The organism is Patescibacteria group bacterium (assembly GCA_018830295.1).
Lineage (GTDB): Bacteria > Patescibacteriota > Minisyncoccia > Portnoybacterales > UBA2143 > JAHJSM01.
This window is the reverse complement of sequence record JAHJSM010000001.1, coordinates 343706-397756: the sequence shown is the minus strand read 5'-3', so window position 1 is coordinate 397756 and position 54051 is coordinate 343706. Positions and strand designations below refer to the sequence as shown.

Sequence of the window (54051 nt, the reverse complement as noted above, 5' to 3'; positions counted from 1 at the left end):
AAGGACAGCCAAAGGAACCGTGAGCATTCTGCCGTACTGATTAAACTTCTGCCTGCCCGCTTCCCCTTCTTCTTTGTAAATCGCTTCCAACGAGGGGAAAATCATCGTTAATAATTGCATAATAATCGTCGCCGTGATGTACGGACCAAGCCCAAGCATGCTAATTGACAAATTACTCATCGCTCCGCCCGTGAAAATATTCAAAAGACCAAACAACTGATTATTTGAAAAAAACTGACTTAGTCGTTCTATGTCAATGCCTGGCACGGGAATGTTGGCAACGATGCGAAAAACAACCAAAATAAACAAGACGAACAAAATCTTTTGGCGCAAGTCCTTAATCTTGAAAATTTGGGTAATTTTATTTAGCCACTTCATCTGCTTCTTTAATTCCTAATTTCTCGCGCGCGCTTTTTGAAAAAACAACGCCGCTGAAAACAAGTTTTTTTCTTAATTTGCCAACACCTAAAATTTTAATCTTGGGAATTCTCCCTTGTATTCTGCGAATCAATCCTTTCTCAAGCAAGCTCTTTGGGGAAATAACTTCCTTTTCTTCCCAATGAAAAGAAGAGCCGTCTTTAGCGAAAAATTTCTTGTCAAAATCGCCCAAATTGAAAACGACCGGTTTAATCATTAATTTTAACCGCGACAGTTTAGATCCTTTTTTAAGCTCTGTTTTCCCAATTTGCCCTCTCTTTTTCGGCAATCTTTTCACTAGCGTCGTATCGCCCCCAGCAAAACCTGGACGCGGCTTCCCACCGGCTCTTGATTTTTGCCCTTTCATCCCGCGGCCTGAATAAGTTCCTTTTTTGCCTCCCCGACCAACTCGTTTGCGGGACTTTTTCCAAGAAGTAGATTTTAATTGATGTAGTCTCATATTTATTTCGCGCTAATTGCTCTCGCGCTCGCTTTCTTTGACCTTAATAAACTCAGTGCCTTAATAGTCGCTCTAGCGTTATTAAGTTTGTTTTTTGTTTTGCCTAAAATCTTCCCTGAAACATTCTCGATGCCGGCCAGTTCGCAAACCGCTCGCACCGCGCCGCCCGCGACAATTCCTTTTCCTTTTATGCCTGGCTTTAGCAAAACCTTAGCGCTGCAAAACTTCGCTTCTGTTTTATGAGGAATCGTTCCATCAACTAAAGGGATATTAATTAAACACTTTTCCGCTCCAGCCACCGCTTTCTCAACCGCGACCGCGACATCTTGCCCCTTGCTCACCCCAACGCCAACATTGCCCTTTCTGTCTCCAATCGCTACTACAGCACGAAACCTAAATCGCCGTCCGCCAGCAACTACTCTTACTACTCGCGCGACATCAAGCAATTTTTGTTCGTATTTAGATTGTTCTTTATTTTGATTGAACATAATTTATAATCTAAAATTTAGAATTTCAGTCCTCCTTCTCTTGCTCCTTCAGCCGCCGCCTTAACGCGACCATGATATTTATATCCGCCTCTGTCAAAAACAACTTTTTCAATTTTCTGTTCGTTCGCCTTTTTCGCAAGCGCGATTCCAGCTTCCTTAGCTGCCTCTATTTTCGTTTTCCCTTTTTTATTAATTTTTAAATCATTAAAACTCGCCATCGTTTTTCCCGTTTCGTCATTAATTAATTGAAGATTAATATATTTATTACTGCGAAAAACCGAAAGACGCGGACATTTTTCAATCCCGATCACCTTCCCTCTAACGCGCTTATGGCGCTTATTCCTTTGATCTTGTTTTGTCATAATATTTATTCTGAACCAGCCGCTTTTTTGCCTGACTTCCTTCTAATAACTTCATCTATATATCTAATCCCTTTACCTTTATATGGCTCTGGCTTTTTCTGATCTCTGATTTTAGCCGCTATTTGACCAACCGCTTGTTTGTCTATACCCGAAACAGTAATAATATTTTTTTCCACCTTAAATTCAATCTTTTCAGGCGCCTCTATTTTGACTGAATGAGACAAGCCCAAACTTAAAACAAGCGTCTTGCCTTCAAGAACAACCCGATAACCAACGCCGTTAATTTCCAATTGCTTTTCAAACCCTTCGCTTACGCCTTGAATCATGTTGGCGATCAAGCTTCTAATGAGACCCCACAAAGCGGACGCGTCCTTCCCTTTCCTTTTCGGCGTCACCAAAAGTTCCTTATCTTTAATAGATATCTCTAACTCAAGAGGAATCAATTGAGATAACTCTCCTTTACTCCCTTTAACGACAACTTCTCCTTTGTCAAATTTAACTTCTACATTTTCAGGGATAATAATTATTTTTTTTCCTATACGCGACATAATAATATAAAATTACTTCTATCCTTTACCAAATTTCGCAAATAACTTCTCCTCCAAACCCTTTCTTTCTCGCCTCCGCGCTAGTCATTAACCCTTTAGATGTGGATATGACAGCGAGTCCATAGCCATGTCTTACTGGCTTAATATCGCCTTTCTTGATATAAATCCTTTGCCCTTGCTTGCTGATTCTTTTTAATTCTCTAATAACTGATTGATTTTCTTCATACTTCAATACGATTTTAATTGTTTTATTTATTTTTTTACCTTGCGAAGACACCGCGCCGACAAACCCGGACTTTTCGAAAACTTGAGCAAGACTAAATTTAAGTTTTGAAAACGGGATAGAGACCGTCTTGTGAGAGACGGCTTGCGCGTTCCTTATTCTTGTTAACATATCTGAAATTGGATCTGTCATAATTTATAATTTCTAATTTCGATACTACCAACTACTCTTCTTAACTCCGGGAAGTTCTCCTTTACTGGCTAATTCCTTAAAACAAATACGGCAAATCCCGAATTTTCTGAAAAACGCTCTTTTCCTCCCGCAACGAAAACAGCGCCGAACTAAACGGGATGAAAATTTCAATTTTTTATTTGCTCTAGCAATAACTGATTTTTTAGCCATAGTATAGTTCTTATTCTTGCCTTATCAATCCTATAATAGGAAAGTCCAATAATTTAAATAATTCAATTCCTTCCTCTCGGTTTTTAGACGAAGTTACCACGGCAATCTCTAGCCCAAAAATGCTTTTCGCGCTTTCAGCCGAAATTTCTGGAAAAATGATTTGCTCTTTAATGCCAATATTTAAATTTCCTCCTTGGTCAATATTTTTTAGAAGCAGGCCCCGGAAATCTCTGCTTCGCGGCAAAACAATATCAACCAAACGATCTAAAAAGTCATACATTCGTCTGCCCCTTAAAGTTACGGCTATACCAACAATCATTCCTTTCCTCGTTTTAAATGTTGCTACCGCTTTTTTCGCTTGGCGAAAAGAAGGTTTTTGCCCAACAATTGACGCCAAATTATTGACAATTTCTTCTTGCGCCTTATCGTCTTTTTTGTCGGGGTTAAATCCTGTGTTAATAACCACCTTCTTGATTCTTGGCGCCGCCAAATCATTTTTATACCCAAATTTCTCTTTCAACGCGGGTAATGCCTTTTTTTGATATTTTTCTTTTAGTCCTGACATATTAGTAGTTAGTTTATACCTCTTGCCCGCATTTTTTGCAAGTTCTATTCTTTTCTTGCCCTGTAATTTTATATCCAATTCTCGTTGCTTGGTTGCATTTAGGACAAACAAACTTAAGATTTGAGCTATCAAGCGGTCTTGGAATTTCAACAATTTGCCCTTTCTCCCCTTGCTTTTGCGCGCGCCGATGCTTTTTGACTATATTAACCCCCTCTACCATCGCCTTATTTTGACGCGGAAAAGCCTCAAGAACTTTGCTTTTCTTGCCCTTGTCTTTCCCTGTAATAACTAAGACCGTATCGCCTTTTTTAATCTTCATAATACTTCTGGAGCTAATGAAACAATTTTGTCAAAGCCCCTCTCTTTTAATTCACGCGTAACTGGTCCAAAAATACGACCTCCTTTTGGATTTTTCCCGTCAACAATAACCGCCGCGTTTTCGTCAAAGCGAATATATGAACCATCCGCGCGGCGAAATTCCTTTTTTTGTCGGACAAGAACGGCTCTAACAACATCTTTCTTTTTGACCACCTTCCTAGGATCAGCCGTCTTAACGGCCGCGACAAAAACATCGCCAATTTGAGCGTATCGTCTGTGGCTTCCGCCTAATATCTTAAAACACTCTATTGTTTTAGCTCCAGAGTTATCCGCTACTTTTAATTTTGTGCCTGGCTGTATCATAAATAAAAATTTTCAATTTCTAATTTTCAATTTTCAAACAATTTCTTAATTTCTTAATTTTCAAAAATCTCAAATTTCTTTTCTTCTATTCTTTTTTTGTTTTTCTTATTTGAAAATTTAATCATTGAGAATTGTTTGGAAATTGAGAATTGAAAATTGGAAATTACTCTTTACTCTTTACTGTCCACTTTTTGTTTTTGCTAATCGGACGCGTTTCTTGGATAATGACCTTGTCTCCTTTTTTGTATTCATTTTTTTCGTCGTGCGCTTTGTACTTTTTGCTAACTTTATATCTTTTCTTGTATTTCGGATGCTCTTTATATCTGGTCACCAAAACCGTGATGGTTTTATCCATTTTATCACTTGCCACTATTCCCTTAAGAAAACGGCCCTTTTTTTCTTTTTCTTTAATCATTTTTTTTTGCTTGTAAAATAGTTAAAATTTTAGCAATATCTCTGCGCAATTCTCCAATCTGTCCGGCGTTTTTAATCTTTTTTGACGCCAAATCAAACTTAAACTGACCAAGTTTGCGACGGTCTTCGCTTAATAAATCTTTCAATTCTTTTTCTGTTTTTTGGCGCAACTCTTTAATTTTCATGTTAATCAATTAATTTCGTGATAAATTTCGTTTTCATTGGAAGCTTATGGCTGGCGCGACGCATCGCTTCTTTCGCCAAATCCTCCGGAACTCCATCCATTTCAAAAATAATTCTTCCCGGTTTAATCGGCATAACATAATGGTCAACGCTTCCTTTGCCGCCGCCCATAGGAACTTCTATCCCTTTTTGAGTTACCGGCTTATCGGGAAAAACTCTAATCCAAATCTTGCCACCCCTTTGAACATATCGTGTCATCGCTCTTCTTGCCGATTCAATTTGGCGGGCGCTCAACCAACATTCAGCCATTGCTTTAAGCCCATAAGAACCGAAAGACAACTTCGCTCCGCGAGTTTCTTTCCCTTTATTCCTTCTGCGGCCCTTTTGCCATTTCCTATGTTTTACTTTCTTTGGGGATAACATAAATCAATTAATATCTACAACTTTATCAAAAATCTCTCCCTTATAAATCCACACTTTTATTCCAATCGTTCCGTAGGTAGTGTAGGCGGTCGCTTCAGCATAGTCAATATTAGCGCGTAATGTTTGAAGAGGCATTCTTCCTTCTTTAATACATTCTTTCCTCGCGATTTCCGCTCCGTTAAGCCGCCCTTTCACTATAATTTTAGCTCCCAGCGCTTCCTTATTCGCCATAATCTTGCTCAAGGTCTGTTTCATCGTTCGGCGGAAAGGCATTCTTCTCTCTATTTGACCGGCTATTTCTTGAGCGACGATTCTCGCGCGGCTTGTTGGTTGTTTAACTTCCTCTATTTCTAAACGAATTTCTGTTTTAGATAATTCTGGTGTTTTTTTCTGAAGAAGTTTTCTAATTTCAAGTTTTAAATCCTCAACGCCGCTTCCGCCGCGTCCAATAACCAAGCCGGGACGAGCCGTTTTAACAATAATATTAATAAAATTAGCCGACCGTTCTATTTCGATAGAATCAACTCCGGCTTTTTCTAATTTTTTCGCGACAAAACCGCGCAGTTTAATATCCTGCTCTAATAACGCCCTATAATTCTTTTGATCAAACCAACGCGACCTCCAATCAGTGACCACGCCGATTCTAAATGAAAATGGATGAACTTTTCTTCCCATAGTGATTAATTTATATCTTCTTCCTTCTAAACATCTTTTTGCCCGCCCCCTCCGCTTGTTGACCAAAAATTCTTTTCTTTGAGCCTAAAGTTGTTGCATAAGGTTTTTCTGATTTGACTGATTTTGTTTTAAGAGATGGTTCTTTTTTTACTTTCGTTTCTTCTTGCGGTAAAATTTCAAATTTCTTTTCCGTTTTTTCTGGCTCGGCTTTCAAGATTCCCTTTTGTTCCAAAGACAAAATAATATGGCTGGTTCTTTTCATGATCCGTCCCGCCCTGCCCATCGCGCGCGGTCGCCATCGTTTCAGAGTTCGCCCCGCCTCAACAACGATACTCGCGATGTAAAGATTTTCTTTCGCTAAACCAGCGTTCTGCTTAGCGTTAGCAATCGCTGAATTTAAAAGTTTTAAAATTGGAACAGACGCTTTTTTGGTTGAAAATCTCAACTGCTTTTCTGCTTCCATAACCATCATTCCTCTAATCAAATCAGCGACCAACCTAACTTTTCTGGGAGATGTTCTTAAATTGTTTAATTTGGCGGTAATCATAATTATTATTTACGCGCGGCCGTTTCTTGTTCTTTTTGCATTTTGCCGCCATGTTTAACAAATTTCCTTGTCAAAGAAAATTCTCCTAATTTATGCCCAACCATATCTTCGGTAATGAAAACAGGAATGTGATCTTTGCCATTATGAACTCCAAAAGTAAAACCTACCATTTCGGGAGCAATAACACAAGCGCGAGACCATGTTTTAATAATGGTCTTATCGCCCAGCTTTAACTTTGATATTTTTTTCAATAGTTTTGGGTCAATGAATGGACCTTTTTTAAGTGATCTGCTCATAGTTATTTCCTTTTCTTTTTAACTCTTTTCTTGATAATTAATTTATCGCTGTGTTTCTTTTTTCTCGTCTTGACTCCATAAGCCAACTTACCCCAAGGCGTTTTCGGACCTCTTCTTAATCCAATTGACTGTCTGTTTTCTCCACCGCCATGAGGATGATCGCAGGGATTCATCGCTGAACCGCGCACCGTGGGTCGTTTACCCATCCAGCGGCTTCTTCCTGCTTTGCCGATCACAACCATATTATGCTCGAAATTGCTCAACTGCCCCAAACTCGCCATGCAGTTTTCCCTGATCATTCTCACTTCCCCTGAAGGAAGTTTAAGATGGATAAAACCGCCGTCGCGCGACATAACTTGAGCCGACGAGCCAGCCGAACGAACTATCTGTCCACCTTTTTTCGGTGTCAATTCAACATTATACACTTGGCTTCCCGGGATAATATTCTTTAATTCCATTCTATTGCCAATAGCAACAAGAGCCTTTTCCTGACAGATAATCTCATCGCCAACCTTGAGTCCTTCTGGAGACAAGACATATCTTTTCTCGCCATCTTTGTAATACAAAAGAGCGATAAAACAACTTCTATTGGGATCATATTCAATCGCCGCCACCTTTGCTGGAATATCTATCTTATCAGAGCGATTAAAATCAATCAAGCGATATTTTTTCTTATGACCGCCGCCCTGGTGCCGAACCGTAATACGACCGAGATTACCTCGACCTGCTTTTTGAACCAACTTTTTAGTTAGTTTTTTTTCCGGTTTTGCTTTAGTCAGAACGGAATAATCCACCACGGTCATTCCTCTCCTGCCCGGCGATGTTGGTTTATACTTTTTCATATATACAAATTAATTATCCTACAATTTCTATCTTTTCTCCTTTTTTGAGAGTTACAATCGCTTTTTTAAACCCCTTTTTAAGTCCACCCCGCCATCCCTCGCTTCTACCAACGCGTCTCTTTTTTGGCGCGGAATGAATAATATTAACCTTTTCCACCTTCGTTCCATAAAGGGCTTCAACCGCTTTCTTAACTTCGCTTTTATTCGCTTTTGGATAAATTTTAAAAGCATACTTGTTTTGCTCGCCCAAATAACTTGCTTTTTCGGTAATGTGCGGTTCTTTGATAACTCTATAGGCGGAGACGACTTTTTTAATTTTATTTAATGATGACATGAATTTTTATTGCTTGATATAAAATTTCTGGATTACTTTGATTGATTCCTTAGGCATAAGCAAATAATGATAATTTAAAATATCGTAAATATTTAAACTATCCGCTTGAATTGTTTTGATTTTTGGAAGATTGCGAGACGCCGTGATGATTTTTTGATCAACCGCCGGCAAAACAATCAAAACCCCCTTGTCTATATCTTTTTTAGCCCCATTTTTTAATTTATTTAAAATTTCTGCCATTTTTTTCGTCTTGGCTTCGGTTAAATCCAATTTATCCAATAAAATTATCTCCTCATCTTTTACTTTAGAGGATAAAGCCATTAATAATGACTTTTGCTTCATTTTTTTATTAATTTTTTGGGTAAAGACCCTTTCATTTGTCGGTCCAAAAGTCACACCTCCGCCTTTCCAAATCGGCGAACGGTTTGAACCATGCCTGGCTCGGCCAGTTCCTTTTTGCCGCCACGGCTTCTTTCCTCCTCCGCTCACTTCGCTTCTGTCTTTCGTGTGCGCTATTGACTCTCTGGCGTTCGCTCTTTGCGCGTTAACCGCTTGGCAAATCAAATCTTGATTAATTTCCAAACCAAAAACATCGGCCGGCAAATTAACCTTCCCAACTTCCTCGCCTTCTTGATTGTAGACTATTTCTTTTAGCATTTTAAGAAATTATTATCTCCCCCGGACCGACTATTTCCAAAATTGTTCCTTTTTTGCCTGGGACCGCTCCTTTAATAGCGATGATTCCATTCTCCGTATCTATTTTGGCTATTTCCAAGCCTCTAACAGAGACCCTTTCGTCTCCCATTTTTCCAGCCATCCTCATACCCTTAAAAACTCTTTGCGGCCAACCAGAACCTATTGAACCCGGCGCTCTTAAGCAGTGCTTCGTTCCGTGAGAAGCGGGCATTCCCGCGAATCCATGCCTTTTAACCACACCCTGAAATCCTTTTCCCTTTGAAATACCAGAGACCTTAACTTTATCGCCTTCATTAAAAACAGAAATATTGATTTCGTCTCCGACTTTCAGGTCAATCTCTTTAAACTCCTTAAAGCCGCTAAAATTATTTTCCAAGTTCGCTTTTTTAATGTGCCCCTTTTGCGGTTTTTTAACCTTTCTTTCTTTAATTTCTCCGAACCCAACTTGAACGGACTGATAACCGTCTTTTTCTTTTGTTTTCGCCTGGACGACATAACAAGAAAGCGCCTCAACTAATGTGACAGGTATAACCTTTCCATCCTCGCCAAAGAATTGGCTCATTCCTAATTTTTTTCCTAAAATAAATTTCATATTGGCAAACAAAAACCGGGAATAGTCCCGGTTTGAGATGACTAAATTCGTTGAGATAAGATAATTTTAATAAATAAAAAGAAAAATACGCGTCATAAATTAGTTTTCGCTTACAACTAAAAAACTAAATCATTTTTATTTCAATATCAACGCCAGCAGGTAAACTTAATTCCATTAGCGCGTCAATCACTTTGTGCTCCGGATTAACAATATCAATCAGCCGCTTATGAATTCTCATTTCATATTGTTCCCGCGCGTCTTTGTTGACAAAAGGCGAGCGATTAACCGTATATTTATGAAATTCGGTCGGCAAAGGAACTGGTCCGCATATTTCAGCATCGTATCGTTGGACAACTTCAAGAATCTGCTTGACTGATTGGTCAATAAGCTTGTGGTCATACGCTTGAATTCTAATGCGAATTTTTTGTTTTGCTTCCGTTTCTTTTTTTTGCGCCATTGCTATTTGATAATTTTCGTCACTACGCCCGCTCCAACTGTTCGTCCTCCTTCTCTAATGGCAAACCTTTGCTTCTCCGCTAATGCGACCGGGGAGACCAATTTAACATTCAAATTCGCTGTATCTCCCGGCATAATCATTTCTGTCCCTTTTGGTAGAGTAACATCGCCCGTCACATCGGTTGTTCTAATATAGAACTGTGGCTTATATCCATTAAAGAAAGGTGTGTGTCTTCCGCCTTCCTCTTTGCTTAAAACATAAATTTCCCCTTCAAATTCCTGATGAGGAGTGATTGATCCGGGCTTGGCTAAGACCTGACCTCGGGTGATTTCTTCTCTTTTTGTGCCTCTTAATAAAACACCCATATTATCACCCGCTCTACCCTCGTCAAGTGATTTGTTAAACATTTCAATACCTGTAACAGTTGTTTTCTTTGTGTCTGTTAAACCAATTATTTCAACTTCATCGCCTACTTTAACAATACCTCTTTCGGCTCTTCCTGTCGCCACCGTTCCGCGACCTTCAATTGAGAAAACATCCTCAACGGGCAACAAAAACGGCTCCTCTGTCGCGCGAACTGGCTCGGGAATATCGGAGTCAACTTTGCTCATTAATTCCAAAATCGGACCACATTTATCACAATCTGTCTTGCCGCATCCGCATTCCAACGCTTGTAAGGCCGAACCGCGAACAATAGAGATTTTGTCTCCGTCATACTCATATTTACTCAAAAGCTCTCTAATCTCCTGCTCAACTAAATCAACTAATTCTGGATCATCGGCTTGGTCAATTTTATTTAAAAAGACAACTAAGGCGGGTAAACCAACTTGGCGAGCCAAAAGAATATGCTCGCGCGTTTGAGGCATCGCGCCATCAGGAGCCGAAACGACTAAAATACCGCCGTCCATTTGCGCGGCGCCGGTAATCATATTTTTAATGTAGTCAGCGTGTCCCGGACAATCAATATGAGCGTAATGCCTATTCGCCGTCTCATACTCAACATGTGTCACAGAAATAGTCAGACCGCGCTCTCTTTCTTCGGGAGCGTTGTCAATGTCTGAAACATCTCTGTCTTGCGCGACAAAACCGGCCCCTTTGAGGCATTTTAAAATAGCCGCCGTCAAAGTGGTTTTGCCATGGTCAACATGACCAATCGTACCGACATTAAGATGAGGCTTAGTCCTCTCAAATTTTTCTGCCATAATAATTGCGGTGAACAACGAACAAAGAACAGCGAGCAATAACGCGCTATTCAAAATTCTCTATCCACTTATATTAAATTTATTTTAATTCTACTTATAAAAATAATCTTACACAAAAAACAAACAATAGTCAATAGTTAGAACGGCAAATCCTCTATTTTGACTTCCTGATTGACTGGATTGCTGTTTTCCTCAACGACATTATTTGCCAAAACATCTTCTTCCTGAAAGACCTCTTTTTCATTTTCCCATTCAGTAAGTGTTTGGTTCGCCTCTTCCACCCCATTATCAAGTATTGTCACAAGATAAGTCGGCTCCCCTTCTTTCATAATAATACACTTTCCTCCTTCTTGTTGTAATATTTTCTTAATTTTTTCCCACATAGTTTTTTTATTTATTATCTCCAACGATCGCTTCAACGACGCTTTTAGGCGCTTCCATGTAATTCTCAAACTCCATATTAAAGGTAGCGCGTCCTTGTGTCAACGACCTAACTTGCGTCGCATAGCCAAACATATTTGCCAAAGGAATTTTAGCGCTAATCACCTTAACTTTGCTCGCGCCTTCGCCTCGATCTTCCATTGTTTCAATCTTGCCTCGCTTGGAACTTAAGTCACCAATAACATCGCCCATAAATTGTTCTGGCGTGACCACTTCTAATTTCATAATCGGTTCCAATAAAATCAAATTGGCTTCTTTCGCCGCCGCCTGCAAAGCGATTGAGCCGGCGATTTTAAAGGCCATTTCCGAGGAGTCAACATCGTGGTAAGAGCCATCATAAAGAGTGACTTTAACATCGACTAAAGGATAGCCCGCCAAAACACCCTTATCCATCGCTTCTTTAATTCCTTTTTCAGTCGCGGGAATATATTCTTGCGGGATAACTCCTCCTTTAATTTCATCAACAAATTCGAAACCCTTGCCTTGTTCTTGCGGTTCAATTCTAATTAAAACATGTCCGTACTGGCCGCGTCCGCCCGTTTGGCGAACATATTTCCCTTCCGCTTTGGCAGGTTTTTTGACTGTTTCTTTGTACGCAACCTGCGGTTGCCCGACATTCGCGTCAACGCCAAATTCTCGCATCATTCTATCAACAAGAACTTCTAAATGTAATTCACCCATTCCTGAAATAATTGTCTGTCCTGTCTCAATATCGCCCTTAATTCTGAAAGTCGGATCTTCATCGGCTAATTTCTTCAATGCAAAGCCCATCTTTTCTTGGTCTGCTTTAGTCTTTGGTTCAATCGCGATAGAAATAACTGGTTCAGGGAAAGTAATTTTCTCCAAAACAATTGGGTGGTCGGGATCAGTCAAAGTATCGCCCGTGGTCGTGCTTTTCAACCCAACAACAGCAGCAATGCCACCAGCGTAAACTTCTTTAACCTCTTCTCTTTTATTGGAATGCATCATTAAAATCCGCCCAATTCTTTCTTTTTTGTCTGTAATTGAATTAAGAACATACGAACCGCTCGTTAAAATACCCGAATAGACGCGGACATAAGCCAACTGTCCAACAAACGGATCAGTCGCCATCTTAAAAGCCAAAGCGGCAAATGGCTCCTCGTCTTTGTTCTCTCGGGTCATCATTTTTTCTTCGTCCCTCATATCAAACCCTTCAACCGGCGGCAAATCAGCCGGAGACGGCAAGTAATCAACAACCGCGTCAAGTAAAAGTTGAACCCCCTTATTCTTCAAAGCCGAACCGCAAAAAACAGGAACTAATTTATATCCAATAACCGCCTTCCGTAAAACGCGTCTTAAATCATCTTCTCCAATTTCTTCTCCGCCTAAATACTTTTCCATTAAAGCGTCTTCTTGCTCAACAATTTTTTCAACCATTTTGTTTCTGTATTCCGCGCTTTTCTCTTTCAAGTCCTCTGGAATTTCTTCTTCAGTCACTTCCTCTCCGCTCTTGCCGACGAACTTAAACGCCTTCATTTTAATTAAATCAATCACGCCCTCAAGATTTTCCTCGGAACCAATAGGAAGTTGCATCGCAATCGCGTGAGGCGTAAGCCGCTCCCAAATCGAGCGCAAACTCGTTTCAAAATTCCCTCCCATTCTATCAAGTTTATTAACAAAACAAATTCGCGGCACATTAAATTTGTCCGCTTGCCGCCAAACGGTTTCTGACTGCGGCTCAACTCCAGCTACTCCATCAAAAACAACCACCGCCCCGTCAAGAACTCTTAAAGAACGCTGGACTTCAACGGTAAAATCAATGTGTCCGGGAGTATCAATGATATTAATTTGATATTTATTTTTCTTTTCTCCGCCAGCAAAATATTCTCTCGGATTCCAAAAACAAGTCGTTGCCGCCGAAGTAATCGTAATTCCTCTTTCTCTTTCTTGCTCCATCCAGTCCATAATCGCTTCGCCTTCGTGAACCTCTCCAATTTTATGAGAAATTCCAGTATAAAAAAGAATCCGTTCGGATACGGTCGTTTTCCCGGCGTCGATATGGGCAATAATGCCAATATCTCTAACTTTTTCAATTGGATACTCTCGCATAAAAATAAATCAAAAAACTACCATCTAAAATGAGCGAAGGCCTTATTGGCGTCGGCTATTTTGTGCGTTTCTTGCTTCTTGCCTACAGCAACGCCTTCATTCCTCGCCGCTTCCATTAATTCTTCAGCAAGTTTTTCCGCCATTGGTTTGCCTTTTTTCTTTTTAGCCGAACCAATAAGCCATCTTGAGGCCAAAGCGATTTTCCTCTCCCCTCGCACTTCGCGCGGCACTTGATAGCGCGCGCCTCCAACCCGTTTCGTTCTCACTTCAACTTCGGGAGAAGCGTTTTTAATCGCTTGGTCAAAAACATCCAAAGGGTCTTTGTCTTTTACTTTTTCTTTAATAATATCAAACGCGCCGTAAAAAATACTCTGCGCGATAGATTTTTTTCCATCTTTCATTAGATAAGAAATAAACTTAGCAACCAAAGCATTCCCATATTTAGGGTCAGGATTAATTTCTCTTTTTATGTTTCTTTTTCTACGCATATATTTTATTCCTCCGCTGGCGCGGCCGCCGCTTCTCCTCCCTTTGCGGGAGCTCCGGCCTTTGGTCTCTTCGCTCCGTAACGGCTTCTCTTTTGCCTTCGCCCTTCCACGCCTCCAGTATCTAAAACACCTCTCACGACACGATAACGAACTCCGGGCAAATCCTTCGCCCGTCCGCCTCTGATTAAAACAACCGAGTGTTCTTGTAACTTGTGTCCCTCGCCAGGAATATACGCAGTCACTTCCATTCCATTAGTCAGACGAACTCTCGCCACTTTTCGCATAGCCGAGTTCGGCTTCTTCGGCGTCATCGTTTTAACTTGAACACAAACACCCCGTTTAAACGGAGACGAAATAGTGCTCGGCTTATTCTTAAGCGAATTAAAACTTTTCCAAAGAGCCGGGGCTTTTGGTTTCCTCTTCGCCGTCTTCCTCGGCCTCTTAATTAATTGATGAATCGTAGGCATTACTTAAACAAGTTATCAAATTATATCAACAATGTCAAATCTTCAATTAACTTTTCCTCTTCGCTCTTGTTCTTTCAATTCCTGTGAGGAATTTTTTTCGAAGGCGGATGCTTTTGGGCGTTATTTCCAAATACTCGTCTTCCGACATAATTTCCATTCCTCTTTCTAAAGTCAATTTCAAAGGAGGGACAAGTTTTAAGGCGTCGTCCGAACCGGAAGCGCGCACATTTGTTAAATTTTTTCCCTTAGTCGGATTAACAGATAAAGATTCTCCTTTGGAAGTGTTTCCGATGACCATTCCTTCATAAACCTCAATATTGGGGTCAATATAAATAGCGCCTCGACTTTGCAGGTTAAAAAGAGAAAAGCCAAGCGCCTTTCCTGTCGCCATAGAAACCATTGAACCAACGCTTCTTTTTTCAATCTCCCCCGCGTATGGCCTGAATTCAAGCGCGCGCGAGCATAAAATTCCCTCTCCTTTCGTGATAATAACAAACTCGTTTCTGTAGCCAAGAATTCCGCGAGTCGGAGCTTCAAAAATCAGCCGCGTATTTCCGTTTTCTGATTTCATCTCCCGCATCATACCTTTCCGCTTTGACATATTCTCAATGATTGTCCCCAAAAACTCATCTGGAACATCAATAATAACTTCTTCAAATGGCTCTTTTTTAACTCTGTCTTCTACTTTAATAATAACTTGCGGTTGAGAAATCTGAAGTTCGTATCCTTCGCGACGCATATTTTCAAGAAGAATCGCCAAATGCATTTCTCCTCTTCCAAAGACCCGAAAAATATCATTCGCGGAAAAATCAACTCTTAAGCCGACATTAACTTCCAATTCTTTTTCCAACCGTTCTTTAATATGACGCGTTGTTACGAATTTTCCTTCTCGGCCCGCGAAAGGAGAATTGTTAACTAAAAAATTCGCGGAGATAGTCGGCTCGTCCACAACAATCGCTGGAAGCGGCTCTTGGTCAACATTGGCGCAAATCGTTTCTCCAATATAGATGTCGGGGATGCCCGCGATCATAACAATATCCCCCGCGACGGCCTCCTCGGTTTCTTTTCTTTCTATCCCTTGAAATGTGTTAATTCTCGTAATTGACGCGTGTCGCGTTTCGCCGTTCGGTTTTTTAACAATCACTTTCGAGCCCGGCTTAATCACTCCCTCGTAAATTCTCCCGATCGCAAGCCGCCCCAAAAAATCGTCATAAGCCAAGTTAAACGGCTGCATTCTAAAAGGAAGCGATGTATCAGACAGCGCCGCCGGAACCTCCTCTAAAATCATATCTAAAAGAGGAGTTAAATCCTTTGATTCGTCCTCTAAATTTCTCTTGGCAATTCCATCCCGACCAATGGCGTAAATAACCTTAAAGTTTAGTTGCTCTTCATTCGCGCCAAGATCCATAAAAAGTTCCAAGACCTGCTCGTGCGCAAGGGCGGGGTTTGCGGCGGGTTTGTCAATTTTATTCAAAATGACAATCGGTTTCAGCCCAAGTTCCAATGACTTTTTCAAAACAAACTTGGTTTGAGGCATCGGACCTTCCTGCGCGTCTACAACTAAAAGAACTGAGTCAATGGACCGAAGCACGCGTTCAACCTCCGACCCAAAATCGGCGTGTCCTGGCGTGTCAACGATATTGATTTTCGTGTCTTTGTAGAAAAGCGACGCGTTTTTGGAATAAATCGTAATTCCCCTTTCCTGTTCAAGGGTGTCGCTATCCATTCCAACCGATTCGTCGCCAACCATCCCCGTCTGCCGCATCAAAGCGTCGGTAATAGCCGTCTTCCCATGGTCAACATGGGCGATAATAGCAATGTTTCTAATTTCCATATATAAAACCTCCGCAAGGAGGCCCTTAAGATAAAACCTAAAATAAAGATAAACTACTTTTTATCTTCTGTCAATCTAATACTGGGCGGCTAGAGAGAATCGAACTCTCGATACCTCTTCCACAAAGAGGAGTTTTACCACTAAACTATAGCCGCCATAAAAAAACATTTGGAAGCCCCGACATCCGTCGGGGCGCTGTTTTTTGTTGCCAAAATAAATTTTGGACAAAAAACGCGTGCCCCCGGCAGGAATCGAACCTGCAACCTGCGGTTTAGAAAACCGTCGCTCTGTCCGTTGAGCTACGGGGACATTTAGCTGTGGTATTATAACGAAAAACACAGAAAAGTAAAGAAATTAGGGGGCAGCCCCCCCGCATTTTAATTAAACGGGTCGGCGTATTTACTTGTTTGGACTCGGATAAGGGTCTCTTCCCTATTTTCTATTTCCCTCAAAACCTCATTCAACATTTCTTCGTTAACGACCGTTTTCTCAATCGTTAAAGTAATTTCGGCCGTGGTCGCCAAATAGATATATTTATAATAAATAAAGGCGTTACAAAAAAGAAGTGAAATTAAAATCGCTCCCAAAATCCAGCAGCAATATTTCTCCAAAAAAATATGCGTTTTTTCAATTGAAATTTTCGTCATTTCGTATAAATTTTAATTTCTAAATTGGTCTCTATATCCCCCTCTAATAATCTTTTAATATTTATCCCTTCAATTTCCATTAAACGATAAGGCGGATAAGGACTATCTTCTATGTTAGCGATAAAATTCAACAGTTCCGAAAAATCGCCCCAAAGAACAACGCTCAAAAAAAGAAACGGCTCTCCTTCGGAAGTCAGGAGCGACGGACTGGCTGTTTTTATTTCAAAGAGGTTGCCTGTTTCTTGCGCGATGCTTTCAATCGTGGATATAAAACCAACTGTTTCTTCCGCTCCAAGAAGCGCGCCTTCAATTCTTGATAAAGCATCCTGCTTTTCTTGAAAATCATTCCGCAATTCCTTAGCGAGGGATTCTCTTTTGCTCAGACCAGATAGAATCTCTTTGTTTGATAAATACCGATAAGAATAATCCGCGATTTTATTGACCAAAGGATAAATTACCGAAACAAAAACAAGCGCGAGAATAATGATCCCCAAAGCAATCATAAATATAATTTTTTTTTGGAAAAAGGTTATCATTGAATCGGCTTAAATGTAAAACTAAAATCTACATTCTCCTGTTTAATCAAATTAGATAAAGGAGAATTGACTTGGTCAAAAAGAGAACTTTCTTTCAAGGACTCCTCTAGCGATAAAATGTCTTTTCGTTCCGCCGCCCAGCCAATTAAATTAAGCGTATTGTCGCTTTTCCGATAAGAGAAATTATTAAGGCGCGCCGCGTCTGGCATAATTTCCGATATTTCTATTAGCGCGAGCGTCCAAGAAACCATTTTGTTTTGTTTAAGATAAATTTGGTCAAGAATTTTGTTTGTTTTTTGAATTCTTTCCTCAATCTTAAGCAATTCCTGCGTCCTCGAATCGCTCCTTTGAAGTACTATCGCCTCATCTTGCGCTTTGAGCATTATGGAAAGCGAGAAAAAAGAACCAAGTAAAAATAGAATAAAAACTATTAAAAAGGCGGAAATCGGAACGACTAAAAACGCTAACCAATGAATAAAATTAGTTAATTGAGCTTCTTTTTTTTCTTCGGGTGATAAAAGATTAAGTTTAATCATTTATTTAATAATTTCCTAAAGCCAATCCTATAGCCGTATTATAGGCAAGAATTTCCTTTTTAGGCAAAACAATTTTTTCCAAAATCCCTTCCAACGGATTGCCTAATTTAACTGGAATCTTAAGCGCGCTCTCAAGTTCAAAGGGAAGATTGATTAAAAGTGAATCGCCTCCGCAAAGTATAATCTGCGCGACCTTATTTTCTTCATAGAAATCAATATATTCGCTAATTTGCTTAGCAAGATCGTTAACAATTGGTTTTAAGGCGCGATAAACTTTGCCTTGCTTCTTTGTTTTGTCTAACCCAATTTTAATCTTTAATTGATTAGCTTCTTTCTCGCTAACCTTTAAGTCCTTCTCTATCGCTTCGGTAAAAAGCCGTCCTGAAGCGCGGATATGAGAAGTAAAACGAATCGCTTCAGCCGCGAAAACCACGCAGTTGGTTCCCGTCGCCCCCAAGTCAATAATAACGGACGGCTTGTGATCTTTTGATTTAATTAAACTTCTGACAACGGCGACTGATTCCGGCTCCAAAGCAATTGGATGAAGCCCGCCTCTTTTTAGAAAACTTGAATAACTATCAACTAAATCGCGCGGAGCGGCGGCGATCAGAACATCAATATGTTTAGAAGACACAACTATCGGCTCTATTACTTGCCAATCCATATAGACCTCGTTAATACTCATGGGGATATGCGCTTCCACTTCCCATCGGATCGCCTGCGCTATTTCTTCCTCTTTCATTCGAGGCAATTGAATAACGCGAATAAAAACTTTTTCTTCCGGCAAATTACAAACAACCCGATTGCCAGTCACTCCTCTCTTTTTCGCTTCCGCTAGCGCGCTTTTTAAAACACTGGCTAATTCTTTTTCTTTTTTGATTTCTCCGTTCTGGATAAGGCCACTCGGAATATCTTGCGTAGCAAAGCCAGACAAAGAAAACTCGCCTTTTTGTTTTTTAAATTGAATAATCTTAAGAGACCGATCGCTCAAGTCTAATCCAAAAGCCATTTTTTTCGAAAAATCAAACATAATGCTATTCTACCATTTTTTTCTTTTTCCGTCCAAAAAATATGAAGCAAGCAATATCCCACCGCTGTCTATTAAAACATCGCGTGCCGCTCCTTCGCGGGCGTTAATAAATGTTTGATGATATTCATCAGAACAGGCATAAGCGAAAGCAAGCAAAACGGCAAAAACAATAATTTTCTTTTTGCTCAAACAATGCTCTTTCAAAGCGTTAATTAAAAGAAGCGTCAAAACAAAATACTCCGAAATATGAGCCAACTTGCGCAAAACAAAATCCCACTCATTAGGCAGACCCGACTTCAACCCCGGCTGATGCGACAAAAAGAAAATCAAACCAGCCCACAAAAAAACCAACCCCCATTTCTTAATCTTTTTATTCATTTATTTATTAAAATATTCTAAAAGTTTATCTGCCGAGCGGGTGTTGAGGATGTCTTTTTTTTCAGCCCAACCGCGACGAGCGGTCGCAACGCCGAATTCCATCATTGAAAATTCCACGGAATTGTGCGCGTCTGTATTGATGACCAATTTAACTCCCGCGTCGGTCGCCTTTCTAATATAGATATCCCTTAAGTCCAATCGCTTGAAATGAGCGTTGACTTCTAAGGCAGTTTTGTTTTCACGCGCCGTTTTGAAGACCGCGTCAAAATCAAAACTGTATTCCTCTCTTTTGCGGATAACTCTGCCTGTTGGATGGGTAATAATATTGACAAACGGATTTTTAATCGCGTTAACCAGCCGTTTTGTCATATCCCTTTTCGTCATTTTGAAATTTGAATGAACGGCCGCCAAGACCAAGTCGGCCTTCGCCAAGACCTCATCTTTAATCGCCAATTCGCCGTCTTTTTTAATATCAACCTCGCATCCTTTCAAAATTTTAATCCCTGAAAGCCGTTTGTTGATTTTATCTATTACCGCCATTTGTTTGAGAAGTTTTTTCTCATCCAACGCGCCAGCTATTTTCAAAAAACCGGCGTGGTCAGTAATCGCTAGATATTGATAACCCATTTTTTGAGCGATTTTTGCCGCTTCTTCAATTGTCTGCGAGCCGTCGCTCCAATTGGTGTGACAATGGCAATCTCCTCTGATGTCACCGAGATTAACCAACTTCGGCAATTTACCTGATAAAGCCGCTTCAATTTCGCCCGTGTTTGTCCTTAATTCCGGCGCGATATATGGAAAGCCAATTGCTTCGTAAACCCCTTCCTCTGTCTCGCCCGCTATTTTTCTCTCTCCCTTGTAAACTCCGTATTCGTTTAATTTCAGCCCTTTTTTTCTAGCAATTCGTCTAGTTAAAATATTATGCTCTTTGCTTCCCGTGAAATACTGCAAAGCCGCGCCAAAACTTTCTTTTCCCACAATTCGCAAATCACAATCCAACCCGTCTCTAAAACGAATTGACGATTTTGTCGGGCCTTTCGCCCAAACCTTGGTTATCCCCGGCATTCCTATGAAAAAATCCATAACTTCCTTTGGTTTTGATGAAGTCGCGAGAATATCAACATCACCCACCGTTTCTTTCATCCGCCTAATTGAACCAGCCATGCTAACTCTGCTAATTTGAGGAAGTTTTCCAAGTTCGCCAATAATTCGCCTAACCCTCGGCAAAACCAAACCAAGCAAAAATCTCCCTTTGCCCTCCGCCGCGAAATCAATCGCCTGCAAGATATTTTTTTCGCTTTTGGCGCCAAAGCCCTCCAATTTTCCTATCTTCCCCGCTTGGGCCGCCTTTTTTAAATCCTTTAAATTTTTAACTTTTAATTTTTCGTAAAGAATTTTTATTCTTTTAGAGCCGAGCCCTTCAACGGCTCTTAATCCTTCCAAATCAACCGGACATTTCCTCTTAAGTTTTTGATAATCCTTAACCTCGCCTGTTTTAACAAACTCCTCCATTCGTCGGGCGATCCCCTCGCCAACGCCGGGAATATCCATTAACGCTTTTATCCCGCCCTCGCGATAAATTTCCTCTATGTCTTTTTCCAAAAATTCCAAAACGCGAGCGACGCGGGCAAAAGCAATCGCGCGAAAAGGCAACCCCTGCATTTCAAGCAAGTCGGAGATGCTATAAAAAATTTGAGACAATTCCAAATTCTTCATTTTTCTAACGCGCTACTTTGGATAAATTTTGCCTGCTGGCGTTCTAATTATTTTTTTATCTTTTGAAGATAATTCTTTTCTGATTAAAAGAGGCAAAAAAGCGCTGATTAAAAGGAAAACTATGACTCCGATAAAGAGAATATAAAAACCAAAACGATTAGCGACCACTCCACCTAAGGCGCCAGCGATTCCGCTTCCAAAACCGATTAAAGCGGCGCGAACGCTCCAGTCAAACGCTTCTTTGCCTCTATCAATATGGCGAGTGAAAATAGCTGTATAGCCGGGAATATTCATCCCCATACCAATAGCGTAAATCACTTGACAGAGGTAAATGTGCCAAGGAAGAAAAGAAAGAAGATACCCGCAAACAGCTAAGGCGGCTAAAAAATTACCGAGAATAATAAACCAAATATCATCTTTCTCGCCATGGTTTTTATCTAAATATCGCCCAAAAGGAATCACAACCAATGACAAAATAATCCAATAGATAGCGGCCGCGTATCCAACAACCGCGATATTGCCTCCCTGAATTTTTTCGGTCAAAAAAATCGCGAAAATAGGCGCCATAAAACCCAACCCCGCCCGCCAAAGCGACATCCGATAAAATTAAAACCTTTATAACTTTATTGATTTGTTTCATAATTCTTTCCCCCAAGGATGACAATTAGAAATTCTTTTTATTCCCAACCATACCCCCTTTAATGCCCCTTTTTCTTTGACCGCTTCATGAGTGTATTGCGAGCAAGTTGGGTTGTGGCGGCATCCGCCCAAAAACTTCAAAACAGGAAAAAAACCATGGTCGGGAGAAATGGTTTTCTGGTAAATTTTGATTAAAATTAAAACAATATTTTTCATGTGTTATAAATTAAAGGTCAGACCTTTCAAAAGTGACAAACTGATGGAAAGGTCTGACTTTTAATTTATTGCATATCTTATTTCATTATATCATATCCATATAATATAAAAAGCCGCCGCGTTTTTTCGCAGTGGCTTTTTGTTGAAATGAATTATGGATACAGCATTGTCAAAATTTGTCCCTTACTTTTTAAATATCCTCCCTTGCATTCTACCGAGAAATTTCTTTTACATTCATTACAAAAGAAATCAACATTCTCGTTATGTTCTCCGGAGAGCCCAAGAAATTTTAAGTCTCCGCTACCACAAGAGTGGACATAAGCATACACCCCCATATTGGCATAGTAATTATAAGCATTATCCATATTAATATTTTCCATTTCACCACCCCTTTTTTTATGAAAAAGTTAATGAACTAATTCAAAGGACTTTAACATTTTTATAGAATAAAGTCAAATTTTTAAAAACGGGTGTCCCCACGGGGAATCGAACCTCGATTTCGGCCTCCGGAGGGCCGCGCTTTATCCGTTAAGCTATGGGGACGGAAATAGATTGACTTTTGTTTCTTTTTTGGTAATCTATAAATAGTTCTTTTAAAGGAGGTGAGAGTATGGACAAGGGTTTGAGGTATGCGCGCTTAGTTCGTTTTATTATTCGTCGCGTCGCAAATTGCGGCTGCCGATGTGATTGCGGATGCGGGCACTGACCGACTTCAACCAAACCCCGACAAAACCGTCGGGGTTTAATCTTGTTCGGCTATCGGATAGCCGAATTGCTTGCGATAACGCCCAAGACCAACCAAAACATTAACTGCCCTTGCTGAATTGTCCAGAAGTAGTGGTCAAATAGAGCCATAAATAGAAATCCGAAGAAAACAATGACAAGCCCTATTATTTGGGGACTGTCCCCGCAACGGGGACAGTCCCCAAATATCTCAGACAAAATCAAAAAAAGAAACATAAGAAAAGCGATCAACCCGAACAACCCTGTTTCGCTGGCGATAAGCAAATAGATATTATGGACCGGCTGATAGAGCCAGGCAGACATTAAATCAAGCGCTTTGCTGATTTCCCAAACAAAATTTCCCTGACCTACTCCGAATAGAGGATATTGATTGATAATAGAAAGAGCCGTTTCATTATAAAAAGCGCGCAATCCAACCGCTTGCTCTGATGTTGAAATCGCGAACCGAGACGAAACTTCCGCCCCGGCCAAAAAAACAAAAAGAACGCTGCAGAAAACAATAAAGAGAAAGATAAGGATATTTCTTTTTTGTTTTAATAGAAGGATAAAATAAAGAGGGATTGTGATTAAAAAAACTAAAAGGGCGGTTCGCGAAAAAGAGAGCCAAAAAGCGAATATTATTAAAAATCCAGCAATAATCAAAAGACAATTCCAAACAAAAGATCGTTTTTTCGCGAGCCAGAGAGAATAGAGGCAAAAAATACAGAGTAAAAGAAAAGCCGCCAAAACATTTGGGTGAGGAAAAGAACCGTAAGGGCGCATAAGTGTCACTCCATCAACAATAATTTTAGCGACGCCGTTTATCTCCAGCCCTTTTTGCCCCGCGTATTGCCATAAAACAATCAACGACTGAGCAAACCCACTCATTACAAGCGCTTGGGAAAGGCGGGTAAAATTAAATAAATCTTTAAAATTATTTTTTAGATAGAAAAACAAAAGAGCAAATTCTAAAAGTTTAAGCCAAGAATAGAAACCTAATTGAATATTACGCGCCTGAATCAGAGAAACCAAAGCAATCGCCAAAAAAACAATCAGCCAAAAACCGCCTCTTGCGACTGCTCCCCTCGCCATCTTAATCCCATTCTTAAAAAATCTTTTTTCTCTGTTCCTCAAAAACCAAAAAAGAAAAAGAATTAAAATTAAAATATCGGTTAAATAAAGAAAAGCGCTCGTCCACTCATTAAAACCATTCTCACCCCACTGCCAAATCACTTTACGCGTTTGGAAGGGCAAACAGAAAACCAAAAGATAAAAAAATATTTTTTCTAAGAAAATCATAATTGTATGCTTATTAAATCTCCTCCTTAACTACTTTCCTGTCATCCCAAGGGATTTTTTTATTTCCTTCAACGCACATCCATAATTCGCATCCTTTGCCCGTAATAATAACCACATCGTCTTTTTCCGCTATTTTTAGAGCGTAGCGAATTGCTTCTCTGCGGTCAATAATTTTTTTAACCTCTTTATTTTTTATCCCTTCAACGATTTCGCTAATAATCTGGCTCGGGTCTTCGTCGTAAGGGTCTTCGTTAGTAATAATAATCATATCCAAATATTTTTCCGCGATTTTTCCCATTTCAGGTCTTTTCCATTTGTCTCTGCCTCCGCCCGCCGAACCAAGAACGCCTATTAATTTTCCATCAGACATTTTTCGCGCGGTTTGATAGACCTTTTCTAAAGCGTCTGGCGTATGAGCGTAATCAACAATTACTGTAAATAGTTCCTTAGTAACTATTTCTAAACGACCGGGAATGCCTTTTATTTCCCCTAAAGCCAACTTCATTTTCTCTAAAGAAATTCCTTCCGCCGTTCCAACCGCAATCGCCGCCAAGGCGTTAGAAATATTAAATTTGCCTAAAAGATGAATTATGAATAATGAATTATTAATGAAGAATGAAGAATAAGATTTTTTTATCTCGATTTTCTCTCCTTTTACGACGGGGGCTGCCCCCGCCACGGGGGCAGCCCCCTGTTGTAATGTGTATCCCCATTTTTCTTTCGCCGCGAATCGCAAGAAATAATGGCTGTTTGGGTCGTCTAAATTAACAATTGATTTACCATTTGGCTTAAGCGATTGAAAAAGTTTTCCTTTCGCTTTTTTATAATTCTCAAATCCGCCGTGGCTTTCTATATGTTCAGGCGTAAGATTAGTGAAAACAGCCGTATCAAAACCAATAAAACGATGGCGATGCTGTTTAATCCCCTCTGAAGTTATTTCCAAAACGGCGTATTGACATCCCGCCTCAACCGCCCGCCTCAAAAACTTATGGATTTTAAAACGACCAGGCATGGTCATTTTTAGATTGTTTAGCTCAATATCGCCGTTGGTTGTAAAATAGATAGACGACAAAGAAGCCGTCTTATATCCCGCCTTTTCTAAAATCTGATTGATTAAAAACACTGTCGTTGACTTGCCATTCGTCCCTGTCACCCCGATTATTTTTAGTTTTCGCGAGGGAAAGCCATAAAAAACCGCGCCCAAAAAAGAAAGCAGGAAATGATAGGCGCTTAAAAGAGAGTTGGGAGTAATTTTTTTAATTGTATTTTTCATAATAATTTGTTATTTGGGGACTGTCCCCTCTTGGGGACAGTCCCCAAATTATTAACACAATACCAGTTTTCGGCGGAAAATAAAAGAGCCAAAAGCATTTTGCTTTGGCTCTTTAAAATCCTTCCGCCTACGAACTACGAAGCGCAGGCGTCAGCAAAAATTTCGCGTCTCAACTTTTCCGCTTCTTCTTTGTTCTTTTTAAAAAATTCCTCCGTTCCTTCGCCTACTCCCTTGCAAGTCATGCAAACGACATGCATCCCTTCGCAAAAAATATATCCTCTTCTACATCTTGGATCTGGACATTCTTTTATTTCATCTGACATATTACCCCCTTTTTTCTATTTTTAAAAAATTGTTAAAAAACTACAAGACCTTCCTTGCTATATTATAAACACTATACCACCACGGCTTAAAAATCAAGTCAAACGCGCCGGGGTAGACAGTTTCTTGTCCTCCAAACCCCTTTTTAAATCGGGTCACTCCGGGCCATTTTTTTTCATCAATTCCGCCAAAATCGTAGTATTTTAATCCATTTTTTTTTGCTTCCAAAATAGCCTGCCATTGGATTAGATGCGGCGCCATTAATTGGCGCGCGTCATAATCCGAAGCGCCGTGCAAGTAAACAGCCGTTTCCCCAAAAAAAGAAAAAAGCGCGGCGGCGACAACCTTTTTTCTATGTTTCGCTAAGAATAATTTTACGGAACCCTCTTTGCCTAAAAAATCAAACATTTTTTGATAATATTTTTCCGGATGAGCGCGAAAACCATCCTTCTCTGTCGTTTTTTTTAATAATTTTAAAAAAGAATTTATCGCTAATGCCTTATCACTCGCCGCCTCTTTAATAATCACTCCTTTGCGTTGGGATAATCTAATATTATACCTTGTTTTCTGGCTCATTTGCTCTAGCAAATCCTCCTCTGATTTTGAAATATCTAAAATTATTGTTCGCGACGGCTGAATTTCTTTTTCCGACTTAATAAAGTCATTTCCTAAAATTTTAGAATTAAAAAACGGTTCAGTTTTCAAAAAAATACTTCCTTCTCTTTTCCCTATTTCCCTAACTTTTTCTAAAAACAAATTTATTGTTCGCTGAATTACGGGTCCGCGCGGACAATATAAATAATTACGCCGCAAAGGCAATCTGTGTTTAATAACCAACGCTTTCAAATCGTTTCCTATCTCAACGCGCCAAATCTTCCTACCGAACGCTTTCTGAAATTCTCCCCACTGATACGACTGCAAAAAGCCCCCACCATTCTTAATAATAAAACGATTCCATTCTTCTTTCATATTATTTTCCTAAAAGTTTTAGCGCTTCTCTGACTCTGCTTGCCGCGCCTTTGGTTTTTGCGGACACTTGTTCAAGCGCTCCCCTCGCTTGTTGGATAGTATAACCCAAACTGACTAAAGCATCTATCGCGTCGCTATCCGAACTCAATCTTTTAATATCGGCGATAGGCGCGACGATTTTATCTTTTAATTCTAGAATAACACGCTCCGCCGTTCTTTGACCAATTCCAGAAACCTTAGTTAAGAGCGCTTTTTGCCCACTAGCAATCGCTTGTTTAAGAGTCGCAACTGACGCAATGGCCATAATTGAAAGCGCCGCCTTGGGACCAATGCCCCTGACGGAAATAAGGGTTTCAAAAAATTCCAGGCTCTCAAAAGACAAAAAACCGTATAAATCCAAAATATTTTCGCGCGTGTAAAGATGAACAAAAAGTTTTGCCTCTTTGCCTTTAGATAATTTATCCAAGACCGATGCCACGCCAAAAACCTTATACCCAACGCCGCCAACATTAATAATGGCAAACTTCTCCGTTTTTAATTCAATTTTCCCTTCAAGAAAAGCAAGCATACAAAAATACTACCATACCCTTGCTTAATTTGAAAGTTTGATTTATACTTTCCGTACTATGCCTATTATTAAATCAGCAAAAAAATCTCTCTTACAGAGCAACCGCAGGCGGGTTTTTAACCAACGCCGCGTCAATAAGATGAAATCTTTAATCAAGCAAGCCAAAACGCTTATTAAAGACAAAAAGAAAGAAGAAGCGCTTAAACTTCTTCCAGAATCTTACAAAGCTATTGATAAAGCGGTCAAGCGGGGAGTAATCAAAAAAAATACGGCGAACCGAAAAAAATCACGCCTAACAAAAGCCATTCAGAAAATATAGTTAAGAAATTAAAGGTCAGACCTTTCAAAACGACATCATCACGACTGCTTATTATCTAGCAACAAACTGATGGAAAGGTCTGACCTTTAATTTTAATTGTGGATACTTCTTATTGACACAAGGAAACGGTTTTGTTAGTATAATTCTGTACATGAGTACGATTAAACAATGTCTTTTAAAGAAAAGAAAACTGCTCTTAGCGGCAGTTATTTTATTTGGCTTAATATTTGCTTCTCTTTATTTAAATCGCGGCGAAACAACTACTGAAAAGAACTTAAGCGAAATTCCTTGCGTTTTAGAAAGCCCTTCAACTGGAGACACTTATTTATCAGCCAACACTTTGGCAAGTTTGTCCGTCCAAGAACAAAACCTAAACGAAGAAGGCGCTTCTTTCGCTACGCTTCATGAAAGCGTTTTTTTAGTTCAAAATAGTCCTGTCACTTTTATTAGCCAAGAGCCACGAACAGGAATTATTGATTATACAGTCCAAGAGGGCGACACCATTTCAAGCATTGCCGCCTCGTTTGGCATTAGCGTTAATACTCTACTTTGGGCAAACGAACTTAAAGAAATAAGTATTATCCGCCCAGGCGATGTGCTGACGGTCCCGCCTATCACGGGCGTAATTTGCCGCGTTAAGGACAACCAAACGATCGGATGGATTGCTAACTATTACGACGCCGACGCCAAAGAAATTATCGCCTTTAACGGGTTAAACGCCGACGGAAACATCCAAATTGGAGAAAGATTAGTTGTCCCAGATGGAAGAATGCCAACGCCAGTAGCGCCAAAAATAACTTATGTCGCGCCAAAAAGCTATGTCACTGGCGCGGGAACAGGAAAGAGTCACAATTTCCCTTATGGACAGTGTACTTGGTATGTCGCGCAAAAAATAATTGTTCCTTGGGCTGGCCACGCTAAATCATGGCTATCTAATGCGCGGGCTTATGGCCGACAAACAGGAACCACGGCTCGAGTCGGGTCAATTATCACTACTAACGAAAGTTGGTATGGCCATGTCGGATATGTGGAAGCCGTCAATGGTAGTTGGGTTACTTTTTCAGAAATGAATCACGCGGGTTGGGGCATTAAGAGTGTCCGAACCCTTCGCGTTGACGATTGGAGGATTAAGGGATATATCTATTTTTAACTAAAATTACCTCCTTCCGCAGACCGAGCAGAGTTTTGCTTCAGGGACTATTTCAAGGCGTTTAATTCGAATTTCTTTTCCGCAATTGGCGCAATTGCCATAAGTTCCTTTCTTAATCCTCTCTAACGCTTCATCAATGTCTTTTAGGCGCGTTTCAAGAGCGTACTCAACAGGCAGAAGATTCTCGTAGTCCTCTCTTTCTTCCGCTCTTTCGTCTGGACGCGAACGATTCGCGTTAAAAAACGGAAAACGCGTCAACCAGTTCCCTTTTATTTTTGGGTCTTTTCGGGCGAATGTTTTTAACTCTTTCGTTAATTTATTCTTCTCCGCCTCTAATTTCTTATTAAATTGTTCTAATGTTTTTTTATCCATATTTATAATCTTACGTTTATTTTTAAAGTTTGAAATTTAAAACAATCCTCACGACGCTTTCCTGATGCGACCATGAAATTTTCATCTTCTCGGTTTCCCCTTTGAAGGCCCGTTTAATTTGTTTGGCAATGCTGGCCGCCAATTGATTTTCGGTCGTCAAAATCTCTATCTCCCCGCCTTGTTCCTTGACAGATATAATCCTGTCCATTGGATCTCTTTCAAAGGCGCGTCTGCCAACATTTTTGACCAAGTTTAAAACTTCGCCTTTTTTATCCGCTGGCGCGTTTTTTAAAATTATCTGACCTTCAAACATTTTGTCCTTAATCATTTGGCAAGCCGGACAGATGACAATCCTCGCCGGCTTATCTTCTGAAATCTCCTTGCCTTCTTTCAAACAATGATGCCAACTCTTGCGGAAATAAACCGCGTCGCAATCCTTACACATTAAAACATTAACCTTCCCAGGCCCAAACTCGGCCTCTTCTTTGTTTGACTTAGGTCCGCGGGGCTGGCAACTCCCCTTTTTCTGTCTTTGCGATTTAATTGAAATTTTATCCATATCTTTATTTTTAATAACTTCACTCCTTCCATTTTATCACAAAAAAGCGAAAAATCAACAATGCCAAATCTTTATCTTCTATTTTATTCCCTTATTCGGCTTTCCGATAGCCGAATGATTTTTTATCTGTTCCAAAAAGATTCCTGACGCCTTTTTCCCCTATCCCAAAGGGGGACTGTCCCCAAGAGGGGACAGTCCCCAAATTATTTTTTATTTATTTTTTCATCCGAATTGTTAATTTCAAATTTCTAATAACTATGTTTAAATGCTCTTCTAAAACCAGCTTCCTCCGCTTCTTTGACAGTAAAAGCGTAAAATTCTCCGGCTCGATTACCGATTATTGTTCTATCATATTGTTGATCTATGGGTAAATGATATATCTTTGTTTGTGAGCCAAATTCATCATTATTTATATTACACTTAATTCTTGGGAATTCACCAAGTGGCTCGTTTTCTATTATTTCAACACTTAATGCATTCGCCATTTCTTTTGCTTTATTAGATAAATTTGTTGAAGTAAAAAATATTGGTCTGAGTTTATTTTCGTTTAAAAATTTGGCAAATTCTTCGAAATTTTTTGGTTTTCTATGGTTTTTAAAATTTTTAATCCAATATTCCATTGTTGTTCCGAATAATTGAAAAATATGTTTTTCACGCATTTCTTTCCAACACGCCCATCGCTTGCACTGAATAATACATACCTCATCGTCTTTTGTAGCAATGACATCTCTGCCAAGATCTGCAAAACCATCAATAATCCCCGTATATTCAACGGAATACCCTTTTTGTTCATATAAATACCCAACATACATTTCGTAATCTCTCCCAATTGCCCATTTTGATTTATATCTATTTTTTAAATATCTATCTAATGCCATTTGATTTCTCTCAACGGAGGGCAACTTTCTATATTCTTCCTGTGTAAGAAAATCTTTAACCCTATCTTTATCGTCGTCTTTATTTTCCAGATTATCATCAATTCGAACGGGAATTTCTTCATCTTCATTTTCTGCTATTAATTCCGACAACCAAGGAAATAGTTTTTCAAAATAATTAATCTTATAACTTATTATTTTATTTTCTCTAACTAATTCTCTTTTTGCGTTTTTGATAATTTTTACATTTTCTGCGGCAGTATATGCTGGATGTTTTTTATACTTTAAATATTCTTCTAATTCGCCATCTTTTAACGCAAAATAATCAGCATATGCTTCTGCGAGCCAAGGAAATCCCATTGATTTCTGTCTGGCTATTTTTTGAATCTCTTTTTTATCGTTCTTTATTTTTTCATTCCATGTTTTTACTTTTAATCTCCATTCCTCTCTATCTTTATCAATTTTTGATTCGTGTTCTTTTATTGAATTTTCCAAGTTGTCTAACTTTGGTTTTAATTCTAAATATTTTTTTGAATTGGAAATCGTCTCACGAATCCATGAAATTAAACCCCAAAGTATAAAAAATCCTATTAAAATAAATATCCAAATATAATCTTCCATAATCTTGACGAGGTTTGACCTACGAGCGCGACCTTAAGAAATGTCGCTACTCTTTATGTCAAACCTCTTTGCTTACCAATCCATCTCTCTTATTTTACCCCAACCGCCGAGACAAATCAATCAAACAAAAAAAACGACCAAGTGGCCGCTAACTTATGAAAACTACTGACTATTCTCTAAATATGTGATATATATTAGAGAGGATTTGATGCCTCGTTTTTTTTATTTTTTAGGATCAAATCCTCTCTTGTTTTTCTATAATGTAGAGATATTACCCTATCACCCTCCATCTCTTATAGGATAACCATCATCTTTTTTATATTTTATTTTCTTACAGAAAAACATTTATCTTTTGCTGTCTATTAGTCCTCCCTCCGAGGACTTTTTTATTAAAGAACTAGCCGACAATAGCCAGCAAAAAACTTACTACTATTTTACAATTTAAAAGTTATCCCTGTCAACCCCTACTTATCCACAGTTTGTCCCCATAGACCTCTTAATTAGTCAATAATTGAGTTAATAAACGCTTCTATCGTTTTTTTTGAGTTGCAAATAATAAAATATCCATCTATTTGAGCGTAGGCATATAAATCAGGCAAAGCGCCCGAAACAGAGGAAATCGGCCGCAAAAATGTCGTTTTAATCTGTCTGTATTTTTCAGTTGAAAAATTGTAGTCCTCTTTTAATTTTGGTTCAATTTTAGACAAAATTCGCTCTACTTCGGACGATGGCTGGTTTTTCTTAAATATGACAGCAAAAGGAAAAGATGTTTCTGAATTAGAAGGCATCAGAATAAAAGCGGCTTCTTGCTTAAAAAGCGGCTGAAAGTCATTTTGAATGTCTAAATTCGCTTGATTGAAGTATCCGCCCATTTTAGAAAGCGCGTTTTGACCGTAAAAATTGCTTTCTTTTAACAGCCCATAAAAGGGAGCTGTTTGATTATAAAGCGAGGCCTGGTCAATTAATCCAAAAACAACCGCTTCTTTGGGGATTAGACGGTTAAAAGACGTTTTATCGGAAAAAAAAGTATTTTGGCAGACAGTAAAAATTAAGACCAACAAAAATAAAGCAATAAACAAAAACAGCCACCTTTTGAACGGCTGTCTTTTTTTAGCGTTTAGATCTTCTCTTAAATCAACTTTCAAATTATCCGCGATTTGGTTCGGCGAACATTCGCCTTTCTTTATTTTAATATTAACTTTATTCATATTCAATCGGCATCAACGCGTTAATCGCCGCGTACATGCTCTTTTTTGAGGTCGCGATAATGAGTTTGTCGTCCACAACCGCGTAATCAATGCTTAAGTCAGAACTTGGAAAATTAAGATAACGGATGGCGATCTCATTATAAGTATTGTCTTGAAATTCTTCAGTTGCCGCCGTTAAAACATCTTGTTCGTTTAAGCCGATAAAAAGCGCTTTGAGGTCTTCTTGAATGTTCGTTTCCCAAAGATTAAGGGTTTCGCTCAAATCAGCTCCTTCTTTAAGTTGAATTACGAGCCCGAGCCGCGCGCCTTCGGGTTGGCGATACGAAAAAAAAGTGTAATTAGATTGGATAATTTCCGTTGGCAAATTAATCCCTAAAAATGAAATAAAATCGCTCAAACTAGCGTATCTTATTTCCGTCTGGCTGGTAATTTTTATTAAAATACTTTCAAGCGCGCCTTCCTCTTTTTCTTTAGCTAAAATCAATTTTAGTTCTTGAATAAACGCGTCTTCATATCCAGCTTCTAACACAATCAATTCTGTCCCGCTTGTTGGGATGAGCGATTGCGGAATATCCGGTTCCGTCGGCTGACAATCCTGGCTCATTTGGCATTGGTCCACCCCTTCTCCTTCAACGCTAACGCATTGAAAATCCTGACATTGATAATATGTCGCTATAACTGGTGGAACAACTGTTCTGACATAATTCCACCAGTAAAGAACTCCTCCTGTGCTTATTAAAATCAAGATAATCGCCAAAGCTGAAACAATTAATTTTGGCAAATTGTTTTTTTCTTTTTGAACAACTGTTTTTTTCTCCGCTTTCTTCCGCTCTTCGGCTATTTTCTGTTGCTCTTCCCTTATTTTTTTATGCTCTTCCTTCTGTTTCTGTTCTTCAATAAATTTCTGTTCTTCGTCTTTTTTTCGCTCTTTTTCTTTTAAGAGGGTCTCTTCCGATTTTCTAAATCTCAAAATAATCCGTTTAATTAAACTATCTTTCTTTTTTTCTTGCGGCGCTTTCCTAACCTCTTTTATTACGCTTTCTTTCGCGATATGCCCGCGCAAAGAATCAATGTCTTTTTGCATCGTCCTGATAACCGTTTCTTTCTTCATTTCGGTCATCACTTCAGGAACGGGCTTAACTTTAAGTGTTGCCGCCAAATTTGAATTGTTATCCTCCATAAATAATACAAAACGCGCAAAACTTAATAAGCCCTATCGCGTTTCGTCATTTACTCCCCTTAAAGTCAAACTAATTCTCCCCGTATTATCAATTTCTTTTACTTTGACGGAAATCTCTTGCCCTAAACTCAAAACATCCTCTACTCGATTGACCCGCTCATTAGATATTTCAGAAATATGGACCAGTCCGTCTTGCCCCGGAAAAATTTCAACAAAAGCGCCAAAGTCCATAATTTTAACCACTTTTCCTTTGAAAATCTCGCCCGGTTTCGCTTCACGCGTTAGGTCTTTCACTCGTTGAAGAGCCGCTTCTCCATCGCTTCCATTAACCGCGGTGATACTTACTAATCCATCGTCTTCAATATCAATTTTGGCTCCTGTTTCGGCGATAATCTCGTTAATCATTTTGCCTCCAGGACCGATAACTTTTCCGATTTTTTCTGGGTTAATCCTAATCGTTAAAATTCTCGGAGCGTAAGGTGAAAGTTCCGCCCTCGGTTCGCTAATTGCTTTTTCCATCTCGCCAATAATATGCAGTCTCGCCTTCTTCGCTCCCGCGAAAACATCTCTCAACATTTCCACCGTAACTCCATCTATCTTAACATCCATTTGGCAAGCTGTCACCCCCGCCCTCGTCCCCGCGATTTTGCAGTCCATATCACCGTGGTGGTCTTCCGGCCCTTGAATGTCGGTCAAAACTTTGTAATTTTCGGGCGAGTCCATCATCAGCCCCATCGCGATGCCGCTGATATGGCTCTTAATGGGAACTCCCGCGTCCATTAAGGCCAAACTTGAGCCGCTAACCGAAGCCATTGAAGATGAACCGTTAGAGGTAAGCACTTCCGAAACCAAACGAATCGTATAGGGGAATTTTTCTCTTTCGGGGATAAGAGGCAAAAGCGCTCTTTCCGCCAAAGCGCCATGCCCAATGTCTCGCCGTCCGGGACCGCGCATCGGACGCACCTCGCCAACGCAGAAAGGAGGAAAATTGTAATGATGGAAAAAAGGCTTTTTAGCATCCATTCGCATGTTTTCAATTGTCTGCTCATCTCCCGGAGAACCCAATGTGACTGTAGAAAGCGCTTGCGTCGCTCCTCTTTCAAAAAGAGCCGAACTGTGAGTGCGAGGCAAAAAACCAACTTTGCATTTAATTTCTCTGACCTCGTCTAATTTTCTTCCATCGGGTCTTTTTTCTTGTCCAGCGGGCGCTTTTAGAACTCCGTCGTGAACAATTCGGTTAATTTCTTCTTCAAAAATTTCGTCCATCTGCCTTTTTTTCGCTTCTATTTCCGACTTTTCCGCGCCTGATTCCACTAACTTTTCAGCCAATGTCTCAATCATTTCCCTTTTCAAATCATTCGCGTCGTCCATTCTGTCCGCGTTTTCCGGCTGAAAAATGGCTTTTTCTAATTTATCACCTAACCATTTTTTAACTTCTTCAACCAATGCCTTATCTGTTTCTGAAAGAGCTAAATCTGCCTTGACCACATTTAATTCTTTAATAATGTCTTTTTGAAACTGAATCACATTTTTAATTTGCGGCTGCGCGAACTCAATCGCGGACAACAGAACCTCTACTGGGACCTGCTCGGCGCCTCCTTCAATCATATTAATTCTTCCCTCGCGTCCAGCGGCAATCAAGTCAAAGTCGCTTTTTTCTCTCGCCTCGTAAGTCGGATTAAGAACCCAATCCTGTTCAGGACCGGCTTCTCCAACAGTCGTCCGCCCGATTCTAAAACCGGCGACAGGACCATTCCACGGAATATTGGAAATCCCCAGCGCCAAAGAAGCGGCAAGCAAAGAGGGAACATCCGAATCGTTTTCTCCGTCAAAAGACAAGACCGTCAAAATAACTTGAATCTCATTCCTAATCTTTTGGTTAAAAAGAGGCCTTAAAACTCGGTCGATCATTCTTCCCGTCAAAATCGCCTCATCCGAAGCGCGCCCTTCTCTTTTCATAAAACGGCCGCTCTTGATTTTACCGGCCGCGTAAAACTTCTCCTCGTAATCAACCATGAGGGGCAGATAATCAACATCTCTCGCTCTTTTGTCCATGGTCGCCGTCGCCAAAACAGTCGTCCCTCCATAAGTCAACAAAACCGAACCGCCGGCGCGCGTCGCCATTTGACCGACTTCAATCTTCAATTCCCGACCCGCCAAATCCATCTGAAATTTTTTATGTTCCATCTTATTATGGCCTTCAAACTTCAGAATATTAATAATTTTAATTAATACACTGCCTGTCTAAAGGCCGAATTTATTTTTTGATATTCTTCTTCCCGCCGCCGCTTCTGATTAAATACTTGCCCTTATTCTCGCTCAAATCAATGAAATCGTCTGATGCCTCCTTTAATTTAGCGGAAGCGCTTCGCTCAAAAGCAATGACTTCCGTTTGAACGCCACGAGTTAATTTAAGATATTCAACTAAAGGCACGAAATCGCCATCCCCTGTCACTAAAACAATCGCGTCAACTGCGTTAGAAAATTTAATCGCGTCAATTACGATATCAACATCCCAATTCCCCTTTTTCATTCCGCCCGGAAAAATCTGCAAATCCTTTGTTTTGACCTCAAAACCAGCCTTCTCCAAAGCGTCAAAAAAGGTTTTTTCTTCAGGTGTTTCCGTTCTTGTTGTGTAAGCGATCGCCCGAATCAACTTCCTCTGCCCGACCGCCGCCTTCAAAATCTCGTTAAAGTTCGCTCTCGCCCCGTAAAGGTTTTTGGCGGAGTGATACATATTTTGAACATCAACTAAAACAGCAACCCTCTGTTCTTTATGTTTAAGAATAGGCATTATTTTGTCTTCAGCCCCAACTTTTTGGTAACCTTCTTATAACTTTTTTCGTTTTCTTTTTTTAAATAGTCAAGAAGTTTTTTTCTTTTGGCGACCATTTTCAAAAGCCCTCTGCGAGAGTGGTTGTCTTTGGTATGCGTCTTAAGATGCTTGGCGAGTTCTTCAATCTGCTTAGTGAGAATAGCAATCTGAACCTCCGAAGAGCCAGTATCATTCTCATGCGTCTTATAATCGCCAATTATTTTTGACTTTTTACTTGGTTTTAACATATCCCCTATTCTATCAGACAAAACAAAAAAAAGCAAATTAAAACTTGTGCGCCCACCAGGATTTGAACCTGGAACCAATTGCTTAAGAGGCAACTGCTCTACCATTGAGCTATGAGCGCGAATGTTTATGTGCGCCCGGAGGGACTCGAACCCCCAACCCTCGCGTCCGAAGCGCGATACTCTATCCGTTGAGCTACGGGCGCATCTACCACCACTCTAAACCAAAACCGCCCCTCGGTCAAATTGTCTAGGGATAGATTGCGGAAAAAATCTAATCGCGTTATGATGAGACCATGAAACTTCCGAAGGAAATAAAAGATATTTTAGGGAAATTGGAAAAGGGGGGATTTGAGGCATACGCGGTGGGCGGCTGCGTTCGCGACATTCTGCTTGGCAAAAAGCCAAAGGATTGGGATATTACAACCAAAGCGAAGCCCGAAGAAATTCAAGGCATATTTCCTGACAGTTTTTACGCGAACAAATTTGGAACAGTCACAGTCAAGACGGAAAGCGAGGAAAGGGCGTTGAAAGAGGTTGAAATCACCACTTTTCGAACGGAACAAAGATACACCGACAAGCGACATCCCGATAAAGTCAGTTTCACCATCCGCGTAGAAAAAGACCTTTCGCGCCGCGACTTCACGATTAACGCGCTCGCTTTAAATAAAAAAGGAGAATTGATTGACCTTTTTGGCGGGCAAGAAGACATTAAAAAACGGCTTATTAAAGCCGTAAGGAAGGCGGACAACAGATTTGGCGAAGACGCCTTGAGAATGTTGAGAGCCATCCGTTTCACGGCGGAGTTGGGTTCGCCCGCCGGAAAATGGCAAATTGAAACCCAGACGCTGGAAGCGATTAAAAAGAACGCTGCCTGGCTTCAAGCAATCGCTAAAGAACGAATCCGCGATGAACTGATTAAAATGATTATGGCGGATGAACCAGAAGAGGCGATTGAATTATTGCGAGAAACAGGTCTGCTAAAATATATTATTCCAGAATTGGAAAAGGGGATTGGCGTCGCGCAAAACAGGCATCACATTTACAGCATTTATCGCCATTGCGTTTTGGCTTTGAAATTCGGCGCAAAAAGAAAGTACGGGCTGGAAGTCCGCCTCGCCGCTCTTTTGCATGACATTGCCAAACCGCAAACAAAAAGAGGTCAAGGGGAATATTCCACCTTTTACAACCACGATATTGTCGGCGCCCGATTCGCCGCCAACATTCTCCAACGATTGAGATTTCCCAAAAAAACAATTGAAAAAGTCGCGCATTTAGTCCGCAACCACATGTTTGTTTACGGCGTGGACGAGGTGAGCGAAACGGGCGTAAGGCGGCTTTTGAGGCGGGTTGGGCGCGAGAATATGGGGGACTTGCTCAAATTGCGAATAACTGATAGATTGGGAAGCGGATGCCCAAAGGCGGTTCCTTACAAATTAAGACATTTAGAATATCTAATTGAAAAGGTTTCCAAAGATCCTATCTCCGTCAAGATGCTCAAAATCAACGGGGACGATTTAATGAAAATTTTAGAAACCAAACCCGGACCAAAATTAGGACTAATCCTTAACGCCCTCCTCTCTGAAGCGTTAGAAAACCCAAAAATCAACACAAAAAAGAAACTCTCCGAAATAGCCAAAGAACTAAACAAACTCTCCGACAAAGAATTAAAAACGAGAGATAAAAAGATAAAAGAAAAAAAAGAAGAAGTTGACTCAGAGATGAAAGGCAAATATTGGGTTAAATAAGCCAAAAAAGGAGGTAATATGAAACAAACAAAATTAGATATTTGGGCGGAAGAGATTTTCAAAAAAACGGGTTTTATTCCTAAAAAAGAAATCAAAAGGGGAATTTATTATTCCAAAAATAATATCCGCGATTTGATTTTTGAGGGAGAATACAAAGACAAACCAGCGATTTTGAAAATTTACGACGACCCGAGAATCACGGATGAGCCACTCGCGCAAATCAGATTTAACAAGCAGAATAAAAGCAATATTCTGAAAGCGGCGGAAGTATACGATTACCAAATGGAATCGCCAAACAGAGGATGGTTGATAATGGAGAAATTGCCTTTGCGAGAGTCATTCAAAAGACCGCTTAACCCCGGGCAAAGAGAAGAATTTCTTAACGCGTATTTGGAATATCGCAAGAATTTCCCAACCAAGCCAGAACGAAAACTGGAACTCGCTGAAAATCTACCCGCGAATAAGTTTCATATTTTCAGAATAGCCCGATGGTTTCAATTAGCGCATAACAAAGAAGCCGAACTCTCTATGGCAGGCAAAAAGCCCATTATCAAGCCAAAAGAGTTTATTCCGCGATATCTTAAAGTATTGGACCTGATTGAAAAAGAATTCAAAAACAGAAAGATGATTTACTGCCACGGGCTCTTTAACCCGACCAAGATTTTCAAAGGCGAAAGCGGATATTATCTAATTGATTTCGGGCATAACAAAATGTATCCCGAGGGCTACGAGTTGTCTTTTATTATTTGGTCGGACTGGCTCATGGAGGCGAACTGGAAAATGAATTTTGCCAGTTGGGAAAAAGGGGTCAATGAATGGCTCGCGCTGATTAGCAAAACAGCCCAAAAACTTAAAATCAAAAATTTTGATTCTTTAATGAAAGCCTGCTTAGCGGAAAGAATAATGGGAGCAATTTTAGCCGACATCTGCGCCGCCGAAAGACCAAGAAAAGAAAAAGAAACAAGAATCAAGTTGTTATATCAGTTGTTTGATAAAGTGGTAAAATAAGCCAAAAACACGGGGACTGTCCCTATAATTATAGGGACAGTCCCCAAGATTCAGGGCCCATCGTATAGTGGCAGTACACCGCATTCGCATTGCGGAAACGCGAGTTCGACTCTCGCTGGGTCCACAATTTTTGTCCAAATTCTGATTTGGTTTCAAAAATTAGTGCCCCGCAGAATTGCGGGGCTGCAATTCAGATTTGGATATAAAAAAGAAACATAGCAAGAGAATTAAAGGTCAGACCTTTCAAAACGACATTATCGCGACTGCTTATTGTTTAGTGACAAACTGATGGGAAGGTCTGACCTTTAATTTCTCTTTTGCCTTTCAATAGTCAAAACGGAGCGTGGCCTAGCGGCTTAAGGCGCGGCGTTCGGATCGCCGAGATCGCAGGTTCAAATCCTGTCGCTCCGACTAAACAAAAATATTATGAATTATTACAAAGAATCGTTAAAAATGCATGAGAAAAATAAGGGGAAGATGGAAATCAAATCAAAGGTTTCTTTGAAGAATAAGGATGATTTGAGCATCGCCTATACTCCTGGCGTCGCGGAGCCATGTCGGGAGATACATAAAAACCCGGAAAATGTGTATAAATACACAATTAAGGGGAATAGCGTCGCGGTTGTGACGAACGGGACGGCTGTTTTGGGACTGGGTAATATTGGCGCCAAAGCCGCTTTGCCCGTGATGGAAGGGAAGTGCCTTTTGTTCAAGAAATTCGCCAATATTGACGCTTATCCTATTTGTTTGGATACATTAGACAACGAAGAAATTATCAGAACGGTGAAACTAATTTCGCCCGGATTTGGCGGAATTAATCTGGAAGACATCAAGGCGCCTGATTGTTTTGAAATTGAGGAACGGCTTATTAAGGAGTTGGACATTCCCGTTTTTCACGATGACCAACACGGAACAGCGATTGTTTCTCTTGCCGCTTTAATCAACGCCTGTAAAATAACCAAGAGGAAAATAAGCGAGGCGAAAATTATTCTCAATGGAGCCGGCGCGGCGGGCATTGCCATCGCGAAACTCCTCTTGGCTTATGGATTTAAAAATATGATTTTAATTGACAGCGTCGGAGCGATTTACAAAGGCAGAGAAGGGTTAAACTCGGAAAAAGAAAAGATGGCTCAAATAACTAATTTGGAAAGATTAAAAGGCGGTTTAAGCGAGGCGATTGAGGGAAGCGATGTATTTATCGGAATCTCGGTCGCGGGCGCTCTCAAAAAGGAATGGGCGGCAAAAATGGCGCCTCAATCTATTATCTTCGCCATGGCTAACCCCACTCCTGAAATTATGCCTGATGAAGCGAAAAAGGCGGGCGCTTTCATTATCGCCACGGGTCGAAGCGATTTCAAAAACCAAATCAATAATGTTTTGGCTTTTCCCGGAATATTCCGAGGTCTTTTAGACGCCCGGGTTAAAAAAGTGACGGAAAAAATGAAATTAGCCGCTGCCCAATCGCTCGCCGATTTGGTTAAAAATCCAAATCCAAACAAAATCATCCCCGCCGTCTTTGATAAAAGAGTCGTCAAAAAAATAGCTGCGGAAATTAAAAAATATGTATGATTTGATTATCATTGGCGGAGGACCGGCTGGTTTGTCAGCTGGGATATACGCCCGAAGGTATGGGATTAATTTTTTAGTTATCGGGCAAATAAAGGGCGGAACTGTCAATGAAGCCCATATTGTTGATAACTATTTGGGATTTAAGTCCATTTCGGGACCTGATTTGGCAAAGAAATTTTACGAACATTTCAATGCCAAAACCAAAAACGAACAAGTTGTAAAGTTGACAAAAAGTGGGGTTAAGTCCCCCATTTTTGAAGTGGTAACCGATAAAGGAAGGTATCAAGCCAAATCGTTAATTTTGGGATTGGGAATGAAAATGCGAAAGTTGGGGATAAAAAACGAAGATAAATTTTTAAATAAAGGAATTTCGTATTGCGCGCCTGATATTTCCACGCTAAAAAACAAAACTGTCGCCGTGGTTGGAGGAGGAGACAGCGCGTTAACTCTTGTGTTAAAGGTCTCTGATTACGCTAAAAAAGCGTACATAATTCTCCGCCGAGACGAATTTCGGGGAGCGCCAAGTTTGGTTAAAAAAGCGGAAAAGAAGGAGAATATTGAAATTCTTTATTGCGCCCAAGTCGCCGAAGCGAAGGGCAAAAAATCGCTTGAGAAAATTATTCTCAATAACGGGAACGAAGTGAAACTTAACGAACTTTTTATTGAAGTTGGCGGCGTGCCAAATGTCCATTTATGCGGCGAATTGAAAATAGAAATGGATAATAATTTTATTGCCGTCAATAAAGAACAAGCAACCAATGTCCCAGGCGTTTTCGCGGCAGGGGATATTACCAACAACCCTCTCAAACAAATTATCACCGCCTGCGCCGAAGGGGCAGTCGCCGCCACCGGGGTTTATAAGTATTTGAGGAATGTTAAGGAATGAAAGAAATACCGGGGACAGTCCCTCGCGGCGAGGGACTGTCCCCAAGAAACAAATTTAAAACCCTCCTTTTTGGGAGGGTTTTTTGTTTAGAGGTTTGGGACTCTGCGCTTATTAACCATCTAAGAAAATATAAGCGCGCCAATATTTTTAAAATCTTTAACGAAATCTGGATGATTCCTTAACTTGTTTTGTATATCTTCTTTTCCTTCTATTCTTTTCATCAACCGCATTACATCAGCGGCCTTATCTACGCGGAGTGTCTTCCCTAAATAATGTCTCAAAGCATTTAATAATATTTTTTTATCTCTTTCGTTTAATTTCATTCCGCACCCCCTTTTTTTAGAATGTTAAGAAACTAAGTTTGTTTGGGGACAGTCCCTCGCGGCGAGGGACTGTCCCCGATTTCCTAGTTGAAATTATATAAAAAACGAGGCGAAAGGTCAAGGCATTTGGGGACAGTCAAGAAATTAAAGGTCAGACCTTTAAGAACCAAGAAGGTCTGACATCGCAAGTAGCGACATTTCCGAAGGTCGCGCTTGAGAGGTCTGACCTTTAATTTCTTTCAGGCGAAAGGTCAAGGCATTTGGGTTATTTGGGGACAGTCCCTGTTGCGGGGACTGTCCCCAAATTTCGTTTGACAAGGGATTTGGAGTTGTGATAAGATAGTGATGATTTGGATGGGAGTGGGAGGAGAGTATCCGTTTTTCAAAACGGATTTTTTTAACTAATCGAGGGCTGCCCCCAAATATCAAATATTTACTATTATGGAGAAACAACCATTTGCTTCAGCAATTGAACAAATTTGCGAGGAGAAGGGCATTTCCAGAGAAAGGGTTATGGAGACCGTGGAAATGGCTTTGGCGGCCGCCTATAAGAAAGAATATGGCCGCAAAAACCAGAATATTCGGGTTGATTTTAATTTGGAAAAAGAAATGAAGGTCTTTCAAATTAAACTTGTTGTTGATAAGTCAATGTTAAAGACAGATGAAGGCGAGGAAGGGGAAATTGAAACGGAAGAAAGGAACGAAGTTAAAGGCGAAGGAGGGGAAACCGAGAGAAAAATTCGACTTAATCCAGAAAAACACATTTTAATTGAAGAAGTCAAAGATATTAATTTGAAAGAAAAGCCGATTTTCAAAGGGAAAAAATTAACCGAAAAAATAAAAGAGAAAATAAAGCCGGGAGATGAAATTGAATTTCCTTTGGAAGTCGCGGGCGATTTTGGACGGATTGCCGCCCAAACCGCTAAGCAAGTCATTATCCAGCGCATCAGAGAAGCGGAAAGAGAAGCGATTTACGAAGAATACAAAGACAAAGAAGGAAACATCGCGAGCGGTATTGTCCAAAGGATAGAGAATAATAATGTCTTTTTGGATATTGGCAAAGCGACGGGCGTAATGTTCCCGGAGGAGCAAATCCCTCGCGAATATTACCGAATTGGCCAGCGATTAAGGGTTTATATCGTTGAAGCGCACAAGGATTCGCGCGGCCCGATGGTAACTCTTTCAAGAGCGCATCCTAAAATGGTGAGCAAACTTTTCGCGCTTGAAGTCCCTGAAATTGCCGCAGAAACGGTTGTGATTAAATCAATCGCGAGAGAAGCGGGTTCTCGCACTAAAATCGCCGTTGCTTCAACGGAAGAGAGAGTTGACCCGATTGGCTCAATGATTGGGCAAAAAGGAACGCGCGTCCAAGCCGTAATTAACGAATTATCTGGCGAAAAAATTGATATTGTCCAATGGGCGGAAGACCCTTTTAAGTTTATAAGCCACGCGCTTTCTCCTGCTAAAGTGGTTAATGTTAAAATAGACAAAGAGAAAGGACAAGCCGAAGTGGCTGTGCCCGAGGACCAACTTTCTTTGGCAATCGGCGTTAAGGGGCAAAATGTCCGATTAGCCGCCAAATTAACGGGATGGAAAATTGATATTGTCGCCGCGGAGAAAGAAAAGCCGAAGGAAGAAAAAGAAGAAAAGAAAAAAAAGAAAGTAATTAAAAAAGAAGTTAAGAAAGAAATGAAGGAGAAGAAAGAGAAAAAAGCAGAGAAAAGCGAAAAAACACCTGATAAAAAAGAAAAAAAGAAAGTTAAGAAAAAAGAAAAATAGATAAATAAAATGGACTGTCTGTAAAAGGACAGTTCTTTTTATTTTGGGGATATTTTAGGGACAGTCCCCGCAACAGGGACTGTCCCTAAAATATTGAAAAAGAAAAGGTTCGACCTATGAGCGCGACCTTTAGAAAGAAATAAAAGGTCAGACCTTTCCATCAGTTTGTCACGAGAAAATAAACTGTTACGAGTTGTTGTCTTGAAAGGTCTGACCTTTTAGAAACCTTTTAGAACCGAGAAGGTCTGACATCGCAAGTAGCGACATTTCTTAAGGTCGCGCTTGAGAGGTCGGACCTTTTTGGCCGTCCCAATTGACATCTAGGCTTTTCTTTGATACGATTTTGAAAGTCATTAACTAAATTACAAATTTTCATTGGTTATGTTGCGAAGTTTGATTATTAATCGGAATATTTTAGCCCAATCGCCCTTATCGGGGTTATTTGGACTTGCAATGAAATTTGAATTGAAAACAATATATGAACAATTTAATTTTGGATGCCGTTATACTTATCGGCGCTTTAGCATTTGGCTCAATCTTGGGATATTACACCAGACAGACCATTGCTAAAAAACAGGCGGGGACTATTGAGTCAAAACTAAATAAGTTAATCAGCGAAGCGAAAGACGAAGCGAAAGAAACACTACTTCAAGCGAAAGAAAAAGCGGGCCAAGTGCTTGAAGAAATCAAAGCGCAAGAAAGAGACAGGCAAAAACAACTGACTCGGATGGAAGAGCGGTTATTGAGAAAAGAGCAGGACTTGGACCAAAAAGGCGTCCAATTTGAGGAAAAATATGACGAGTTAAAAACAAAAGTCCGCAAGGTTAAAAAAATTAAAGAAGGGCTCAATGTATTACGCCAAGAGCAAATAGAGAAGTTAGAAAAAATCGCGCAATATTCGCAAGACCAAGCGAAAGAAGAACTTCTCGCTGTCGCCGAAAAAGAACACCAACAAGCGCTCTTAGAACGATTGAGTAAATTAGAAAAAGAAGGCAAAGAAGAATTAGACAAGAAAGCGCAAAAAATCATCGCTTTGGCGATGCAAAGATACGCCGCTTCGCAATCAAGCGAAACGACTTCTTCAACCGTTCGTTTGCCGAGCGACGATTTGAAAGGAAGAATTATCGGAAAAGAGGGACGAAATATTAAGACGCTGGAAAAACTCACGGGCGTGGAAATTTTAGTTGATGATACGCCCGGCGCGATTGTCATCTCTGGCTTTGACCCTGTTCGCCGTCAAATCGCTAAAATCGCTTTGGAAAAACTAATTCTTGACGGAAGAATTCAACCAAGCCGCATTGAAGAAATGGTAGAAGCCGCTTCGGAGGAAATCAATAAGAAAGTTATTGAAGCGGGAGAGGCGACTGTCTATGATGTCGGCGTCGCGGGAATTAATCCGCAATTGATTAAACTTTTAGGACGGCTTAGATTTAGAACAAGTTACGGACAAAATATTCTTTTGCACTCATTGGAAGTGGCTCATATTGCAGGCGCGATCGCCTCAGAATTGGGCGCCAATGTTGATTTGACTAAAAAAGCGGGTTTGTTTCACGATATTGGAAAAGCGGTTGACCATGAAATTCAGGGTTCTCATGTTGAGATCGGAAGAAAAATTCTCAAAAAATTTGATGTGGACGAAAAAGTGATTGAAGCAATGCAAGCGCACCACGAGGAATATCCTTACACCAGTTTGGAATCGATCATTGTTCAAGTCGCCGACGCCATCTCCGGAGCCAGGCCAGGCGCCAGAAAAGACACCCTTGAGGCGTATTTAAAACGACTGAAAGAATTGGAAGATCTCGCCGGAGCGTTCCCTGGAGTTAAAAAGGTCTATGCAATCCAAGCCGGAAGAGAAGTGCGCGTTTTCGTTAATCCAGAAGAGATAGACGACCTCGCGGCGAACAAGTTAGCTAAAAATATCGCTGAACAGATTCATCATGACTTAAAGTACCCTGGGGAAATTAAAGTTAATGTGATTAGAGAAACAAGATCAGTGGAATACGCGAAGTAGAATTTTCAATTTCTAATTTTCAATTTTCAAATAATTTTCAATGAATTAATTTTCAAATAAGATAAAGAATAAGAAAAAACAAATTTGGAAATTAAGAAGTCAGAATATTATTTTGAAAATTGAAAATTGCTTGAGAATTGGAAATTGAAAATTATGAAAATCTTATTCTTGGGAGATATTGTTGGACGGCCGGGGCGGGAAGCGCTTAAGAAAGTTATTCCGCTTTGGCGCGATGAATTTGAACCGGACCTGATAATCGCCAATGGAGAAAATATGGCTCACGGCGCGGGGATTACTCGAAATAGTTTAGAAGAGGTCTTGGGGGCAGGTATTGACTTAGTCACTTCAGGCGACCATACTTGGAAACACAAGGAAATAGCAGGTCTTTTGGAAGATAAAAAAATTCCTTTAATTCGTCCCGCTAATTTCCCGCCCGGTTTGCCTGGAAAGGGCTATCGTTTGATTGAAATAAGGACTAAAAAGGTTTTAGTCATTAATTTAATCGGGCGGGTCTTTATGCGGCAGCAATACGACGACCCTTTTAGGAAAGCGGATAAAATCCTAAAAGCGATGTCTGAAGAAGCCGACATTATTATTGTTGACTGGCACGCTGAAGCGACAGCCGAAAAGGTTTGTTTAGGATGGTATTTAGACGGGCGAGTGACGGCTGTCTTGGGAACGCATACCCATGTTCCGACCGCCGACGAAAGAGTTCTGCCTAACGGCACCGCCTATATCTCCGATGTTGGAATGGTTGGCGTAAGGGACTCAAGTTTAGGAAGAAGAAAAGAAGACGCGATTAAAAGATATTTAACGCAAGGCAATATAAGATTGGAAGTTGCTGAGGGGCCAGTAGAAGTGGACGCTGTTTTAATAGGAACAGGAAAAAACGGAAAAGCTAATAAAATTGAAAGAATTCAAAAAATTGTTGATTTATAGCAGTTTAGTTGTTAGAATAAGCAAAGGTCGAGAAAGTAATTAAAAACGAATAATGGACAATGGACGGTGAATAATTTTGTTCGCTGTTCACTATCCGCTATTCGCTAATATAAAATGACTAAAGATGAATTAATTGAAGCGGTTGCTGGCAACTGCTGTTCAAAAAAAGAAGCGTCAGAAGCGGTTAACGCGATGCTCGACACTATCACGAGCGCGTTATCAAAAGGCAATGATGTGGTTTTGACCGGTTTTGGAAAATTCAGCGTTTCAAAAAGAGCCGCCCGCATGGGAGTCAACCCAAGAACCGGCGAAAAACTTCAAATCGCCGCGACAACAGTTCCGAAATTCAAAGCAGGCAAAGCGTTAAAAGACGCAGTGAAGTAAAGAACCGCTTTCAAAAGCATAAATAAAATCCCGATTAAATCGGGATTTTATTTTGTCTTCGGGGGCATCTTTGCGGGGGCTGCCCCCGGATTCATTCGGAGGTTGAACCTCCGCAAATTAAAAAACCGATGGTTGTTTTTGGTGTTTTACTTCAACACCACAACCATCGGTTTTTGTTTTTGCGTTACGCGCCTATTCCGTTTCATAAATCAACATAAAATAATTACTTCCACCCCCGCTAACAGCGATGCTGATAATTTTTTTTGCCCGTTCAGGATAGTCTTTTTTCCATTGAAGATATCCCTCTTTTATAAGACAGGTGTTCCATTCCTTTATTATCATCATCCCCAGACCATCATCATCATAAGGTTTTTCAGATTTTTCTTGCGATATTTGCTGTAGTTCGTATCTTGCCTTTGCTATTTCTACATCAAAACAAATTCCTATAAACAAAGACAGCATAAGGACAATAAATATTGTCCCGCCTATAGTTATCCTCGTTGGCTTCATATCCCCCCTCCTCTATGTTTTTATGTTAAATAACAATTCTTTGCTCCCATAAACTCCATTACAACCACCCCCAAATTAGCACAAAAACAATAACTTGTCAATAGTTGTGTCAAGAAAAGGACACCCCTTTCCAACTTTGTTCATTTAAAATATAAATTTCAGTTGTATTTTCTTTGGCAAGGGGTGTCCTTGAATCAAATTAAAAAAGGCAAGGAATTCCTCACCTTTTTATTGCTCTTGTTGGTTATGAAATTAAAATTTATCCCATTCTTTTTTATTTATTCCTGCTTGACGGAGAATTTCACTGACTAATCCCGCGCTGATATCGCCTTGATGTTTAGATGGGATATGAACTTTTAAAGAATCTTTTGCCATAAACTGATGTTTGCCGCCGCTGTATGGACCGTCAAAACCAAGTTTCCTGAAATTCTTAACTAATTTTCTCCAGGAGATATTTTTAGGCATGTCTTAAAATAGGAGATCTATGAGCAGCTTTTGCTTTTGGAAAATCTGGAATTTTATCTCCGTCTTGCAATTTCAAAATCAACCACTCTTCCAATACCTCACGGAGGGTTTCGCGGCATTCTTCTAAGTTTTTCTCTGAAGCCCAGACGCCTTTTAGTCCTGGAATTTCTCCAAAATAAACCCCGTCTTCTAAAATCTTATATTGCGCTTTATTTAGTTTTTGTGAAATATATCCTGTAAGCATATTTATATATTAGATAAATCAAAAAATTTTGTCAAATTTTGAGAAAAATCATGAGCGGGTAGCGGGAATCGAACCCGCGTCAACAGATTGGAAATCTGTGGTAATAGCCACTATACGATACCCGCCTTCGCAAGGCTTCGGCGGGCAAGCCCGCTAAAACCAAGTCGGGGCGACAGGATTTGAACCTGCGATCTCGGCGACCCAAGCGCCGCGCCCTAAGCCGCTAGGCCACGCCCCGATGTGATGGTATTGTAGATAAATACACAAGAGAAGTCAATTTAATTAAAGGTCAGACCTTTATCCTGCGACAAGGTCAGACATTCGGAGTAGAGACCTTTCTTAAGGTTTCGCTCAGAAGGTCTGACCTTGATTTTGCGCAGTTAAGAAAGTCTTTCGTCGGGTTCCAAAGGTCCGACCTCTCGAGCGCGACCTTAAGAAATGTCGCTACTCGTGATGTCAGACCTTTTCAGTTTTGAAAGGTCTGACCTTTAATTACGAAATCGAGACCTATCTTTGCTGTTGATAGATTGTTTTTTAAATTTGTGATATAATTTAAAGCAATGGAAAATACAATTTTAAAAAATGTTTGCGAGCAATTTAATTTCTCCAAACAGTGTCAAAAATATAATTTAAGCATTTGGCAATGTCCCAGTTTTTTAACTTTTCTAACAGGTATAGTAACTTTAATTGTCACAATTAGCACTTATGTTGTCGCGATCAAATATGCCAGCCCCGAGATTGTCGCTTTGATTGTTCTCGCCATGGCCGCCGTCCTAATGATCTTCAACTATTTGATTGTTCAGGGATTTGAAAGATTGGTTGAGGCCAACCGATTAAAAACAGAATTTGTCAGCATCGCTTCACATCAATTAAGAACGCCATTGACGGGCATTAAGTGGACAATTAACTTAATGAAGAATGAGACGACATTTCCTTTGACAGGCGAGCAAAACAGAAAATTGGAAATGATTGAAGAAAACAATCAGCGGATGATAAACTTGGTCAACGATCTCCTTAATATCTCTCGCGTTGAACAGGGACGGTTGAATATGGAGCCAGGACCCGTTCATTTAGAAAAAATTATTCAGGATTTAGTTAAGGAATATAAAGAATTTTCAAAAGCCAACAATGTTAAATTGTTTTTCACATTTAAAAAAAATTTAAAGCCCGCTTTTACCGACCGCCAAGGGATAGAATTAGTTTTACGAAATTTAATGGATAACGCGATTAGATACACCAAAGGGGGAGGAGATGTAAAAATCCGACTAACCGAAAAAGGAAATTTTATTAGATACGAAATTCAAGACCAAGGGGTGGGAATTCCTAAAGATGACCAAAAAAGAATTTTTCAAAAATTCTTCCGAAGCCAAAATGTTATGAAGTATCAAACCCAGGGAACGGGATTGGGCCTTTTTATCGCAAAATCCATCATTAACGCCTCAAAGGGGAAAATGGGATTTAAGAGTCAAGAAAATAAAGGAACAACTTTTTGGTTTGAATTGCCAATTGTAAACAAAAAACAAATTAAACAAAATGCGAATTTATGAATGAAATGCGAATAGCGCGAATGATTTATTCGCAATATTCGAATAAATTTGTAGATTAGTATTATATTTTATGAAAAAAATTCTTTTCATTGAGGATGAGCCAACTTTGCAAAAGACAGTTGATAAGTTTTTAGAAAACTCCGGCTATGAAATAAAAGGCGCTATGGATGGCGAGCTGGGTATTAAAATGGCCAAGAAATTTCAGCCAGATATAATTCTTCTTGATCTAATTCTGCCTAAAATGAATGGCTTTGAAGTTCTTGAAGAACTTCAAAGAGACGAAGCGACTAAAAACATTCCTGTTATCGTTTTAACTAACTTAGAGGGAAGTGTGGATGTTGAAAAAGCCATTTCGCTGGGAGCCAAAACCTACTTAGTCAAGGCCAACTATGAGCTAAGCGAGATTGTTAAGAAAATAGAAGAAGTTTTAAAGTAAAATTTTTAATTTTACTTATGCATGTTGAAGATTCGCAATTAAAGGCCTTTATTCTTGACGCAGGATTGATCGCTAAAGAAAATTTAAAGGAGGCCGAAAAAAAAGCAAAAGAAACCAAAGAACAATTGGCCCATTTTTTGGTTAAAGAAAAATTAATCACCCAAGAACAATTAATTAGATTAGAAGCGTACATTTTGGGAATTCCTTTCGTCAATTTAGAAAAAGAGACCATCCCTGATGAAATTCTTCAAATCATCCCCGAACCTATTGCGCGGAGACATAACATTATCGCTTTTAGAAAGAAAGGCAGAGAATTGGAGGTAGCGATGCTAAATCCGGAGGATATTCAAACAATTGAATTTATTAAGAAAAAATCCGACCTTAAAATTCTACCGCGGCTAACTAATCCTATTAGTATCAAGAACGCTCTCGCGCAATACCAAAAAACGCTCAAAGCGGAGTTTAGCGATTTAATTAAAAAAGAGGCCGAAATAGCCATCTTGCCTGAAAAAGGGAAAGAAGAAAGCCACAAAGACCTTAAGGAAGCAGCTGAACAAATGCCGATTATTAAAATTGTCGAGACCCTTTTAAAGCATGCTATTTTACAGCAGGCCTCGGATATTCACATAGAACCACTTGAAAAAGAAGTTATTGTCCGCTATCGAATTGACGGCATCTTACATGACGCAATGACTCTTCCTAAAAACATTACTTCTGGCGTTGTCGCCCGCATCAAAGTTTTGTCAAATCTAAAATTAGACGAACATCGCCTACCTCAAGATGGTCGCTTCAAAATTGAAACCAAGGATTACAAAATATCTTTTAGGGTCTCAATTCTGCCCGTTTATGACGGCGAAAAAATTGTCTTGCGGTTGTTGCCCGAAGACGCCAAGGGTCTGACTTTGGAAAAATTAGGGTTGAGAGGCGAAGCATTGGAAAAGGTTCACCAGAGCGTTAAAAAACCAAATGGATTAATTTTAGTTACCGGACCAACTGGTTGCGGCAAGACAACCGCCCTTTACACAATTATGGATATTCTTAACGAACCAGGCGTTAATATCTCAAGTGTAGAAGACCCAATTGAATATCGCATGCCAAGAATCAACCAAACGCAGGTCATGCCCCAAATCGGTCTTTCGTTCGCCAATGGATTGCGCGCTTTAGTTCGCCAGGACCCAGACATTATTTTAGTCGGGGAAATTAGAGACGAAGAAACGGCAGGTCTCGCGATTAACGCCGCTTTGACCGGCCACTTAGTTCTTTCCACGCTGCACACCAACAGCGCCGCCGGCTCTTTCCCGCGCCTGATTGATATGGGCGCCGAGCCGTTTTTAATCGCTTCAACGACAAATATTATTATCGCCAAACGGCTAGTTCGCCGCCTTATTCCCGAAACCAAGAAAAAATACACCCTAAGCCAAGATGAAATTAAAAGTTTAGAAAAAGAATTTGATATGAGCAAAATTCTTAAGGTTCTAAAAAAAGAAAAAATTATCAAGCCGAATTATGACTGGACGGACATAGAATTTTATCGTCCAGGCAAGACGGAAAAAAACGACGAGGGATACAAAGGAAGAGTCGGTATTTTTGAAGTTCTTGAAGTGAGCGAAGCGATTAAGGACTTAATCGTAAAAGAAGCCGACGCGGATAATATTCAAGAACAAGCCCAAAAAGAGGGAATGCTCACGATGCTTGAAGACGGAATGATTAAGGCAGCGCAGGGTCTAACTTCTATTGAGGAAATTCTAAGAGTAACGAAAGAATAGAATTATGCTTTACATCTACACCGCTAAAACCAAAGAGGGTGAGACCGAGGCGGGTCAATCGGAAGCGGCGAACGATTATGAATTAGCCGCCTTTTTGCGAAAACAAGGGCTTGTTTTGATTTCAGCTAAATTGGCCGAAATTGAAGAAACGACCGACCGATTTAATTTTAAAAAATTTGTTGAACAATTTGGGCACATTTCGTTAGTTGAAAAAATGATGTTCAGCCGAAATCTCGCGATTATGATTAAAGCCGGTCTCTCTCTTAACCAAGCGCTTGATGTTTTGGCGCAACAAACAAAAAGCCCCAAATTTAAAAAAATCATCAACCAAGTCGCGACAGACATTCAGCAAGGAAAATCATTTAGCGAATCGCTCGCGAAACATTCTGGCGTTTTTAACGATTTGTATGTGAATATGGTTAAAATCGGCGAGACAAGCGGGAATCTCAATGAAATTCTTCGAAGCCTCGCTGAACAGATGAAAAAAGACCATGATTTAATTAGCAGGGTTAGGGGAGCGATGATTTATCCCGCGGTCATTATCGCAGCTATGATCGGCATCGGAATTATTATGATGATTGTGGTGGTTCCGAAACTAACGGAGGTCTTCGTTGAAATGAAAATAGAATTGCCGCTCAGCACGCGAGTCATTATCGGCGTGAGCAATTTTTTACAGCACAATCTTATTTTTAGTTTTATTTTTTTATCTGTTTTTATTTTTTTCGCGCGATTATCAATGAGAATTAAATCTGTCAAAAAATTTCTGCACAATATTATCTTGCATCTGCCTATTTTCGGCTCCCTTTCCAGAAAAATTAATTCCGCCAGATTCGCTCGAAATTTCAGCTCTTTGGTTGAAAGCGGAGTGGCGATCGTAAAATCGCTGGAAATAACGGCTGGGACTTTATCTAATTTATACTTCAAAGAATCCCTCATCGCTTCCGCGCAACAAGTAAAAAAGGGGAAAGAATTAAGCGAAACCCTGTCATGCTATACAAACCTTTACGCGCCAATGATTATCCAAATGACTAGCGTCGGCGAGAAAACAGGCGATTTGGCGGGTATTTTAAATAATTTAGCCGATTTTTACGAGGAAGAAATAGATAATATTACAAAAAATCTCTCCTCAATCATTGAGCCAATTATTATGTTAGTTGTCGGAGCCGCTGTCGGTTTCTTCGCCGTTTCGATGATCCAGCCGATGTACTCAATGATGGGAAGCGTATGATTAAAAAAAATAAAAATTATTTTGTAGATAATAGTGGTTTTTCGCTGGTTGAAGTTTTGGTTGTTTTGGGGATTGCGGGGATTTTGATTGGCATGGCTGTTGTTGGGTTTCGTCTTTTTGAGAGAAAGACAGAATTGCAAAACCATAGCCAAAATATTTTAACTATTCTTGAGCTTGCTAGAACTAAGACCTTGGCTTCGGAGGACGCTTCTCAATATGGAATACATTTTGAACAGGATAAATATATTTTATTCAAAGGAGATGTCTATCAAGAAGAAGCGGGTGATAATAAGGTCTATCAATTACCATCTCGTTTAGAAATCTATAATATTGATTTGACTGGCGCGGCAAGCAGCACTGTCTTTCAACGAATCAGCGGAACCACTCAACAAGGCGGCGTTGTTGAATTAAGAATTATTTCCCAACCAGACGAAAATAAAACCATCAATATTCACCCTTCTGGACAAGTTGAATTAGGAACAATTCTTGACGCTTGCTGTATCGCTAATAGATTAACTGATACTAGACACATTCATTCAGAATTAATTTGGAGCATCCAGGGCGCCTCTGTTTTGTCGTTGTATTTCCCGGATACACCAGAAAAAACAGTTAATATCGCTATGGCTGACTATTTTAATTTAGACCAGACAGAATTTGACTGGTCGGGATCAATTGATGTTAATGGAGAAAATCAAGAATTGCGCATTCACACGCATTTTTTAGACGCGTTTGAGACGACACTCTGCGTTCACCGCGCTCAAGATACAAATAACAAGCCCTTGCAAGTTCTCATGGACGGTAAAGACATCATTTCCTATACAGCCGAAGGAGAAATTTCTGTCGGCGTCTACGGAGGAACTATTAAAGCGCAATGAAAAATTACAAACAACAAAAAGGGATTGGTAT

The 54051-nt window shown here is 40.1% G+C and carries 69 protein-coding genes and 9 tRNA genes (2 of these 78 only partly in view); 18 read left to right on the top strand and 60 right to left on the bottom strand.

The window, feature by feature from the left end; all coding sequences use genetic code 11:
• From secY to ruvA, 44 genes are all read right to left on the bottom strand, one after another.
• Nucleotides 1–378, bottom strand: the start of a protein-coding gene (gene secY / locus KKF19_02220) for a preprotein translocase subunit SecY (GenBank protein MBU2579753.1). The gene continues 906 nt to the left of window position 1, outside the view; 378 of the gene's 1284 nt are visible here — the first part of the coding sequence; its start codon is at nt 376–378; its stop codon lies off the left edge, out of view.
• Nucleotides 362–877: a 50S ribosomal protein L15 gene (locus KKF19_02215; protein ID MBU2579752.1), complete on the bottom strand. Its 516-nt coding sequence runs from the start codon at nt 875–877 to the stop codon at nt 362–364. Before KKF19_02215 ends, secY begins: the two co-directional genes overlap by 17 nt.
• Nucleotides 878–879: 2 nt before the next feature.
• Nucleotides 880–1365, bottom strand: a complete 486-nt coding sequence (locus tag KKF19_02210; protein MBU2579751.1) for a 30S ribosomal protein S5 — start codon at nt 1363–1365, stop codon at nt 880–882.
• A 17-nt stretch (nt 1366–1382) separates the two neighbouring features.
• Nucleotides 1383–1730 carry a 50S ribosomal protein L18 gene (gene rplR / locus KKF19_02205; protein ID MBU2579750.1) on the bottom strand — a complete coding sequence of 116 codons (348 nt, stop codon included), beginning with the start codon at nt 1728–1730 and terminating at the stop codon, nt 1383–1385.
• Nucleotides 1731–1732: 2 nt separating this feature from the next.
• Nucleotides 1733–2275, bottom strand: a complete 543-nt coding sequence (gene rplF / locus KKF19_02200) for a 50S ribosomal protein L6 (GenBank protein MBU2579749.1) — start codon at nt 2273–2275, stop codon at nt 1733–1735.
• Between the two features lie 25 nt (nt 2276–2300).
• A complete protein-coding gene (gene rpsH, locus KKF19_02195) occupies nt 2301–2690 on the bottom strand; it encodes a 30S ribosomal protein S8 (GenBank protein MBU2579748.1) in 390 nt (129 codons plus the stop codon).
• Nucleotides 2691–2714: 24 nt separating this feature from the next.
• Nucleotides 2715–2900: a type Z 30S ribosomal protein S14 gene (locus KKF19_02190; protein MBU2579747.1), complete on the bottom strand. Its 186-nt coding sequence runs from the start codon at nt 2898–2900 to the stop codon at nt 2715–2717.
• Between the two features lie 10 nt (nt 2901–2910).
• Entirely contained in the window at nt 2911–3465 is a 555-nt protein-coding gene (rplE, locus tag KKF19_02185; GenBank protein MBU2579746.1) for a 50S ribosomal protein L5, read from the bottom strand.
• A gap of 13 nt (nt 3466–3478) precedes the next feature.
• Complete coding sequence (gene rplX, locus KKF19_02180; protein MBU2579745.1) at nt 3479–3784, bottom strand: 50S ribosomal protein L24; 306 nt, start codon at nt 3782–3784, stop codon at nt 3479–3481.
• Nucleotides 3781–4146 carry a 50S ribosomal protein L14 gene (rplN, locus tag KKF19_02175; protein ID MBU2579744.1) on the bottom strand — a complete coding sequence of 122 codons (366 nt, stop codon included), beginning with the start codon at nt 4144–4146 and terminating at the stop codon, nt 3781–3783. Before rplN ends, rplX begins: the two co-directional genes overlap by 4 nt.
• 163 nt (nt 4147–4309) lie before the next feature.
• Nucleotides 4310–4558 (bottom strand): 30S ribosomal protein S17, encoded by a 249-nt coding sequence (gene rpsQ / locus KKF19_02170; GenBank protein ID MBU2579743.1) that lies wholly within the window; start codon nt 4556–4558, stop codon nt 4310–4312.
• Nucleotides 4554–4745 (bottom strand): 50S ribosomal protein L29, encoded by a 192-nt coding sequence (gene rpmC / locus KKF19_02165; GenBank protein MBU2579742.1) that lies wholly within the window; start codon nt 4743–4745, stop codon nt 4554–4556. Before rpmC ends, rpsQ begins: the two co-directional genes overlap by 5 nt.
• A 1-nt stretch (nt 4746) precedes the next feature.
• Nucleotides 4747–5166: a 50S ribosomal protein L16 gene (gene rplP / locus KKF19_02160; GenBank protein MBU2579741.1), complete on the bottom strand. Its 420-nt coding sequence runs from the start codon at nt 5164–5166 to the stop codon at nt 4747–4749.
• A 3-nt stretch (nt 5167–5169) separates the two neighbouring features.
• Entirely contained in the window at nt 5170–5841 is a 672-nt protein-coding gene (gene rpsC, locus KKF19_02155; GenBank protein MBU2579740.1) for a 30S ribosomal protein S3, read from the bottom strand.
• A gap of 10 nt (nt 5842–5851) precedes the next feature.
• Complete coding sequence (rplV, locus tag KKF19_02150; protein MBU2579739.1) at nt 5852–6391, bottom strand: 50S ribosomal protein L22; 540 nt, start codon at nt 6389–6391, stop codon at nt 5852–5854.
• Between the two features lie 2 nt (nt 6392–6393).
• The gene (gene rpsS, locus KKF19_02145; GenBank protein ID MBU2579738.1) at nt 6394–6684 is read right to left on the bottom strand and encodes a 30S ribosomal protein S19; all 291 of its coding nucleotides are present in this window, start codon (nt 6682–6684) and stop codon (nt 6394–6396) included.
• Between the two features lie 2 nt (nt 6685–6686).
• Nucleotides 6687–7526, bottom strand: coding sequence for a 50S ribosomal protein L2 (gene rplB, locus KKF19_02140; protein ID MBU2579737.1), 840 nt, complete (start codon nt 7524–7526; stop codon nt 6687–6689).
• 13 nt (nt 7527–7539) lie between these two features.
• A complete protein-coding gene (rplW, locus tag KKF19_02135; GenBank protein ID MBU2579736.1) occupies nt 7540–7860 on the bottom strand; it encodes a 50S ribosomal protein L23 in 321 nt (106 codons plus the stop codon).
• Between the two features lie 6 nt (nt 7861–7866).
• Nucleotides 7867–8517 (bottom strand): 50S ribosomal protein L4, encoded by a 651-nt coding sequence (gene rplD / locus KKF19_02130; GenBank protein MBU2579735.1) that lies wholly within the window; start codon nt 8515–8517, stop codon nt 7867–7869.
• 1 nt (nt 8518) lies between these two features.
• Complete coding sequence (rplC, locus tag KKF19_02125; GenBank protein ID MBU2579734.1) at nt 8519–9148, bottom strand: 50S ribosomal protein L3; 630 nt, start codon at nt 9146–9148, stop codon at nt 8519–8521.
• Between the two features lie 124 nt (nt 9149–9272).
• Complete coding sequence (gene rpsJ / locus KKF19_02120; protein ID MBU2579733.1) at nt 9273–9605, bottom strand: 30S ribosomal protein S10; 333 nt, start codon at nt 9603–9605, stop codon at nt 9273–9275.
• A 2-nt stretch (nt 9606–9607) separates the two neighbouring features.
• Nucleotides 9608–10810 (bottom strand): elongation factor Tu, encoded by a 1203-nt coding sequence (gene tuf, locus KKF19_02115; GenBank protein ID MBU2579732.1) that lies wholly within the window; start codon nt 10808–10810, stop codon nt 9608–9610.
• Nucleotides 10811–10944: 134 nt separating this feature from the next.
• The gene (locus tag KKF19_02110; protein MBU2579731.1) at nt 10945–11190 is read right to left on the bottom strand and encodes a hypothetical protein; all 246 of its coding nucleotides are present in this window, start codon (nt 11188–11190) and stop codon (nt 10945–10947) included.
• 7 nt (nt 11191–11197) lie between these two features.
• Nucleotides 11198–13318, bottom strand: a complete 2121-nt coding sequence (gene fusA / locus KKF19_02105) for an elongation factor G (protein MBU2579730.1) — start codon at nt 13316–13318, stop codon at nt 11198–11200.
• Between the two features lie 17 nt (nt 13319–13335).
• Nucleotides 13336–13806 (bottom strand): 30S ribosomal protein S7, encoded by a 471-nt coding sequence (gene rpsG, locus KKF19_02100; protein ID MBU2579729.1) that lies wholly within the window; start codon nt 13804–13806, stop codon nt 13336–13338.
• A gap of 5 nt (nt 13807–13811) precedes the next feature.
• Nucleotides 13812–14273 (bottom strand): 30S ribosomal protein S12, encoded by a 462-nt coding sequence (gene rpsL / locus KKF19_02095; protein MBU2579728.1) that lies wholly within the window; start codon nt 14271–14273, stop codon nt 13812–13814.
• A gap of 46 nt (nt 14274–14319) precedes the next feature.
• Nucleotides 14320–16107 (bottom strand): translational GTPase TypA, encoded by a 1788-nt coding sequence (typA, locus tag KKF19_02090; protein MBU2579727.1) that lies wholly within the window; start codon nt 16105–16107, stop codon nt 14320–14322.
• Nucleotides 16108–16191: 84 nt separating this feature from the next.
• Nucleotides 16192–16262 (bottom strand) — tRNA-His (locus KKF19_02085).
• Between the two features lie 81 nt (nt 16263–16343).
• Nucleotides 16344–16416: transfer RNA gene (locus tag KKF19_02080), tRNA-Arg, on the bottom strand.
• A 68-nt stretch (nt 16417–16484) separates the two neighbouring features.
• Entirely contained in the window at nt 16485–16754 is a 270-nt protein-coding gene (locus KKF19_02075; protein ID MBU2579726.1) for a hypothetical protein, read from the bottom strand.
• The gene (locus KKF19_02070) at nt 16751–17257 is read right to left on the bottom strand and encodes a hypothetical protein (GenBank protein ID MBU2579725.1); all 507 of its coding nucleotides are present in this window, start codon (nt 17255–17257) and stop codon (nt 16751–16753) included. The genes KKF19_02075 and KKF19_02070 overlap by 4 nt, the downstream gene beginning before the upstream one ends.
• 29 nt (nt 17258–17286) lie before the next feature.
• Nucleotides 17287–17826, bottom strand: a complete 540-nt coding sequence (locus tag KKF19_02065) for a hypothetical protein (protein ID MBU2579724.1) — start codon at nt 17824–17826, stop codon at nt 17287–17289.
• A 4-nt stretch (nt 17827–17830) separates the two neighbouring features.
• Nucleotides 17831–18856, bottom strand: a complete 1026-nt coding sequence (gene pilM, locus KKF19_02060; protein ID MBU2579723.1) for a type IV pilus assembly protein PilM — start codon at nt 18854–18856, stop codon at nt 17831–17833.
• Nucleotides 18857–18865: 9 nt separating this feature from the next.
• Nucleotides 18866–19234 (bottom strand): VanZ family protein, encoded by a 369-nt coding sequence (locus KKF19_02055; protein ID MBU2579722.1) that lies wholly within the window; start codon nt 19232–19234, stop codon nt 18866–18868.
• Nucleotides 19235–20950, bottom strand: coding sequence for a DNA polymerase/3'-5' exonuclease PolX (gene polX, locus KKF19_02050; protein MBU2579721.1), 1716 nt, complete (start codon nt 20948–20950; stop codon nt 19235–19237). It abuts the gene before it with no gap.
• 12 nt (nt 20951–20962) lie between these two features.
• A complete protein-coding gene (locus tag KKF19_02045) occupies nt 20963–21547 on the bottom strand; it encodes an MFS transporter (GenBank protein MBU2579720.1) in 585 nt (194 codons plus the stop codon).
• A 39-nt stretch (nt 21548–21586) separates the two neighbouring features.
• Nucleotides 21587–21805, bottom strand: a complete 219-nt coding sequence (yidD, locus tag KKF19_02040; GenBank protein MBU2579719.1) for a membrane protein insertion efficiency factor YidD — start codon at nt 21803–21805, stop codon at nt 21587–21589.
• A gap of 152 nt (nt 21806–21957) precedes the next feature.
• Complete coding sequence (locus tag KKF19_02035; protein ID MBU2579718.1) at nt 21958–22170, bottom strand: hypothetical protein; 213 nt, start codon at nt 22168–22170, stop codon at nt 21958–21960.
• 106 nt (nt 22171–22276) lie between these two features.
• Nucleotides 22277–22348: transfer RNA gene (locus tag KKF19_02030), tRNA-Arg, on the bottom strand.
• A 213-nt stretch (nt 22349–22561) separates the two neighbouring features.
• A complete protein-coding gene (locus tag KKF19_02025) occupies nt 22562–23827 on the bottom strand; it encodes an O-antigen ligase family protein (GenBank protein ID MBU2579717.1) in 1266 nt (421 codons plus the stop codon).
• A gap of 13 nt (nt 23828–23840) precedes the next feature.
• Complete coding sequence (locus tag KKF19_02020) at nt 23841–25100, bottom strand: UDP-N-acetylmuramoyl-L-alanyl-D-glutamate--2,6-diaminopimelate ligase (GenBank protein ID MBU2579716.1); 1260 nt, start codon at nt 25098–25100, stop codon at nt 23841–23843.
• Between the two features lie 134 nt (nt 25101–25234).
• Nucleotides 25235–25423, bottom strand: coding sequence for a hypothetical protein (locus KKF19_02015; protein MBU2579715.1), 189 nt, complete (start codon nt 25421–25423; stop codon nt 25235–25237).
• Nucleotides 25424–25463: 40 nt separating this feature from the next.
• Nucleotides 25464–26390: an aminoacyltransferase gene (locus tag KKF19_02010; protein ID MBU2579714.1), complete on the bottom strand. Its 927-nt coding sequence runs from the start codon at nt 26388–26390 to the stop codon at nt 25464–25466.
• A 1-nt stretch (nt 26391) separates the two neighbouring features.
• Nucleotides 26392–26958, bottom strand: coding sequence for a Holliday junction branch migration protein RuvA (gene ruvA / locus KKF19_02005; protein MBU2579713.1), 567 nt, complete (start codon nt 26956–26958; stop codon nt 26392–26394).
• A 58-nt stretch (nt 26959–27016) separates the two neighbouring features.
• Here ruvA and rpsT point away from each other — a divergent pair, with 58 nt between their 5' ends.
• Both rpsT and KKF19_01995 read left to right on the top strand, forming a co-directional pair.
• A complete protein-coding gene (rpsT, locus tag KKF19_02000) occupies nt 27017–27277 on the top strand; it encodes a 30S ribosomal protein S20 (protein ID MBU2579712.1) in 261 nt (86 codons plus the stop codon).
• A 151-nt stretch (nt 27278–27428) separates the two neighbouring features.
• Nucleotides 27429–28427, top strand: a complete 999-nt coding sequence (locus KKF19_01995) for a LysM peptidoglycan-binding domain-containing protein (protein ID MBU2579711.1) — start codon at nt 27429–27431, stop codon at nt 28425–28427.
• 6 nt (nt 28428–28433) lie between these two features.
• Here the strand turns inward: KKF19_01995 and KKF19_01990 are convergent, their stop codons facing one another.
• The 10 genes from KKF19_01990 to KKF19_01945 form a co-directional block, all read right to left on the bottom strand.
• Nucleotides 28434–28799 carry a TraR/DksA C4-type zinc finger protein gene (locus tag KKF19_01990; protein ID MBU2579710.1) on the bottom strand — a complete coding sequence of 122 codons (366 nt, stop codon included), beginning with the start codon at nt 28797–28799 and terminating at the stop codon, nt 28434–28436.
• 22 nt (nt 28800–28821) lie between these two features.
• Nucleotides 28822–29358 carry a hypothetical protein gene (locus KKF19_01985; GenBank protein ID MBU2579709.1) on the bottom strand — a complete coding sequence of 179 codons (537 nt, stop codon included), beginning with the start codon at nt 29356–29358 and terminating at the stop codon, nt 28822–28824.
• A 248-nt stretch (nt 29359–29606) separates the two neighbouring features.
• Nucleotides 29607–30854 carry a restriction endonuclease gene (locus KKF19_01980; protein ID MBU2579708.1) on the bottom strand — a complete coding sequence of 416 codons (1248 nt, stop codon included), beginning with the start codon at nt 30852–30854 and terminating at the stop codon, nt 29607–29609.
• Nucleotides 30855–31354: 500 nt separating this feature from the next.
• On the bottom strand, nt 31355–32062 hold the full coding sequence (locus tag KKF19_01975) for a hypothetical protein (protein ID MBU2579707.1): 708 nt from the start codon (nt 32060–32062) through the stop codon (nt 31355–31357).
• A complete protein-coding gene (locus KKF19_01970) occupies nt 32055–33242 on the bottom strand; it encodes a hypothetical protein (GenBank protein ID MBU2579706.1) in 1188 nt (395 codons plus the stop codon). The genes KKF19_01975 and KKF19_01970 overlap by 8 nt, the downstream gene beginning before the upstream one ends.
• A 33-nt stretch (nt 33243–33275) precedes the next feature.
• On the bottom strand, nt 33276–35429 hold the full coding sequence (pnp, locus tag KKF19_01965; GenBank protein ID MBU2579705.1) for a polyribonucleotide nucleotidyltransferase: 2154 nt from the start codon (nt 35427–35429) through the stop codon (nt 33276–33278).
• Between the two features lie 70 nt (nt 35430–35499).
• Nucleotides 35500–36036, bottom strand: a complete 537-nt coding sequence (locus KKF19_01960) for an NYN domain-containing protein (protein ID MBU2579704.1) — start codon at nt 36034–36036, stop codon at nt 35500–35502.
• Entirely contained in the window at nt 36036–36305 is a 270-nt protein-coding gene (rpsO, locus tag KKF19_01955) for a 30S ribosomal protein S15 (protein MBU2579703.1), read from the bottom strand. Before rpsO ends, KKF19_01960 begins: the two co-directional genes overlap by 1 nt.
• A 47-nt stretch (nt 36306–36352) precedes the next feature.
• Nucleotides 36353–36424, bottom strand: a tRNA-Lys gene (locus KKF19_01950).
• Nucleotides 36425–36435: 11 nt separating this feature from the next.
• Nucleotides 36436–36508, bottom strand: a tRNA-Arg gene (locus KKF19_01945).
• A 90-nt stretch (nt 36509–36598) separates the two neighbouring features.
• On the opposite strand from KKF19_01945, the gene KKF19_01940 reads away from it, so the two are divergent.
• The 6 genes from KKF19_01940 to KKF19_01915 all read left to right on the top strand — a co-directional run bounded on the left by KKF19_01940 (nt 36599) and on the right by KKF19_01915 (nt 41513).
• Nucleotides 36599–38050, top strand: coding sequence for an HD domain-containing protein (locus KKF19_01940; protein MBU2579702.1), 1452 nt, complete (start codon nt 36599–36601; stop codon nt 38048–38050).
• Between the two features lie 18 nt (nt 38051–38068).
• A complete protein-coding gene (locus KKF19_01935; protein MBU2579701.1) occupies nt 38069–39058 on the top strand; it encodes a hypothetical protein in 990 nt (329 codons plus the stop codon).
• Between the two features lie 53 nt (nt 39059–39111).
• A tRNA-Ala gene (locus tag KKF19_01930) sits at nt 39112–39182 on the top strand.
• A gap of 213 nt (nt 39183–39395) precedes the next feature.
• Nucleotides 39396–39469 (top strand) — tRNA-Pro (locus tag KKF19_01925).
• 15 nt (nt 39470–39484) lie between these two features.
• Nucleotides 39485–40627 (top strand): NAD-dependent malic enzyme, encoded by a 1143-nt coding sequence (locus tag KKF19_01920; GenBank protein MBU2579700.1) that lies wholly within the window; start codon nt 39485–39487, stop codon nt 40625–40627.
• On the top strand, nt 40620–41513 hold the full coding sequence (locus KKF19_01915) for an NAD(P)/FAD-dependent oxidoreductase (protein ID MBU2579699.1): 894 nt from the start codon (nt 40620–40622) through the stop codon (nt 41511–41513). Before KKF19_01920 ends, KKF19_01915 begins: the two co-directional genes overlap by 8 nt.
• A 119-nt stretch (nt 41514–41632) precedes the next feature.
• Here KKF19_01915 and KKF19_01910 read toward each other — a convergent pair whose 3' ends face one another.
• Complete coding sequence (locus KKF19_01910) at nt 41633–41836, bottom strand: hypothetical protein (protein MBU2579698.1); 204 nt, start codon at nt 41834–41836, stop codon at nt 41633–41635.
• Between the two features lie 441 nt (nt 41837–42277).
• On the opposite strand from KKF19_01910, the gene nusA reads away from it, so the two are divergent.
• From nusA to KKF19_01890, 4 genes are all read left to right on the top strand, one after another.
• Complete coding sequence (gene nusA, locus KKF19_01905; GenBank protein ID MBU2579697.1) at nt 42278–43615, top strand: transcription termination factor NusA; 1338 nt, start codon at nt 42278–42280, stop codon at nt 43613–43615.
• 478 nt (nt 43616–44093) lie between these two features.
• Complete coding sequence (gene rny / locus KKF19_01900) at nt 44094–45626, top strand: ribonuclease Y (GenBank protein MBU2579696.1); 1533 nt, start codon at nt 44094–44096, stop codon at nt 45624–45626.
• 153 nt (nt 45627–45779) lie between these two features.
• Entirely contained in the window at nt 45780–46565 is a 786-nt protein-coding gene (locus tag KKF19_01895; protein ID MBU2579695.1) for a TIGR00282 family metallophosphoesterase, read from the top strand.
• 114 nt (nt 46566–46679) lie between these two features.
• Nucleotides 46680–46949, top strand: coding sequence for an HU family DNA-binding protein (locus tag KKF19_01890; GenBank protein MBU2579694.1), 270 nt, complete (start codon nt 46680–46682; stop codon nt 46947–46949).
• Between the two features lie 192 nt (nt 46950–47141).
• Here the strand turns inward: KKF19_01890 and KKF19_01885 are convergent, their stop codons facing one another.
• The 5 genes from KKF19_01885 to KKF19_01865 form a co-directional block, all read right to left on the bottom strand.
• The gene (locus tag KKF19_01885; GenBank protein ID MBU2579693.1) at nt 47142–47411 is read right to left on the bottom strand and encodes a hypothetical protein; all 270 of its coding nucleotides are present in this window, start codon (nt 47409–47411) and stop codon (nt 47142–47144) included.
• A 300-nt stretch (nt 47412–47711) separates the two neighbouring features.
• Complete coding sequence (locus KKF19_01880; GenBank protein ID MBU2579692.1) at nt 47712–47924, bottom strand: type II toxin-antitoxin system HicA family toxin; 213 nt, start codon at nt 47922–47924, stop codon at nt 47712–47714.
• The gene (locus KKF19_01875; protein MBU2579691.1) at nt 47917–48168 is read right to left on the bottom strand and encodes a type II toxin-antitoxin system HicB family antitoxin; all 252 of its coding nucleotides are present in this window, start codon (nt 48166–48168) and stop codon (nt 47917–47919) included. Before KKF19_01875 ends, KKF19_01880 begins: the two co-directional genes overlap by 8 nt.
• Nucleotides 48169–48221: 53 nt before the next feature.
• Nucleotides 48222–48293: transfer RNA gene (locus KKF19_01870), tRNA-Gly, on the bottom strand.
• A 39-nt stretch (nt 48294–48332) separates the two neighbouring features.
• Nucleotides 48333–48406 (bottom strand) — tRNA-Pro (locus tag KKF19_01865).
• Nucleotides 48407–48728: 322 nt separating this feature from the next.
• Here KKF19_01865 and KKF19_01860 point away from each other — a divergent pair.
• The 6 genes from KKF19_01860 to KKF19_01835 form a co-directional block, all read left to right on the top strand.
• Nucleotides 48729–49715 carry a HAMP domain-containing histidine kinase gene (locus tag KKF19_01860; protein ID MBU2579690.1) on the top strand — a complete coding sequence of 329 codons (987 nt, stop codon included), beginning with the start codon at nt 48729–48731 and terminating at the stop codon, nt 49713–49715.
• Nucleotides 49716–49785: 70 nt separating this feature from the next.
• Nucleotides 49786–50151 carry a response regulator gene (locus KKF19_01855; GenBank protein ID MBU2579689.1) on the top strand — a complete coding sequence of 122 codons (366 nt, stop codon included), beginning with the start codon at nt 49786–49788 and terminating at the stop codon, nt 50149–50151.
• Nucleotides 50152–50168: 17 nt separating this feature from the next.
• A complete protein-coding gene (tadA, locus tag KKF19_01850) occupies nt 50169–51917 on the top strand; it encodes a Flp pilus assembly complex ATPase component TadA (GenBank protein ID MBU2579688.1) in 1749 nt (582 codons plus the stop codon).
• Between the two features lie 4 nt (nt 51918–51921).
• Complete coding sequence (locus tag KKF19_01845; GenBank protein MBU2579687.1) at nt 51922–53145, top strand: type II secretion system F family protein; 1224 nt, start codon at nt 51922–51924, stop codon at nt 53143–53145.
• A complete protein-coding gene (locus tag KKF19_01840) occupies nt 53142–54020 on the top strand; it encodes a prepilin-type N-terminal cleavage/methylation domain-containing protein (GenBank protein MBU2579686.1) in 879 nt (292 codons plus the stop codon). The genes KKF19_01845 and KKF19_01840 overlap by 4 nt, the downstream gene beginning before the upstream one ends.
• Nucleotides 54017–54051: the beginning of a hypothetical protein gene (locus KKF19_01835; protein MBU2579685.1), read on the top strand. 442 nt of this gene lie beyond the right edge of the window; only the first 35 of its 477 coding nucleotides appear in the window; its start codon is at nt 54017–54019; the stop codon falls past the right edge of the window. Before KKF19_01840 ends, KKF19_01835 begins: the two co-directional genes overlap by 4 nt.

Bases quoted from the DNA above. Each gene is read 5' to 3' on its own strand.
- KKF19_01975 (MBU2579707.1), bottom strand. From the start codon at position 32,062: ATGAATAAAGTTAATATTAAAATAAAGAAAGGCGAATGTTCGCCGAAC.
- KKF19_01970 (MBU2579706.1), bottom strand. From the start codon at position 33,242: ATGGAGGATAACAATTCAAATTTGGCGGCAACACTTAAAGTTAAGCCC.
- KKF19_02010 (MBU2579714.1), bottom strand. From the start codon at position 26,390: ATGAAAGAAGAATGGAATCGTTTTATTATTAAGAATGGTGGGGGCTTT.
- rpsT (MBU2579712.1), top strand. From the start codon at position 27,017: ATGCCTATTATTAAATCAGCAAAAAAATCTCTCTTACAGAGCAACCGC.
- KKF19_02190 (MBU2579747.1), bottom strand. From the start codon at position 2,900: ATGGCTAAAAAATCAGTTATTGCTAGAGCAAATAAAAAATTGAAATTT.
- rplF (MBU2579749.1), bottom strand. From the start codon at position 2,275: ATGTCGCGTATAGGAAAAAAAATAATTATTATCCCTGAAAATGTAGAA.
- KKF19_02065 (MBU2579724.1), bottom strand. From the start codon at position 17,826: ATGATTAAACTTAATCTTTTATCACCCGAAGAAAAAAAAGAAGCTCAA.
- tadA (MBU2579688.1), top strand. From the start codon at position 50,169: ATGCATGTTGAAGATTCGCAATTAAAGGCCTTTATTCTTGACGCAGGA.
- KKF19_02020 (MBU2579716.1), bottom strand. From the start codon at position 25,100: ATGAAAAATACAATTAAAAAAATTACTCCCAACTCTCTTTTAAGCGCC.
- KKF19_01985 (MBU2579709.1), bottom strand. From the start codon at position 29,358: ATGGATAAAATTTCAATTAAATCGCAAAGACAGAAAAAGGGGAGTTGC.
- KKF19_01915 (MBU2579699.1), top strand. From the start codon at position 40,620: ATGTATGATTTGATTATCATTGGCGGAGGACCGGCTGGTTTGTCAGCT.
- rplD (MBU2579735.1), bottom strand. From the start codon at position 8,517: ATGCTAAAAGAAATAGTCTACAATCAAGAAGGCGAGGAAGTTGGGAAG.
- KKF19_01880 (MBU2579692.1), bottom strand. From the start codon at position 47,924: ATGCCTAAAAATATCTCCTGGAGAAAATTAGTTAAGAATTTCAGGAAA.
- KKF19_02215 (MBU2579752.1), bottom strand. From the start codon at position 877: ATGAGACTACATCAATTAAAATCTACTTCTTGGAAAAAGTCCCGCAAA.
- KKF19_01860 (MBU2579690.1), top strand. From the start codon at position 48,729: ATGGAAAATACAATTTTAAAAAATGTTTGCGAGCAATTTAATTTCTCC.
- KKF19_02075 (MBU2579726.1), bottom strand. From the start codon at position 16,754: ATGACGAAAATTTCAATTGAAAAAACGCATATTTTTTTGGAGAAATAT.
- rpsS (MBU2579738.1), bottom strand. From the start codon at position 6,684: ATGAGCAGATCACTTAAAAAAGGTCCATTCATTGACCCAAAACTATTG.
- typA (MBU2579727.1), bottom strand. From the start codon at position 16,107: ATGGAAATTAGAAACATTGCTATTATCGCCCATGTTGACCATGGGAAG.
- KKF19_01995 (MBU2579711.1), top strand. From the start codon at position 27,429: ATGAGTACGATTAAACAATGTCTTTTAAAGAAAAGAAAACTGCTCTTA.
- rpsL (MBU2579728.1), bottom strand. From the start codon at position 14,273: ATGCCTACGATTCATCAATTAATTAAGAGGCCGAGGAAGACGGCGAAG.
- KKF19_01855 (MBU2579689.1), top strand. From the start codon at position 49,786: ATGAAAAAAATTCTTTTCATTGAGGATGAGCCAACTTTGCAAAAGACA.
- rplX (MBU2579745.1), bottom strand. From the start codon at position 3,784: ATGAAGATTAAAAAAGGCGATACGGTCTTAGTTATTACAGGGAAAGAC.
- rplB (MBU2579737.1), bottom strand. From the start codon at position 7,526: ATGAAAAAGTATAAACCAACATCGCCGGGCAGGAGAGGAATGACCGTG.
- KKF19_02070 (MBU2579725.1), bottom strand. From the start codon at position 17,257: ATGATTGCTTTGGGGATCATTATTCTCGCGCTTGTTTTTGTTTCGGTA.
- rpsG (MBU2579729.1), bottom strand. From the start codon at position 13,806: ATGCGTAGAAAAAGAAACATAAAAAGAGAAATTAATCCTGACCCTAAA.
- KKF19_01840 (MBU2579686.1), top strand. From the start codon at position 53,142: ATGATTAAAAAAAATAAAAATTATTTTGTAGATAATAGTGGTTTTTCG.
- KKF19_01960 (MBU2579704.1), bottom strand. From the start codon at position 36,036: ATGCCTATTCTTAAACATAAAGAACAGAGGGTTGCTGTTTTAGTTGAT.
- KKF19_01890 (MBU2579694.1), top strand. From the start codon at position 46,680: ATGACTAAAGATGAATTAATTGAAGCGGTTGCTGGCAACTGCTGTTCA.
- KKF19_02015 (MBU2579715.1), bottom strand. From the start codon at position 25,423: ATGTCAGATGAAATAAAAGAATGTCCAGATCCAAGATGTAGAAGAGGA.
- KKF19_02025 (MBU2579717.1), bottom strand. From the start codon at position 23,827: ATGATTTTCTTAGAAAAAATATTTTTTTATCTTTTGGTTTTCTGTTTG.
- nusA (MBU2579697.1), top strand. From the start codon at position 42,278: ATGGAGAAACAACCATTTGCTTCAGCAATTGAACAAATTTGCGAGGAG.
- ruvA (MBU2579713.1), bottom strand. From the start codon at position 26,958: ATGCTTGCTTTTCTTGAAGGGAAAATTGAATTAAAAACGGAGAAGTTT.
- KKF19_01990 (MBU2579710.1), bottom strand. From the start codon at position 28,799: ATGGATAAAAAAACATTAGAACAATTTAATAAGAAATTAGAGGCGGAG.
- rplW (MBU2579736.1), bottom strand. From the start codon at position 7,860: ATGTCATCATTAAATAAAATTAAAAAAGTCGTCTCCGCCTATAGAGTT.
- KKF19_01895 (MBU2579695.1), top strand. From the start codon at position 45,780: ATGAAAATCTTATTCTTGGGAGATATTGTTGGACGGCCGGGGCGGGAA.
- rny (MBU2579696.1), top strand. From the start codon at position 44,094: ATGAACAATTTAATTTTGGATGCCGTTATACTTATCGGCGCTTTAGCA.
- KKF19_02035 (MBU2579718.1), bottom strand. From the start codon at position 22,170: ATGGATAATGCTTATAATTACTATGCCAATATGGGGGTGTATGCTTAT.
- polX (MBU2579721.1), bottom strand. From the start codon at position 20,950: ATGAAGAATTTGGAATTGTCTCAAATTTTTTATAGCATCTCCGACTTG.
- rpsJ (MBU2579733.1), bottom strand. From the start codon at position 9,605: ATGGCGCAAAAAAAAGAAACGGAAGCAAAACAAAAAATTCGCATTAGA.
- KKF19_02210 (MBU2579751.1), bottom strand. From the start codon at position 1,365: ATGTTCAATCAAAATAAAGAACAATCTAAATACGAACAAAAATTGCTT.
- KKF19_01845 (MBU2579687.1), top strand. From the start codon at position 51,922: ATGCTTTACATCTACACCGCTAAAACCAAAGAGGGTGAGACCGAGGCG.
- KKF19_01980 (MBU2579708.1), bottom strand. From the start codon at position 30,854: ATGGAAGATTATATTTGGATATTTATTTTAATAGGATTTTTTATACTT.
- rplE (MBU2579746.1), bottom strand. From the start codon at position 3,465: ATGTCAGGACTAAAAGAAAAATATCAAAAAAAGGCATTACCCGCGTTG.
- pilM (MBU2579723.1), bottom strand. From the start codon at position 18,856: ATGTTTGATTTTTCGAAAAAAATGGCTTTTGGATTAGACTTGAGCGAT.
- KKF19_01875 (MBU2579691.1), bottom strand. From the start codon at position 48,168: ATGCTTACAGGATATATTTCACAAAAACTAAATAAAGCGCAATATAAG.
- rpmC (MBU2579742.1), bottom strand. From the start codon at position 4,745: ATGAAAATTAAAGAGTTGCGCCAAAAAACAGAAAAAGAATTGAAAGAT.
- rpsC (MBU2579740.1), bottom strand. From the start codon at position 5,841: ATGGGAAGAAAAGTTCATCCATTTTCATTTAGAATCGGCGTGGTCACT.
- rplN (MBU2579744.1), bottom strand. From the start codon at position 4,146: ATGATACAGCCAGGCACAAAATTAAAAGTAGCGGATAACTCTGGAGCT.
- KKF19_01910 (MBU2579698.1), bottom strand. From the start codon at position 41,836: ATGAAATTAAACGAAAGAGATAAAAAAATATTATTAAATGCTTTGAGA.
- KKF19_01935 (MBU2579701.1), top strand. From the start codon at position 38,069: ATGAAACAAACAAAATTAGATATTTGGGCGGAAGAGATTTTCAAAAAA.
- rplC (MBU2579734.1), bottom strand. From the start codon at position 9,148: ATGAAATTTATTTTAGGAAAAAAATTAGGAATGAGCCAATTCTTTGGC.
- KKF19_02055 (MBU2579722.1), bottom strand. From the start codon at position 19,234: ATGAATAAAAAGATTAAGAAATGGGGGTTGGTTTTTTTGTGGGCTGGT.
- rpsH (MBU2579748.1), bottom strand. From the start codon at position 2,690: ATGACAGATCCAATTTCAGATATGTTAACAAGAATAAGGAACGCGCAA.
- KKF19_02045 (MBU2579720.1), bottom strand. From the start codon at position 21,547: ATGTCGCTTTGGCGGGCGGGGTTGGGTTTTATGGCGCCTATTTTCGCG.
- KKF19_02110 (MBU2579731.1), bottom strand. From the start codon at position 11,190: ATGTGGGAAAAAATTAAGAAAATATTACAACAAGAAGGAGGAAAGTGT.
- KKF19_01885 (MBU2579693.1), bottom strand. From the start codon at position 47,411: ATGCTGTCTTTGTTTATAGGAATTTGTTTTGATGTAGAAATAGCAAAG.
- rplP (MBU2579741.1), bottom strand. From the start codon at position 5,166: ATGTTATCCCCAAAGAAAGTAAAACATAGGAAATGGCAAAAGGGCCGC.
- pnp (MBU2579705.1), bottom strand. From the start codon at position 35,429: ATGGAACATAAAAAATTTCAGATGGATTTGGCGGGTCGGGAATTGAAG.
- KKF19_01940 (MBU2579702.1), top strand. From the start codon at position 36,599: ATGAAACTTCCGAAGGAAATAAAAGATATTTTAGGGAAATTGGAAAAG.
- yidD (MBU2579719.1), bottom strand. From the start codon at position 21,805: ATGAAAAATATTGTTTTAATTTTAATCAAAATTTACCAGAAAACCATT.
- fusA (MBU2579730.1), bottom strand. From the start codon at position 13,318: ATGCGAGAGTATCCAATTGAAAAAGTTAGAGATATTGGCATTATTGCC.
- KKF19_01920 (MBU2579700.1), top strand. From the start codon at position 39,485: ATGAATTATTACAAAGAATCGTTAAAAATGCATGAGAAAAATAAGGGG.
- rpsO (MBU2579703.1), bottom strand. From the start codon at position 36,305: ATGTTAAAACCAAGTAAAAAGTCAAAAATAATTGGCGATTATAAGACG.